Below are 55,089 nucleotides of genomic sequence, written 5' to 3' on the forward strand. Positions count from 1 at the left end.
CGAATACAGACGGAGAATGGGAAAAGTCATTCCGACCTTTAACGTCATGACGGATTTCTGCCTTCACAAAATTTGGGTCCACGAACACATTGACAAATATTACGTAGCCACTGATTATGTGAAGGAAAAACTGCTCGAAATCGGCACTCACCCGAGCAATGTCAAGATCACGGGTATTCCGATCCGCAGGCAGTTTGAAGAAGAAATGGACAAAGATAAAATCTACGAGAAGTATCAGCTGTCTCCCGACAAGAAGATATTGCTGATCATGGCAGGCGCACACGGGGTTCTTAAAAACGTAAAGGAACTGTGTGAATCTCTGGTGACGAAAGAGGATGTTCAAGTCGTCGTCGTGTGCGGAAAAAATACGATGCTGAAATCTTCACTGGAAGACATTGAAGCCCTTTATCCAAACAAGCTGAAATCACTCGGTTATATCGAAAGAATTGACGAGCTGTTCAGGGTGGCTGACTGCATGATCACAAAGCCGGGCGGAATTACCTTGACGGAGGCCACGGCAATCGGCGTTCCCGTCATCCTTTACAAGCCTGTTCCCGGGCAGGAAAAGGAAAATGCCCTGTTCTTCGAAGACAGAGGAGCTGCCATCGTCGTCAACAGGCATGAGGAAATTCTTGAATCAGTCTCCTCCCTTTTGGCTGATGAGAAAAAGTTAAACGAAATGAAGAAAAACATTAAAAACTTGCATTTATCCAATTCATCAGAAGTCATCCTGACGGACATTATCGAGCAGTCTGAAATCATCATGAACAAAAAACAGACTGTCCGGGCGCTGTCCTAAAAAAGCCCGAGTCAAAAAAACACTTGCCCTGCAAGTGTTTTTTTCGTTTAATATTAAGATTCCGAGTAATAAACTTCTTCAAACGGCTGCACAACGACAAACCCGTTCCCTGAAAACTTCATTTGGATCGATTCCCCGCTTCCCCTGCCGATGAACGTCTTAAAAGATACATCTGTCACAAATTCAGGCTGAAGGCTTCCAGACCAGGCAACCGTTGCGTTTGGATCGGTATAGACTGGGCTTTCCGGGGTTACGATCAAAGTGAGCGGTTCGTAATGGCTTGTGATTGCAGCCATTCCAGTTCCCTCAAGCTTAATGTTAAACAATCCGCCGGCCAGCATGCCGGAAATTCTTTTCATCAGTTTGATGTCCCAATGGATTGATGGCTCAAATGCGAGCAGATCGTGCCCGTTCACAAATATGGAGTCCCCCTTCAAGTTTAAGATGGAGATCTTCTTTCCTTGATCAGCAAGGTACACCTTTCCGTTTCCTTCCGCTTTCATCAGTGCAGCCCCTTCTCCGCTGAACACTTTTTTCACCATCCGTCCAATTCCGTGTTCAAATACCCCTTCACGCTTAAATTTGACTCTTCCCCTGTAGGAAACCATCGAACCGGCCTTTGCCCACACTTTTCCATCGAGATTAACTTCCAAGAGACGGGGTGTTTCCATTTCAAACAGCCCCTCCCCTTTGTCTTCCTGCTGGGTTTTGGATACAAACTCATCAACCGAATAACGGTTCATCTATAAACACTCCTCTTCGCATTCCTGATATTGGTTTTATTATATACGGGCTGACGCTTAAAATGTTTCGTCCACTTTGCGAAAAATAATGATCAATAACCAGAAACTGAAAACGATTTCAAAGAAATTCCTTAAAAAAGCATTAAAGTTCATTTTTTTCTCTTGACAGCTTGACGAAGCCTCCATAGATAGTGTATAGTGAAACCATCATTTAGCAGAACACCGTTAGATGATGAAAATTTTTTTTAGCACATTGTGCTACAGTACTAGGAGGATTAAGCAATATGCAAAACGGTAAAGTAAAATGGTTTAACAATGAAAAAGGCTTCGGCTTCATCGAAGTTGAAGGCGGAGACGATGTATTCGTTCATTTCACTGCAATCGAAGGTGACGGATACAAATCTCTAGAAGAAGGACAAGAAGTTTCTTTCGAGATTGTTGAAGGTAATCGTGGACCTCAAGCATCTAACGTTGTAAAGCTTTAACAAAATCAAGACAATTGAGACTTCAAATAAGAGGAGAGGCATTTTTTGCCTCTCCTATTTAATTTTCAGCTGAATTTCGATTGCCAGTATATTTTGCTTCAACCTTTGCTCGATTTCCTCAATGTTCTTCTCGAGAGATGGACGCCCCTTTTTCGCGATATCAACGAGCTGTTCAAGATCTTTATATACCTCCACAAATGTCTTGTGAAGAACGGTTTGCAGTTCATTGCTTTCCACTGTTCCTCAGACTCCTTTTTTTCATGATTACCTAAATTAGTAATAAAGACTTATATTTTTTAGGTTCAATAGTTATATCGGATTAATTTTACTTTATTTTTTCTATTTCACACATAAAAATGCCTTTTTTAGAAAAAATACTTGTCGGAGGTGTATGATCATGAACTCAGAACATCGCGATGATCTTGTAACGGGATTTAATCAGCGCAAGCAGCTTGAAATAGCCGTAGAAACCGCCCAAAAGACGACGGGAATGGCGACGAGGCAAAAGAGCTCCACTTTGCTGAAATCGGCGTATCAATCCATCGAAGACGCCAGACAGCTATCACAGGCTGAGGAACTATCCGCACTGGATGAAGACTTCTTAAACGAACAGCTCAACATCTTAAATGATTGCCAGCACCAGCTTGACGAATCACAGCATTAAAAAAACCGCGTTCAGCGGTTTTTTTAGCGCGGCCCAAGGATGATGGTTTATTGGGGGGATCAATTTTTGTTTGTCAGCACGTCTCCATAGGTTCGGAGCTTTTCTCCGACCGTGCATTTTGAAATGCAAAATGCGTGGGCATACGTTTTTCCGTATTCTTTTCTGAAGTGTTTTTTAATGAAGCACCCTTCACAGTAGGTGTCCTGCAAATGTGTGAGTTCCTTAAAGATCTCTTTCTTATCCAAAACGTTCATCTCCGTTATTCATCTAGTTTGATTTGGCTTTCCACAATGGTATGCTCAAGCATTTTTTTTGCGAGCTGATCCGCTTCCTTGTTGTCTTTGCGGCTGATTTGAATATAGGTGGGCGTTAGCTTTAATTTTTGAAGCTGGCTCTCGATTCTGTCCAGCCATTTCGAATGAACGGGGTCATAGCATGGCCAGTTACCTTCAAGCTGGTTCAGCACGACGAGCGAATCCCCTTTTATGACGACGGAGTTCCTGCTTGCCCCAAGGTCTCTAAGCTCTTTAACGGCTTCGGAGAGAGCCGCATATTCCGCCTCGTTATTCGTTGTCAGCCGAAAGCTCTTGTTCTTTCTCAATCGGTACCGGTCCCCGCCGAGGGAGTAATATATCACAATGCCTAAACCAGCGAGCTGACTTTCTTTATCATAGCTGCCGTCAAAATAGACGGTGATCTCATCCGGTTCAGCCGCAAGTTCTTCTTTCAGCTTTTCCAGCTCTTTCAGAGTCCAAAAGCTGCCCTTCTCATCTTCAAACTCAAGTTCAGTGACATACGGACTTTGAGAAAGCTGACGCCCAGCCGCCACTGCCTCTTTCATCTCGATCCATTCATCAGCTGTAAAAGGAATGGGTGAAGACCCTTTAATCTTGATTTTCATACCTGCTCTCAGTTTCACAAAATCACCTTTATTCAAATTATGGCTTGTTATGCTATAATCAAAACAGTTTATTCAGAAAGGAAGTACCCGTTCTTGTTTAACGAAATATTATGGATTAGTTTTGCGATCATTAATTTTATCATTGTTCTCTTCTTTTTTAAACGATTTGGCAAAACCGGTTTATTTGTCTGGATCGGTTTTGCGACAGCCGCCGCCAATATCGAGGTGGTCAAAACGGTCGAGCTGTTCGGGTTGACCGCGACACTCGGCAACATCCTGTACGGAAGCGTATTTTTTGCGACTGACGTCATCAATGAAAGATACGGAAAGGAAGAAGCGAAAAAAGCCGTTTCAATCGGTTTTTTCATTCTGATTGCTTTGACGCTCGTCATGCAGGGAGCGCTTCTGTTCAAGCCGCATCCGGAAGACATTGCACAGCCTGCGCTGGAGACGATATTCGGCTTCTTGCCCCGTGTGGCGCTCGGCAGCCTGCTCGCCTATATCATCAGCCAAACGCTTGATGTTTATGTATATTCGGGAATCAGAAGGTTATTTCCTTCCGATCGGGCACTGTGGCTTCGCAACAGCGGCAGCACAGCCCTAAGCCAGCTGCTCGATACATTGATTTTTACAAGCGTCGCATTTATGGGCGCTTATCCGCTGAATGTCTGGATTCAGATTTTCATCACGACATATGTCTTGAAATTCGTTGTCGCCGTTTTCGCAGCGCCGTACGCTTATGCCGCTAAAAGAATCACCCCTTTGGATGAAAGGAGCGGAAACAATGCCGATTGAGGTCTATATCGACGGAGCAAGCGCGGGTGATCCCGGACCGTCCGGACTTGGCATTTTCATCAAAGACGGTCAGAAGACCGAGTCCTTCTCCCTTCCCGCCGGCTTACTGAGCAATCATGAAGCGGAATTCAAGGCGCTGATCGAAGGAATGAAGCTGTGCGCCGAACGAAACTACCGGATCGTTTCGTTTCGGACCGATTCGCAGATCGTCGAGCGCACGGCGGATTTGGAGTTTGTCAAAAATCAGGCATTTAAGCCTTATCTGGATGAAATCATCCGCTTAAAAAACGATTTTGATTTATTTTTTATCAAGTGGATTCCTTCGAAGTCTAACCAGGCGGCTGACAAGCTTGCGAAAAAGGCGATATTGCTGAATCACCCCGAGTAAAATCCATTCCCGCTGCACATCATAACAAGTGAGGTGGTTCATGTGGAAAAACAGCATTCAGCAGGAAGAGGCCGCCTGACAGGCGGTGTCACGCCCCAGGGAGATATTGTATTAAACCGGGATAACCGGCATACAGACCCAAAAACCGAGCTTGAAAACCGGGCGAAAAAAAGCAACACAAAACATTAGAGAGATCGGTTATCCGATCTCTCTTTTTTCGAATTTCACCAGCAGCGGTTCGATTCCCCGTATTTGATGAAGTCTCAGCATCGCTTTCGCCCTGTCATGCATCAAGGTGAAGTCTGCGTCGTCCAATGAGCAGGAAAGCGGTACATCGCATTTGATTTCTGCAAGGATTCTGGACAGCTTCAGGTCTTCAAGACATTCGGTTATTTTCGTCTGCTGACCCTTTGTCAGCTGTCCGATGTTTTCCAGCAGCCGGTCAACAGTCGAATATTCCTTAATCAGTTTGTAGGCCGTCTTTTCGCCGATGCCTTTTACACCCGGGTAGTTATCGCTTGTATCACCCATCAGCGCTTTGATGTCAATCAAAGCCTTCGGCTCGACACCGGTCTCTTCACTGAATGATTCTTCCGTGTATACTTTATAATTGCCGATTCCCTTTTGTAATAGGGCGACTTTAACATTGACTGTTAAAAGCTGAAGCAAATCTTTATCACCGGTGACGATCGTGATCTCCGCTTCTTCGCTGAACATCGCTGACAGCGTGCCGATGCAGTCATCGGCTTCATAGCCCGCAATGCCGATATTTAAAATCCCGAGCTCTTCCGCCGCTTCCTTTGCCATGTCAAATTGCGGTATCAATTCTAGAGGCGGCTCGCCGCGATTCGCTTTATAGTCCTTAAATAAATCGTTGCGGTACGTTTTGCTTCCCATGTCCCAGCAGCAGACGACATGACTCGGTTCAAACGCAGACACCGCGGTTAACAGATGCTTTAAAAAGCCGTGAACCCCGTTCGTCGGCACCCCTTTGTCATTCAGCATAAAATTGCGGTGCACCGCAGTCGCAAAAAAAGACCGGAATAATAAAGCCATCCCGTCTACAAGCAGCAGCTTCTTGTTCATTATGGAAACTTCCTTTCATCATACAATGCACTTATTGTACCACAGGAGCAAAAATGATGAAAACAGCGTCAATCGACGCTGTTTCTATTTTTGGTGCTGTTTTTTGCTAGAAATTAATTTGGCGGCTTCCATTTGCGAATAGGATTCAGTCGCAAATTCAGTATTAAAGCCGTTCTTCTTTTTAGCGTTGTTGTTTCGCTGTGCATTCGCGTTGCCAAGCTTTGTTCTTCCCATTACACTTCACCTCCAGCGGGCGTGACATGGTTTATGTTTTGCAAAAAAACATGACGCCACACGCGGAAGGATTCACCAGCTAGGCCTGCGGATATTTTCGGCTGACGTATTCGGCGACCATTTCTTTCGAGACGAGCCGTCTCGTGGGAACGATGCCTTTTTTGGCCAATTCGTTCATTTGCATGGTAATTTGGTTGATGAGGCCGGTTGAAAATGCTTCATTTCGCCGACACTTATCAACCGCTTCATCGATCGCTTTTTCCCTCTCCTGTTCGAGTCGCACGAACTGCTTGATGTGCTGGTGCTGTTTTTTGGAATGTGCTGTAATGGCTTCATGAACGTTTGTCATCATCTAATTCCCTTCTTTTTTTATTCAGTCTATCATGTCTGCCGGCCAGATATCCATACCAATATCAATCTGATTTAACTTGAGCGGAGCCATTGGCCTGCCAAGTTATGCGCTTTTTCAATGTTTTCACGCTCTGCGCTTTCCAACGGCTCATGAAAGTACGCTTCTTTTTGTTCTTCGAGTTGAGCTTTTGCGGACAGAACAGCCGCTTTCTGTAATTGTCCGGCGCTCGTTTTGCAGCGCTTTAAACATGTCCGCTTTTCACGTTGAATCCATTCGTCCGTGATAGCCAAAAGCTTTGCAGTAAACGCCTCGACAAGCCGGGCTTTGCCATTTTGCTGAAAAAACGCTTTAGGCGTTTTGAACATTTTCAGTTCATCTGCAAATTCCCCTTCATCCGCTGACGCTGCAGCTGTTTCCCAGCTGCCGGTCTCAGGGCGGTCAGCTGTGATATGAACCGCAAAATAAGGATTATCGGCAAGCCGCTCTTTTACGGCATTTGCCCACTGTTCGCCGGCATACTTGAGCATGATGTTTTCCATTCTGATATCAAGCGCTTTTAGTTCCTGCAAAAATTCGAATTCATACTCCTTTAAGCAGCTTTTCAAAGCGGTTTGCAGATTGGCGCGCCAATCTCCGTTCTGAAGACCTGGATGGATTGCAGCTTTAAATAAATCATGTGCATAAAAGGCCAGGCGCTGCCTCATGTGGTAAAATTGCTCTTCCACATCCTTTTCGGTCATTTGAAGGATTGATGATCCCTTTTCTGCTTCTTCAATGACAGCTAAAGCCGCTTGATAAGCTTTGGCGATCCGCTTTTGCTCCGCTTCCTTTTCTTCAGCGGAACGGTGCAGTGAACGGCGGAGCTGAAAGACGGTTTCACACAGTTTTTTGCCTTCATCAAGCAGCTCTTCGACAGCTGTTCTGGCTAGACCATTTTCGATAAAATCGTCGAGCTCCCGCTTTAATCTGCTGAAATCGTTATTCGGCGAAGCTTTTTTGCTGAGCTCCTGTTTGCTCGATACGTGATACAGATGCGGGTTTTGAATGCCTTCTTTCAAGAGCTCTCCCCTAACATAGTCTTCAACCGTCTGTAATTCGGCCGGGTTTTCCGCGAGGTCTGCCGCATTTAAAATAAAAAACATTTTATCCATGCTGAAAGCGTCTTTAATGAGTCCGAGCTTGCGCAAAAACGACCGGTCCGCTTTGGAAAATGCATGCTGGTAGTATGTTAAGTAAAGCAGAGCATCGGCATCTTTCATGTATTGAAACGCAAGCTCAGTATGCCGCTTATTCATGCTGCTGGCACCCGGTGTATCGACGATCGTAATTCCTTTCTCCGTGACCGGTGTGCTCAAATAAACGGTGACTTCACGGACGGCGCAGGCCGTTTGTTCTTCAGCGACATACGGATGCAGATCTTCAGCGGAAATCGTCAGGTTTTCCCGATCGTTGATATATGAACCATAACGCTCATAAGCTTTGAGGAAGTTCTTGATCAGCAGCCGTTCATCATCATCCAGGTCTCCTTTTTTCAAAAGCTTTCCAAGTTTTTCGCCAAAAGCGGAGCCTTTTGCCGCAGCCATTTTCCCCTCCAATAGCTGATCCAGTTCCGCTCTGATTTCCTCTTCCGCTTTAAAAACGACTTCAGCCGTCCCGTTCCTTTTGGTTCCCGACGGTTTTGTTATTTTATTAATCGTTGCCGTTGTCGGCGTCGGAGATGACGGCAGCACTTTCCGCCCGCAGAGCGCATTTGCAAAAGACGATTTGCCGGAACTGAATGCGCCGAAGAGCGCCAGGGTAAACTGCCTTGTATGAAGGCGTTCCGTTTTGTCCAAGAATGCTTTTCGCTGCTTTTCCAAAGCAGGAATATCCGCCAAAAACCGGGCCAAGTCGAAAAAGTGCTCAATGTACTCAGAAACGCCCTTTTTCGGATGGAGCACATCGTCTTTACGGCTGCTGTTTTCCCCTTGCACACGGACCGGTTCCGCTCGTCGGGCATCAAGCGGTTTTTCAAGGGGCTTTTTTTCTTCGGCATACCAATTCGCTGGTAGCTCGCTCTGATCGCCGTGTTCCCATTGATCCCAGAGACGGTTTGCTTTTTCATATGACTTCTGCTGTTCGATCAACCGGCTTTCGAGCTCGGCGAGCTTCGCCTGTTCCGCTTCATATTCGACTTTCATCGCTTCCGCCTGCAGGACGTTTCTTTCTTTGATGAATGTTTTGAGCTGATCGATAAGCGGCTGCGCTTGTCTTTTTGCCTTTCTTCTGATGTTTTCAGCCAGTTCTTTCGTATAGTTCAGCACGTATTCCGGTGTAAGCTCAGCCCCTTTTTTCTGGGAACGAAGCAGTTCATTTTCATCTACTTCTGTCCGAAATTGAAGAACGTCCCGAAGCAGTTCATCACTCTGGACGTTAAAGCGGTTCATGAAAGCCTTGATTGCTTCAATGACATGCCAGTCGATTTCGGCTTGAACCCTTTTTTGAACGTCGGCAAGAAACACTTCTTTTCGTTTTTGTTTTTCTTCAAGCGTTTTGGCCTTGCTGAAAAGAAAGCCTTTTTTAAAGCCTTTTTCGATAGATTCCAAATACGATTTGGCCAGTTCTCTCATCTCAAACGGCGTTAAGTTTGCGTTTTGGGCAATTGTATGAATGTCTTTTTTGATTTGTTCCTCCGCCCGTTTTTCCTGTTCTATCAAATCGGCAAGCCGTGCTTTTACAGACTCGACTTTTTCTCTTAAGGAAGCGGTTTCTTCAGACAGAGCCATGTCTTCGTCACTGATCAGCATTTTGATATGTTCATGAATCAGGCTGCTGATTTTTTGCTCCGTATATGCCTTTAGCTGCTGTTCGGATTGATGCTGCAACCTTTCCAGCACAGCGCGAAGCCGGGTGAATTCGTTCAGCGGATGACCGGCTTCGGTGACCGATGTAAAAAAGAGATGATCTTCATCGATCCCTTCTTTCTGCAGCATATCAAGCACTTGCTTTTTATAGGCATGGAAGCCTGTTTCTGCTTCGTCATGACGGTCAATCTGGTTCACGATGAAAAAAATATTGGGTATCTGATCTTTTATTGATCGAAGAAATTTCACATTTTCTTCGGAATGGACATGATTGTAATGCACGACATAAAACAAGGCATCCGCCTGGTGAAGTATCGAAGACGCCGATAAAAAATGGGCATCGTCCGTCGAATCAATTCCGGGCGTGTCAATTAAGACGGCCTGAGGCGCGATTCCTGAAAATGGCCCCTCGATTTCCACCATTTCAATCTGGCTGCCGTCCCTGCAGTACGCCTGCACTTTTTCTTTATCATAAGAGCCATCCATCCGGGCGTATCTTCCATCGATCGTATGGAGTGTTGTTTTCATTTCCCCCCGGCGGACCAGCACAAGATTGGCGCTTGTCGGTATCGGACTTGTCGGCAGGACGTCTTCCTGAAGCAGCGCGTTCAATAGCGATGATTTTCCTGCTGAATAATGTCCGGTTAACGCAATGTACACTTCTTTTCTCAGCCATTTTCGGATGATTCCCGCAAGCTGCGCAGACCGCTTGTCATCCCCGTTCTTCCTGAGCTCCCCGAAAACCGCTCCGGCTCTTTTCAACAGGTCGTCTTTCGTGTTTATTTGTGCCATGTTTCCTACCCCTTTTTGCGTTGTTGTTTGCCATCTTAGCCCTTTCTCCCATTTTACACAACCTTGCTGTATTTTTCTTCACAATCTGAAAGAAAAAACGAGAAAAAGCTGCCTGTTTCGGCAGCTTCAGCACGTGTATTTATTTATCTTTGCGGATTCGCTCCTGCGATACCTTTTAAGACATAACCAATCAATAAACTGTATGTACTGACCGCCGCCAGCAAAAAAAACATCGTCATACGCGACTCACCATCCTATAATGAGAATGTTTATCATCATTATAAATGAAATGATAATCATTTTCAATGGTGTAATTTTTCTAATGCCTGTTCTTCCGTGCGGATGCGGATGTACATGACAGCAGCGTTGAGCACCGTAAATAAAAGTGCGGTGGCGTATGCCTGGAAAAGCAGGGGCAAAAGCAGAAATTCAAGAGCCACCGCCACATAGTTAGGGTGTTTGAACCATTGATAAGGCCCCTTTCGGACAAGGTTCGTTCCAGGGATGACAAGGATTTTCGTGTTCCAGCATCTCCCCAGAGAAAAGAGCGCCCAATACCGGAGGGCCTGAGTGAAGATGAGGCCTGTTAATACGACAAGCGCCATCGGAAGAGGTCCGCGTTGAAAAACGATCGTTTCCCAAATCAAACATATGAAAAACAAAACATGCATCGCGACGATATAAGGGTAATGACGTCTCCCGTATTCGACCGCTCCCTCTTTCAGAGCGTTTTTTTCATTGAACTTCGCGACTGCCAGCTCAAGCAAGCGCTGGGCGGCAAAAATGCTTAAAATTGTCCAAAACATGTGTCAGTCACTCTCTTTTTGTCCATTTCAAAAGCAGCAGCTCCGATGAAAAGCCCGGGCCGAGCGCCCCTAAGAGACCGTATTTTCCCGGTATGGGACTGCCATGCAGGCAATATTCTTTTAAAACATGCATCACAGTGGCTGATGACATATTGCCGTGCCTGGCCAAAATTTTTCGTGAACAGTCGATGTGCGCTTCGGAAAAGCCGAGGCTTGCTATATAAGCGTCGAGAACTTTTTTTCCGCCAGGATGGGCAAGAAATACTTGAATGTTCTCCAAAGCGAGTTGTTCCCTATTGAGAAATGCTTCGACATCATTCTTTAAATGTGTTTTGATCAATGTCGGAATGTCCCTGGAAAAAACGACACGGAAACCGTTGTCATTGATTTCCCAGCCCATGACATCTTCCGAATCTTCCAAGGTGGCTGATTGTGAGCTCACTACTTCCGGAAGAACCTCCAATCCGGCTGATGAGATATCCGCTTCCTTGCCGCACATTAAGAGCGCGGCGATTCCATCGCCAAATAAAGATGTGCCGATAAGGTTGCTTTTCGATTGATCATCCTTTTGAAACGTTAAGCTGCACAGCTCCGCCGCAATCACAAGGACATGGGCTTTTGGAAACGCTTTGCAGTATTCGAATGCCCGCGCTATACCTGAAGCTCCTCCTGCACAGCCGAGCCCCCAAATCGGAATCCGCTTCGTCTGTTTTGAAAAAGGCAGAATGTTCATGAGCTTCGCTTCAATGCCGGGAGTCGAGATGCCTGTAGAAGATATAAAAAAAATCGCTTCAATTTTTTCGAAAGGGATTTCTTTTTTCAAAAACCGTTCGTCTGACAGGCAATTCGAAACGGCTTCTGCACTGTGTCTGACAGCCATTTCAATGTACGCCTGATTTTTTTCCTTGAAGCTCCTGGATTCTTTATACCAATCCAAAGGCATGACAAATTGTCTTGAAGCGATTTCTCCATTTTGGAAAGCTGACAGCAGCCGGTCAATGTCTTTAAATGAATCTTTGAACATCTCCCTCGCAAAAACGGCCGCTTCCTTCTGGTCGACATGGCAGCGGGGAAGGCTTGTCCCCGCCGAAATGACGTAGGCCATAATACCACCTCTATTTACAGCGTCTCCCGAATCGCCCGGCCTTATGTGGACCTCTCGAAAAAATAGGCCATCAGCACTTCATCTTCGTATTTCCCGTCCGCAAAAACCTGCTCCTTTTGAACCCCTTCAATGATAAAGCCGCTTTTCTCATAGAGCGACAGCGCTGCTTTATTTGCAGAAAATACGGTCAGGCAGAGCTTATGCAGACGATGCAGCCTGCACCAGTTGAGGGTGTAGGACATGATTTCCCTGCCAATCCCAAGCCCTTGCGCTTTGCTGTGAAGCCATGTTCTGAACAGCCCCGTGTGCCGCTTCATTTTGAGGTCGCCGCGAATGACCCGGGCAATTCCGTACACCGCACCATCGATTTCAACCGCCGCATACATGTTATCCTTTTCCATCATATCGCTGATGAATGCCCGCTCTTCCTCAAGTGTGCGCGGCCGTTCTTTTTGGATGTACACACCGGTTTGAATCACATCTTTTACTGCTTCAATGATGTCGGGGGCATCCGCCATTTTGACGGGACGGATGACAGCTTCACCGCCGTCTTTCGTGCTGATTCGTTCGACAAGCTCATTCACAGTTTCCATTCGTTACGCCTCCTCTTCATACCGGTAGTATGGCTTATCCGCAATGCAAAAAAACCTCACAATCTGTGAGGTTTTAAACGGCTGATTTTTCAGTTGGAACTGCTTCAGGCTGTTCAGCATGACGAGAAAACGGATGGATATGAAAGATCGCATTCAAGAGAATGGCTGTAAAGCTTCCCGCGACAATTCCGTTCTCTGTCAAAAGCTTGACGGCATCGGGAAGGTTTTGAAACATTTGCGGTACAACCGTCACGCCTAGGCCGATTCCGATGGAACACGCTACGATCAATAAGTTCTCCTGCTTTCCGAAATCAACCCGGCTCAGCATTTTGATCCCGTAGGCGATTACCATGCCGAACATCGCGACCATAGCGCCGCCGAGCACAGGTTTAGGAATGATCGTCGTTAAAGCAGCGGCTTTCGGAAACAGCCCCAACAGAATAAGAAAAGCTCCAGCGAGCGCAATCACGCTGTTTTTCTTAACTCCTGTCAGCTGGACGAGACCGACGTTTTGCGAATAGGCCGTATAAGGGAAGGCGTTGAAAACCCCGCCCAGCAGCACGGCAATCCCTTCGGCACGGTAGCCTTTTGCTAAATCTTTTTCTGTCAGCCGGCGGTCCGTCAAATCACCCAATGCAAAGTAGACGCCTGTAGACTCGACAAGGCTGACGATCAGCACGAGGGACATCGTCAAGATCGGTGTGATCTCAAAAACGGGAGTGCCGAAGTAAAACGGATGGATCATCTGCACCCAGCCTGCGTTTGCCACTTCTGTAAAATCAACTTTTCCTATCAGAGCGGCGCCGGCTGTTCCTGCAATTAAACCGATTAAAATGGAAATTGATTTGATAAATCCTGTTGTAAAACGATATAAAAGGACGATGACCAGTAAAACGGAAAAAGCTAAAGCAAGATTGGACAGCTCACCGAAATCGCTGCTGCCTTCACCGCCGGCCATGTTGTTCATCGCAACGGGAATCAAGGTGATACCGATCACCGTGACGACCGATCCTGTGACCACGGGAGGGAAAAACTTAACAAGCTTTCCGAAGAAAAAAGAAACGATAACGACAATCACACCGCCTGCTATGATGCTTCCATAGATCGCTGGAATACCGTATTTTGAAGCAATCGCAATCATTGGTGAAACGGCTGTGAACGTACACCCCAATACAACAGGCAAACCGATTCCGAAAAAGCGGTTTTTCCAAACTTGCAGCAGTGTCGCCACACCGCACATCAAAATGTCGGCAGACACAAGGTATGTGAGCTCAGCCGGCGTCAAGCCGAGAGCGCCGCCGACGATCAGCGGCACGACAACGGCTCCTGCATACATGGCCAGGACGTGCTGAATACTTAATGAAACGGTTTTACCGGCCGTAAGTTTCATGACCCAACCTCCTGTAAAAAGGTAACTTTTCCATCGGCAAGGGATGCAATACGCGCAAGGGATTCGACTCTGATTCCAAGATTGTCAAGCTCCTCCCTGCCCGTCTGGAATGATTTTTCGATAACAATCCCGATTCCGCACACCTTTGCGCCGGCCTGTTCAATGATGGAAACGAGCCCTTTCGCCGCTTGTCCGTTTGCCAAAAAATCGTCGATGATCAGAACTTTGTCATCCTTTGAAAGATGGCTGGCTGATACGGCAATCGTACTTTCCGTTTTTTTTGTAAATGAATAGACAGAAGCCGTCAACAGATTTTCCGTTAAGGTAAGCGATTGACGCTTTCTTGCAAATACTACCGGCACGCCCAGCTTCAAGCCTGCCATCACGGCAGGTGCGATGCCTGAGGATTCGATCGTCACAATCTTCGTGACGCCTTCCTCCCGGAAAAGCGAGGCAAACTCTTCGCCCACAGCAAGCATTAATTCCGGATCGATTTGATGATTTAAAAATGAATCAACTTTCAGCACTTCGTCAGACAACACCGTGCCATGCTCTGCAATTTTTCGTTTTAGCTTTTCCATTAAACCCCTCCGTTCATCAATTGCCCTTCATAAAAAAAAGCATTGTCCGCTCGGATTTTGAATGCGAGCGGGCAATGCTTAAAAAGACGAATTCCGTCTGTTTCACTAAATGACGTTCGTTTTCTTAGCGCCCACTCATAGTCGGACATTTACGGTGTCCGGTAGAAACTTGCGTGCCATATCCACGCGATTATATGAGTGATATAATGTATCAAATTATATCAACTTTCGATCCGGTTGAAAAGGGATAAAACAAAAAAAGACGAACCTGCACACATTTTTTTCAGTTTAATGTTCGTATTTAACAGAAAATTCTGATCCAAAAATCCCTCCCGGACTCACGGGAGGGATTTCTTTTTTACAAATAGAGTGTTGTATATTTTTCTTTCAGGTAGCGGATTAAATGACGGACGTTTAATTCTTCGCCTGTCGCAGACTTGATGATGTCCAACGGTTTTTTTCTTTTGCCGTGGATGTGAACGTGCTCTGTCAGCCACTTTCTGATCGGTTCAAATTCGCCGTTTTCAATCATGCGGTCAAACTCCGGAAAATCTTTCAGCATGCTTGATTTCAGTTGAGCCGCATACATATATCCGAGCGCATATGAAGGGAAATAACCGAAATCGCCGCCGGACCAATGGACATCCTGGAGAATTCCTTTAGCATCGTCAGGAGGCGTAATGCCCAGATATGCTTCATATTTGTCATTCCATAGTTTCGGAAGGTCTCCGACCGATACTTCGCCGCTGAAAATCGCTTTTTCAATTTCGTAGCGAATCATAATATGCAGCGGATATGTCAGCTCATCAGCCTCAATCCGAATCAGCGACGGCTTTGATTCATTAACGGCCCTGTAGAACCCTTCAGCAGTAACGCCTGCAAACTGGTTAGGACTTGCTTCTTTTATTTTCTCAAAATACCGCTTCCAAAAACCTTGATGTCTGCCGATAAAGTTCTCATAGAAAAGGGATTGGGATTCATGTATCCCCATTGATGCGCCGTCTGCTAAATTGGTTCCGCCCAGCGCTTCATCAATGTTCTGTTCATAAATGGCATGGCCGCATTCATGAATCGTTCCGAAAACGGCCGAGCGAAAATCGTTTTCATTATATGCTGTGGTCACCCGGGCATCCCCTTGACTGATCGTCACCTGGAAAGGATGAACCGTCTCATCCAGGCGCCCCGCCTCAAAATCATAGCCCAGTTCTTTTAAGAAAAAGTGGCATACATCGCGCTGCCGCTCTTTTGGAAAACGTTCGTGCACAAAGCCCGTATCAGGCTTTTGATCACTGGCGGCAATCTTTTGTACAAGCGGAACGATCGCCTCCCGCAATTCAGAAAAAAGGCCGTCGAGCTTTTCGACTGTAACGCCTGGTTCATATTGGTCCAGAAGGGTGTTATAGGGGTGGCCTTCATATCCCCAGTACGAGATAAACCGTTTTTTATAGTCGATGATTTTTTCTAAATACGGAGCAAAGAGAGAAAAATCGGACGCCTTTTTCGCTTTTTCCCAGACGGATTCCGCTTTGGATGTCAGCGTCGTATATTCTTTGAAATCCTCTTCCGGAATCTTGCTGTTTAAATCGTATTCTTTTTTCGCTTCCTCAACCGCTTTCTGTGTATCGGCAGGCAGATCCTGTTTTTGCTCGGCAAGGGCATCCAAAAGCTCCTTCATCCGCGGGGACGTTCTCATTTGAAAGACGTCTGCCGACAATTGTCCGATCGCTTCGGCGCGGCTTTCTTCGCCTTTTCTCGGCGCGCCCGTCCTCATATCCCAATACATCACGTTAATCGCCTGCTCATACCGGCTGATTTTCTTTAATGTTTCTAAAAACTCTTTTTCATATGTATTGATCGACATCATTCATCCTCCTCTTCCCTTATATGATGCGAATTGTAATCAGACTAATGGAAATATTTACGAAAGTCAACTTTTATGCAGCCAAAAAAAAGAAAAGCGGGATGTCCGCTTTTCTTTATACATAAACCGGCTGAACAGGAAGCACAGATTCGACTTCTTTTATCACATTCCATTCTTGTTCATCGCCCGCAAAAATGCTGATCGTGCCGCGGTCGCTGTTTGATCTGATCAGACGGCCGATGCCTTGGCGCAGCCTTAGCAGCATGTAAGGAAGGTCTACTTCGCGAAAGGCGTTTTCCAAACCGCTCCGCTTCGCTTCAAACACAGGATCATGCGGCGGAAAAGGAAGCGACCAGATGATGACATGTTGCAGCGGATCTCCGGGAATATCGAGCCCTTCCCATAGATGCACAGAGCACAAAACGGATTCTTCAACCGTTTGAAACTTTTCAACAATTGTACTGATTTCTTCATCCCCCTCAAAGTAAACAGGAAACGAAAATGATTCCTGTGCAGTCCGGCGCTTGAAGGACAGAAGCTCCTCAAAAGACGGAAACAGGAGCAGCGTTTTCCCGCCCGATTCTTTGATTGCACGGATTGCCGCTTTTTCTTTTGCTTCTTTTTCCTCAATTCGATGGATGTACACTTTCATCTGCTCTTCATAGTCGTACGGCGAATCAACGGTAAATGATAAGTAGTCGCGGATCCCAAGGCTTGTCGCTAAATAATCGAACGATCCGTTTTCCGATAATGTCGCCGATGAGAAAATAAATGGAATCTGCTTGGAGAACACTTTTTCTCCGAGAACTTCGGAGACGGTTCTCGGCATGACGACGAATGTTGACTCAAGCTCTTTTTGCTCAAGCCAGCTGATCGCATTTTTCCTGTAGAGCGAAAGGGAGTAAGCCATCTGTTCGAGATACTCTTCAACAACGGTTAAAGCGTATTGGTCGATCGTGTACAGCTCGCCTTCAAAAACGAGCGCCTCCCCGATCTTTTCAAGCAAATCATACAGCTCGGCGGCCGCTTTTTTCAGATTGGCATGATCTTTGATGCGCATGCGCTCAGAGCCTTCTGCTTTTTCGGCGTTTTCTGAAAGCAAACCGAAAAATTCGTCGTTGGCGCGAAGCGCTTCTTCGACAAGCTCTGCAAATTCTTCTCTGATGTCATTGCCGAGCAGGCGCTCGAGAAACATTTCGAGCGTCGATTGCTTCACCCTGTACGTCAGCGCCTTTTGCGCCGCAAACTCGAGCAGATGCCCTTCATCGAAAACCACAGCGCTGTGTTCCGGCAAAAGCGGAAGCTGGCCTTCCCGTTTTCTCGCCTCTTCTGTCCAAACGTGCTCCATATAGAAATCGTGGGAACAGATGATGAAATCGGTTGATTTTCGATAATGGTCTCTTGACAGTGTAAGTCCGCATCGGTGCCTCATGTCGCACGTGAGACAGTCTTGAAAAGAATCGTAACCGATTTCAGACCATTCATCATTTGATAAAGACGAATACTCTTTGCGGTCGCCGTACGGATAAAAAGACTGCATGCCCTGCGATTCATGAACGAAAGACGGCAGACTTTCGTAGAGGTCAAGCCATTTCTCATCATCAGATCGCTGCATCGTTTTCTCCAGTTTTTTCAAACATAAATATTGATCATGCGATTTGCTGAGCCGTGCGTCAATCGTCAAGCCCAAATGCTCGGAAATTTTGTAAATATCGCCTTCTTTTTTGACGAGCTGTTCGATCAGCGTCTCATCCGCACAAGCGATGACCGCCGGTTTACCCGTATACCTGGCATAGCTCAAGGCAAACAGAAGATAGACGAGCGTTTTTCCGGTTCCGACTCCGGCTTCTGCAAACATGACCTTCTTTTCCTTAAATGCCCGTTCTAATTGAAAAGCCATGAATATTTGCTCATCGCGCAAATCAAAGCCTTTTTCAGGAAGAATATCGTAAAATACATCACCGATCCAATTGTTCAGTTCTTCATAAAAGTTTTTCGTTTTTGTTAATGAAAAAGGCAGACGAGATGCTGTCACCCTGCTCCAACCCCCAACTATCGAGTTTTCAGAACTTCTATCCTATCACTATGATTCGGGAAATTCAACAAGAAAGATTTGAGAAAAGGAGCAGGAAGCCTCTCTTAACTATTTCCGGTAAATCGAATGCGTCAAAAACGGATGATCCGTCGATTCCATATGGCTGATCGCGTTTTTCAATTCTTCCTTCGCATATGTAAGACGCTCTTCGCCAATGTCCTCGAGCTGGTTTTCTGACGTCTCCAGCGCTTTTTGAATCATATGAATGTGATCGCTGTTCAACATGAAATCACCCCTTTTCAAAATCAATAATCCCGAGTATATGCAGGATGAATCGTTTTTATACAGGCTGATTTTATGTTTTTTCTTTGCTCTTGATAAATACGCAAAAATAAAGGGAATCCATAGTATATATGGTTTCCTTCAATCTTGTTATGTAACTCACCCGATTCCGGAACAATTAAAAAATTTAAGAACCGTCTTATATAAGACGGTTTTCCAAAGATTCGATTGCCAGTTTTAGTGCAGTCAAGCGACGCTCATTTAATGTTTTTTGAGGACTGCCTTCTTTTGCTTTTGCTATTTGTTTTTCAATAGATGGAATGATACCTTGTAAAACTTCTTTAGAAGTCAATATGATTTCTTCGTTATAGCCAAAATCTTCTCCATTCCAAATACCTTTTAGGCTTTCTAAACCAATTTTTACTGCGTTTAGTCTCTTTTTGACAAGAGTTGAACCTTTTTCTTTCGTGCTTTTATAAGCATTTGTTAGTTTATTAAAAGTTGACTCCAACGATTGAATGGACAAATCTTGGATTTCTTGGCTGACAGAATTCATATACAAACCTCATTTTTCTTTTTTAATGATTCAACATTTTTTAACAATCTGCTTAATGGTTGAATTAGGACTGCACATTCATTTTTGCGAGTCGCAAACTGTCATTTCGACTATCGACAAATAAAAATCAAGATATTTCGCAGCGACACCTTGATTAATCGACCACCCACAGTGGAAGAAGGTTCAACATAGCGTTTAACCCATCTTGTTCTTTTTGGGTGTGTGGTAATCTGCTGATATCCTTTAACAAGTTGCTAAACGCTTTGCTCACCTTGATAACTTACCATCGAATATTTGTTCTGGTTTTGATTGTATCAAAATTTCGGAGAAGTTATCAAATATCAACATTTACGTTTAACCGTTTTCACAGCGGTCAAACACCCTTTTTCCAGTCAAACAAAAGCTTAACATCAGATAGTAAGGACTGTGTTAGACAATGTGCGCTTTATCCACAATAAAAACCCAGTCTATTCTGTTTTTCTATCATATCCTGTAGGGACTTAAAAATTTATAGACTAAAGGTGGAGAGTTTATGTACTATTATGAACCGGCAAAGAAAGATTATTGGGATTATGATTATGATCCTTATAAGAAGGATCACGATTATTGCAAAAAGGACTACTACTACCATGAGCCTTGCAAAAAAGACTTCTATTACCATGAACCTTGCAAGAAGGATTACGACTATTGCAAAAAGGATTATTACTACCATGAGGATTACAAAAAAGACTATGATTACCACAAGCCTTGCAAGAAGGACTACGATTATTGCAAAAAGGATTATTACTACCATGAGGATTACAAAAAAGACTATGATTACCACAAGCCTTGCAAGAAGGATTACGATTATTGCAAAAAGGATTATTACTACCATGAGCCTTGTAAAAAAGACTACGATTACCACAAACCTTGCAAGAAAGACTGCTACTATGAGCCGCGCAAAAAATGCTATGATTCGTCTTATAAAAAGAAAAATGATTCATGGATTTACTAGTGAATCGATGTTTTGCCATGCGCTTTTAAGGGGATAATCACGCGGGCGCGCAAATTTAAAAACGCCGTTCGGCGGCTTTCCAGCTATGGAAAGAAAAAAGGCTGCCGTTTCATGGCAGCCTTTTAACTTCACTTCTCTTTATTCGGTTTTGGCGGCCTTTTCCCCCAATACTGGTAATAGTCCGTCTTAATAAAACCGTTAAAGAGTTTCCGTTTTTTTGTCGCTTTTTTCCCGTAGCACTCTTCAAAACGCTCGTTTGATGTCAGCATGTAAACAGACCACGTATCAAGTCCGGCAAATGCTTCGCCCATATCTTTATACATGGCTTCGACTGCTTTCTTTTCACCGAGGCGTTCCCCGTACGGCGGATTTCCGACAATCACGCCGTATTCCTCTTTCGTCCGAAAATCCTTTACCTGCATTTGCTTAAATTCGATGAAATCGGCTAGTCCCGCTTCCTCGGCATTCGCTTTGGCGATCTCGATCATACGATGATCCAGGTCATACCCCGAAATTGACAGCGGCTGATCATAATTCGCTTTGTCTTCGACTTCAAGCCTTGCTTGATCCCACACTTCTTTGCTGATCCATTCCCATCTTTCGGATGCAAAATCCCTGTTGAAACCCGGCGCAATATTTTGGCCGATCAAAGCTGCTTCGATCGGTATCGTGCCCGAACCGCAAAACGGATCGACGAAAGGTCTGTCAGGCGTCCAATTTGTCAATTGAATCAATGCTGCAGCGAGGGTTTCTTTCAGCGGCGCTTCCCCTTGACCGGTTCGGTATCCCCGTTTATGAAGCCCGGCTCCGGATGAATCAAGCGTAATGACCGCTTTGTCTTTTAAAAGGGAGACCTCGATTTTATATTCCGGGCCTGTTTCCTCAAGCCACCCGCCTTGTGTCTGATACGCTGATTTCAGCTTCTCGGCGATCGCCTTTTTGACGATGCGCTGGCAGTCCGGCACGCTTGCAAGCACTGATTTAACAGACTTTCCCGTCACGGGGAATGAGGCGTGTTCAGGAAGATAGGCGCTCCAGTCGACCGCTTTTGTCTTCTCGAATAACTCGTCAAAGGTCTTGGCCGTAAATTCGGCAACCTGCACTTTCACCCTGTCAGCAGTTCTCAGCCACAGATTGGCTCTGCAGATGGCGAGGGCATCACCTTCGAACACGACTTTGCCGTTGTCAACCGTACAATCATATCCTAGATCTCGCACCTCTTTGGCAACGATCGCTTCAATTCCCATCGGCGCTGTTGCAATTAATGTATAGGTTTTCATCATATCACCTGTTTTTATGTATGTTTTTTACATGATAAAAGCTCTCCTACCTGCGGAGAGCTTATACATTGTCATCATCATAATAGTGTGTAACGTTCTGTAAGCCATGTTTTGTTCCGTCGTACTGCTGTCGGCTGCTAAGCCTCGTACTCGGGTGGTAATCATCTATCTACAGAGTCAACTCTGTCCTTCTTTCCGTTCATTTCCGTCCAGAAGGTTCCCCTACCAAAATTTGGGTTTCTCGCTCGAGGGGTTTACCGCGTTCCACTCTCACCATTTCTAGTGAGACTTCGTCACTGTGGCACTTTCAAGGATACTCAGCCATATCCATAAAGGACGTAGGCTTTTTTCCTGCCGTCAGCCTTCTGCAAGGCTGCCCTAGCTTATGACTTCGCTAGGCACGAACACTACGGGCATCTCAGCACCGTGCGAGCATGGACTTTCCTCTACAGATGTAAAATCTGCAGCGATTACCCGAACGTTAAGACATCAACTATTATAGCTTAGTTTGTTCTAAAGGGCAAGCGGTTTTCATCAATCGTATAATTTGCTTCCAAACACATGTTTTTCCAAATTGGAAAGCCGTTTTAGAATATCAAAATTGGTCGTATTTGATTGAGCCGGCTGTCTCTTGTTCGCTTCTTCAAGCTGTTTTTTCAACTGCAGGTTTTCCTGCTGCAATTCTTCGATTTCCTGATGGAAGGCTTCATAGTCTTTAATGACCATGTCCAAGAATTTGTCAACATCTTCCTGCTTGTAGCCTCTGACTCCTGTTTTGAATTCTTTTTCCAAAATTTCTTTAGCAGAAAGCTTCACTTTATCAGCAAGCATCTTTTTCACCTCATATCGTGAATCATCATCTTATATTTTTTCAGAAAACGTGTGCAATGTCAAATTTTCTCTTGCACTTTTTACTCTTCGTAAAAGCTGCTTTCTTCAACGGTGACTCTCAGGTCATCCATCGTAATCGTGTAAATCGGAAAATCGCGTTTTTCTTGAGCTTTTTTTGCTTCATTCAGCATATACACAGGCGAGCCTTCTCTTTCTTCGTCGTACAGAATCAATAAGCCATCCGCCTTTTCGATGAAAAACCGGTTTTTTTGTTTAAATTGGACCGGGCTTTCGTACGGCCTGTGTGTCAAGCTTTCAGTGAAATCGCTGGCTGCGAGCACAGCTTCATACTGCTCTTGATTTTTCTCGTTCCACTTCTTTTCCTGTTCCAAAAACGGAGTGATAACCGCCACTTTCAAGTCGGGATATTCTTCCTGCAGCGAAAACGCAACTTCCGCCGCCCATAGTTCCGTGCCGAGCTGGCCTGAGATAAGGATCCATTCCAGCCCTTCCTCAAGCAGGGCGGTCAATCGGTTTTCAAGCGCTTTTTTTATGTAGAACAGGGCCTTGTCTTCCTGTTTGAAAATCCCCAGTTCAAACGGCTTGTACCCTGTAACGGCCAATACTTTCATTATGATCACCTGCTAAAAAATGGGGCCGTATTCCGCCCCATTTTTTTAAAAGATATTCTGTTGCTCACGTTCAATCCGGCGCTCGTTCATCCTGACAAAACTTCCGAAAATCCTTTTTAGTAAGGACCCATACCCATTCCAGGTCCTGGCATCGCTCCAGGCCCGGGCATCATTCCTGCGCCAGGGCTCACGAAGTGCTGATGTGATGCCTGGTTGACAGCTGATTGAGTTTGCGGGAAGTAATGAACATGCTGAAAATGCTGATGGTTGACATTCGTTGTGTGCTGCGGGTGAATGTGCGGTACGACGGTTTTGCTTTGCGTATGGTTGTAGCAGCATTGAGTAGGATGAACAATCGGCGCCATTACATGCGGTTTACAGTGCATGAAAATTCCCCTTTCTTTAAGCTTCTATATACACTATTAAACTATGAAGCAAGGGGTAAACATGTACTAATATAAAAACCTATTTTAAAAGTAAGCCATAAAGCTTTCCTTGAAATTCGTCATGATTAATACGATAAACAGTACGACGACAAAAAACAGATAAAACAGCCCCTTATACATATCGACGCTCCCTTCAAACCATTCTAACGCTATTTTACAAGAAGCGATCGGTTTCTACAATTCATAACATGCTTGAAATGTTTGGCTTTCGAAGATCGTCGTTTTCTGCGCTTGCCCGGGGAATATTTCGTCCGAATTTCCTTTCCAGCCGCTCGCGCCGTTTCAAAAGACCGGCTACTTCTTTTTCGGTCAGCTCAAACTTTTGTGAACCGTGCTGCAGCATCAGGTTATCCGTTACCTCGAGGGCGGCCCGAATGTCCCGCTTTCGATGTTCAAAGTATTTGGCGAGTTCGATGCCTGCGCGCCAGGCGGTTTTTCCGTCTGTTCCATTTTGGAGCTTCAGCCAAAGGGATGCGGCTTCTTTTAGCATGCCCTGCTTTTTATACTGCATAGATAAATCGAATGATGCGCGTTCAGACTGCTCGAAAGGCTTTTTTTCAAGCTCCTGCAATTGCGCTGTCGCAAGCTCTGTCTCCCGGTTGGCGAGAAGCCATTTGGCCATCGCGTACTTTTCGTTTGCTTCCGCTGTCTGCTCCGGAGTGAGGATTTTCTTCGATAAATGGATGTAAAGAGAAATTAAAGAAAGCACGTCAAGCTCATTGTGGCGCAAAACGCCTTCAATGATTTCCGGACGCTCCTCCTTTAAAAAATGAAAATACATCATCGGCGCCAGGTAGCCCGGCGTATCTTCAGTTCTTCCAACACCCAGCTCTTCCTTTTCCACCGTCCCCAAAGAGACGCGGTCAAACTTATGCTTCCAAAGGCGGCGGGATCCGTGGAGCAGGTCAAAATGGCCGAAATCCGGCAGCTTCGGAACCCTGTCGCGGATCAGCGTGTGCCTCGTTTTCACCTGAGGCCAGTCGAACGCTTTCCCGTTATAGGTGACAAGAGACTGAATATCGACTTCACTCAGGAAGCTGTGATAGAGGGCGGCTTCGTGCCCCGGCTTTGGCAGCAGATGCTGTTTGACGACTACGCGGTCGTCATACACCCGTGCATGGCCGAGCAAAAAGATCGTATTGCCGGCCCCTCCCCCGAGACCGGTCGTTTCCGTATCAAAGAAGAAAAGCTGGCTCGGTGTATACCCTTTGCTTGAAAGCGAATGGGAAACGTCGCTGTTGTTCCAGCGCCTAACCGTCTCATGCAGTTCAGAAAATGCGTAATGGCCATGAACATGTGTCAACGGATAAACGACTTCCCTGATCAGGCAATAGCATTCCTCAAACACATACGGTTTAACACCGAGTTCGGCCCATTCTTTCTCAAAGCCGACGGACGCGGAAGTCCGCTTTTCTGCCGGAGAATCCGTTTTTTCTTCTTTCGCTTGATTTCCCAGGTGATGCTTATAGCGGTTAAGTTTTCGTTTTAAAGACATTCCGCTCAACCTTTCCAGCCTTTTAAAAGGCGCAGCGCATTGTTTTTTGTCTGATCGCCGCTGCCGCCCACTCCTATGCAGGAAGGGCATCCTGACTCACACGGACATCTTGAAATCAGCCGATGCGCTTCACTGATGATCTCAGGCATTTGTTCATACACTTTCTGAGACAGCCCTACTCCGCCGGGATAGCGATCATACAAAAAGATCGTCGGCTTTTCGTTATGAACGGCTTTAATTTGCGGAAAAACGTGCAGATCAGACGGATCGCACATCACTTTTAAGGCGGCGACATGTCCCAGGACGTTTGCAGTCCCAAGCAAAGCTTCTTCCAATTTGATGTCGTTCCAATTTTGCCGCTCCTCATCGTTCACCTGCACCCAAGCCGCATTGGTATGCAGTTCCTCTTCAGGCAGATGAATCGGGCCTGAGCCGATATTTTCATGCGTCTCAAATTTTATTTTCTTAAAAATCGTCGCTTTCGCCTGAACGGTCACATCCCCAAAACCGAACGCTGCGGTTTCTGTCTTTTTCTCCTTGTCAACTTCGAGAACTCTCAATAGGACGGCAAGATTGGCATCCGTATAGTAATCAACTTGAACCTCGCGGACAAACGCCTTTTTCTCCTCCCAGTCAAGCTTTTCCACCTGGTATTGGATGCCTTGATGCAAATAAATGGCTTCATCATGCAGAAGCGTCATGGCGCTGAACCTGTCCATTTCCCCGATCACTTTCGCCTTCTCGCGCTTTGACTGATCAATAATGACAACATTTTCCTGAGAAGCCGACCTCAAGCTGATGCCGTGCGCCGGAAAAGCGTCATTCATCCAGTGATACGTGTTCCCGGTTAAGTGGAGGACTCTTTCTTCTGCCAAGTAGTCAAGAATATCCTCGATTTCGGCACCGCCGAATGTGTCCGTTCTTTTGAAAGGCAGTTCAAAGGCTGCGCATTTAATATGATCGACAAGAATGACCAGGTTATCCGGATTAATGACGGCAGTCTCGGGATTTTGTTTAAAGAAATAGTCCGGATTCTGTACAATGTACTGATCGAGCGGGGCGGAACTTGCCACCATGACAATCAGCGCTTCGTTGTGCCTTCTTCCAGCGCGGCCGGCCTGCTGCCAGGCGCTCGAGATCGTTCCCGGATATCCGGTCATGATGCATGTCTGCAGCTGTCCGATATCAACGCCCAGCTCAAGCGCATTCGTGCTGACAACGCCTTTAATGTCCCCGCTGCGAAGGCCTTTTTCAATGACGCGCCGCTCGTTCGGCAGATAGCCGCCCCTGTACCCCTGAATCGAATGAGGGCCGACAATCGGTTTCATCACTTCCTGCAAGTATGTCAATATAATTTCAACCCGGACTCTGCTTCTTGCAAACACAATCGTCTGAATACCGTTTTTCAGAAATTCGGATGCGAGCTTTCTCACTTCAAGGGTCGCGCTTTTCCTGATGTTAAGCGAACGGTTGACCATCGGCGGGTTGTAAAATAAAAAGTGCTTTCTTCCCGACGGGGCGCCGTTGTTTGAAATCAGATGCATCGGCTGCCCTGTGAGCGTCTCAGCGAGCTCCAATGGATTGGCGATCGTCGCGGATGTACAGATAAACTGCGGCTTGCTTCCGTAAAATTCAGCGATCCGCATCAGCCGTCTGATGACATTGGCTACATGGCTGCCAAAGACTCCCCTGTATACGTGAAGCTCATCGATGACAATATATTTCAGATTTTCAAACAATGACACCCATTTTGTATGGTGGGGCAAGATCGCCGAATGCAGCATATCCGGGTTTGTAATGACGATATGTCCTGCTTTTCTGACTTTCTGCCTGATCGAAGGCGACGTATCTCCGTCATATGTATAACAGTTGATCGACGCACCGATTTCATCGATTAATTCGTTCAGTTCACTTTTTTGGTCCTGCGACAATGCCTTTGTCGGAAAAAGATATAAGCTGCGCGCATCCTGGTCTTCTGTGATCCTCTGAATGACGGGCAGATTGTAGCAAAGCGTCTTCCCAGATGCCGTCGGCGTCACAAGTGTCACGTTTTTGCCGGCGGCGCTGTGCAGAAACGCGTTCGCCTGATGGGAATACAGCTTTTCTATCCCTCTCTGCTGTAAAGCATGCACGATTCTTTTATCTAAACCTTCAGGAAAATCGCGGTAATCCGCTTCTTTTTCCTCAATTGTATGCCAATGAACAATTTGCTTGCTGAAAGCTTGGTCTTCTTTCAGAAGCTGAATCATATCTGTCAAATTTCGTTTTTGAAACAACGCTGTCACCTCTCCCTTCTATTTTAGCGAATGTCCGTTCGTTCTGAAAGAGGTGATTTCCTGAGAAAATGAAAAAGCAGAGAATCGCTCTCTGCTTTTTTGCTGTTACTTAACTTTAAGCTCCATGAGCTTTGTCTCGCTTTTTTTCGCCTTTGCCTCTTCATGTTTTGTGACGCGCTCCAACACATCGCCGTTCATAATGACGATCGGCGTAATGGTGCTGCTCGCTTTTTCCTTGATCAGTTCCAAATCGCACGTTATCAAAGGATCGCCGACTTTTACTTTGTCTCCTTCTTTGACATGGGCTGTGAAACCTTCACCTTCCATCGCTACGGTTTCCAGACCGATATGAATCAAGAGTTCCACGCCGGACAGTGAACGGATGCCGATGGCATGTTTTGTGTGGAACAGCTGGATCACTTCCCCGTCGACAGGTGAGACGATCTCGCCTGCGGAAGGCTCGACAGCCATTCCGTCACCCATCATCTTTTGGGAGAAAACGGGGTCAGGGACTTTTGAAAGTTCCAAAACTTGTCCGTCAACCGGTGAAAAAACGGTTTCTTCTTTCATTTCATTTTGTTTCTGACCAATACCGAATAATTTTTTCAGCAATACAGTTGGGCTCCTTTCAAAACGCCTCTTTATGATGGCTATTAAAAGAGGAACAGGTTAAATAAATCTTTGGATTCCCCACTATTTAACCACACTTTCAAATTCCCATCAATGAATAACCATACCAAGAGCCCCTGCATAAGCTGAAAATAAAAAACCGGGGTGATGAAGAATGGATTTCAAGGAAAACGACAATCACTCGCTCAGCAAGAAAGATGAAATTCAAGAAGCGGTTGAACAGTTATTTTACAATTCACCTTTCCACGATATTTTAAATTCATTCCAAAAACTGATATCAGACCAGCTTCAGAATTCCACCATTTCCATGAACATCAGAGAGGAGAATGAGGCGCTTCACGTCGACATTGCCGTTCCTGAATCGTTTCAAAACGGAGATATCATGATTGAAGCGAAATCGAGGTATCTTCATGTCGCCTTGAAGGAGAAAAAAGAAAGCGGCGGTTCTTCATCGTTTACAAGCCTGTCCAGAACCGTTTTGCTCCCATATCCCGTCCGCGAAGAAACAATGAAGACGTCGTGGAACCAAAATATCCTCACGGTCTCATTTCCGGAGCAAAAAAAGCATGAATGACCTTCATCCATGCTTTTTTTATTTGAAGAATCCCATAAACCCTTTGGCCAGCGCTCCGACCTGGTTGACCGTGCTCACCATCTGGCCAGCGGTGTCCATCATTTTGCTGAAATCAAACTGCCCGTTCTTTTTTTTGAATTGCGACAGAAAGCTTTGAAACTGTGATGGCTGGTGGAGATTCGGCCGCGGCGAGGGATATGGATGCTGATAAGGAAATGCCTGAAACGGCGGAAGCGGCGGCTGCATTTGCTGCTGAACAGGCTGATGATAGACTGAAAACGGGTCCACATTCTGCTCGATCGGCTGCTGATAGGCCTGCGGCCGCTGAGCTGGATGAGCGTACGGGACGGTTTCCTGGCTGTAGTACGGCTGAACGGGATGATAGGCATGATGGTTTTGCTGATCGGCTTGAACATACGCACCGGGGCCGGAATAAGGATATACGGCGGTTCTCCTCTCTTCCATCTTTCCTCTCCTCCTAAAGCCCTTTTTTATATGTGTATGATATAAAGGCATTTCCTGTTCCAAAGGTTCTGTCACAAGTTTGTCAAAAAGTGTCGAAAATTTTAATATTTGAAAAACAGAAAAAAGTCGAATTGTTATGGTACGATATTATTAATATAAAGGAGAGGGGATGCACCATATGAACGTATCATACTTAAGAAATTGTTTTGCCGAGATGAAACAGTATGAGACAGACTGCATGAACAAACTGATGGATTTTGCCAAGTTTTTGTATATCCAGGGACATCTGACATTAAACGAATTTCGCACAAGTATGAAAGTTCTTGAAGCGAATGGCGCACAGCACCCTGCTTATGATATGAATACGGACGCCAGCTAAACAAACAAAAAGAAGACCGGGTTCTAATCCCGGTCTTCTTTTAATATATCGTCTTCTACGTTTTTCAGCGTATAGAGGACGGACTCCGTCAGATCTTTAAAGCGTTTTTTATGGATTTTGCAGAAGTAGGACTGCATGAAAATTTCATTTGCATTTTCCTCAACCGAGCTGAGCTGCTCTTCATAAATGTATTTTGGCCGATTCGCCTTGATATAAGGCAGGCTTTCCGCCAGCCAGCTTTTCACTGTTTGTTCGAATCTCTCGACAGAAGGTTTGACAACCTCGAAAAAATCGTATTCCGTCCCTTCCTCTTTTCCCTTACTGTATCGTTCTTCCGCTTCTTTTACGAGGCGGATTAATTCCCGTGTCTGTACAAGAAGAGATTGTGTATCCAATTTTTTCACCTCGGGTTTATCGTACCAAAGGAAGACGACCGTTACAACGAATCCGGCTTATGCCGTCTCTCCTCTTGGCTCCACTCCCATTAACGTGCTGTTTAAACAAGCTGAGAGCTCTGCCAGTTCTTTTTCAATCAGATCGAGCCGTTCGTTCCAGCTAGCCCGCTTTTCATGCTCCGCCCGGCGTACGGCTTCTGTCAAAGCTTTCTCAGCAGACGACATGTGTGATTCCGTTTCCAAAAGCATTTGAAGGACCGAGTCTTTGCTTGCAAATCCGTTCATTTGCTTCCCTCCTTTTTGATCGCCTTCTATGCATTCTCCCCTATGCGCCCCCTCTCCTCCGCAGCTGACAAAACTAGAAGCAAACCGCCAAAGAAACTCATTTTCCAGCCAAACGCCCGCTTTCGACAAGTGATCTTGCGAAAAATGGTATGATCAGCGCTTTTTTGCAAAATCTAAAAAGGTAAGGAGGTGCCCGCTGTGGAAAACAACAAAAAGAAATCACCTGCGAAAACAAAACCTGATGCTAAACAAACAGACACACTGGATAAGAAATTAGGCGGACCTAACCGCCCGTCCACTTAAAAAGCAAGGAGAACCCTTGCTTTTTTCTGTTTTACCTCTTATTCAGCCAATGCTCCAGTGAAAACAATGCCTGCAGCTGCCTTCTTTTTTGAAAATACCAATCGGTGATTTCGATCGTTTTCGGCAGTTTTTCATCTTTGAACATTGCCTCTCTCTTTCCTCCGCGAAACCAATCGGATTTTAATCCGTCTAATGAATGGGCAACAACGGGATAACACGTTCTCAAAAATGGCGAGGTTCTGATTTTAACCCCTGCCCAGCGTTCCATATCAAAGCGCGACCCGGTATGCGGAACACATGATGTAAAGTGAAAAAAACCGGGGAAAAGCTCAGGCGAAAACAGCAGCTCGCTTAATTGCTTGCCGAGCTTGATCCTTTCCTTTAAACTAGTGAAGCGTTTGACAGACACGCCGTAAAAAACGCCTTCTACCGTCGGAAAAATGACTGTGTTGAAGTGAAACCATTCACATAGCTGAAAAGGAATCGTCTGAAAAACATTCTTTTTAAACAAAGGATTTTGTATAATAGGAGTTTGGATAGTGTTTTGTTCATTTATAATGAGAGCGTACATGAGCCGCTTTTGATCGCGCTCATGCCAGAACCGCTCCCACTCCGTTTTCATAAATGAAGACACACCAAATGAGGAGAGCAAATGAAACAGCGGCTGGCCAAGCTGCTTGGACCAATGGTATAACAGGAGCTGCGGATAGGCGTCCGAAAAAATCAGCCAGTTCGCTCTTTCATACGTTAAAAACAGCCAGTTCTGCTGAAAGGCCGTAAGTCCGAGCTCGAATAAACGCCCTTTTAAATCGGTCATCGACCAGCCGGCATTCCTGGAAACAAATGAAGCCAAAAACGACCACTTGATTTCAGGATGGCGGTCAAAGTAGCGTTTGTAGGCATTTGTCCGTGAGATATTGTCCTTGTTCAGTTTTGCGGTCAGCTCTTGAATGCGGCTCGTCAGCTCCGCCGCGGAAAAAGTGTTGTGCAAGATCAGCCACTTCCGTTAGTATCCAGATTTTTGTAAAAGGAGGATGAAGAAAGTGATTCGTTACCCGAACGGCAAATCGTATCAGCCGAAAACAGCTGCCTCATCCTTGCAAAAGAAGCCGTCGTATTCCAATCGCGGCATGACCCTCGAAGATGACCTGAATGAAACGAATATGTATTATCAATCTCATTCGATTGCGGTCATCCATAAAAAACCGACTCCTGTACAGATTGTTCAGGTCGATTATCCGAAGCGAAGCGCTGCGGTGATCAAGGAAGCATATTTCAAGCAGTCGTCAACTACTGATTATAATGGGGTTTATAAAGGCCGCTACATCGATTTTGAAGCGAAAGAAACGAAGAGCCGGACCTCTTTCCCGCTTCAGAATTTCCACGATCATCAGATCGAGCATATGAAGCAGGTTGTGGCGCAAGACGGCATTTGTTTTGTTATCATATCCGCTTTTGAAGAAATTTATTTTTTGGAAGCAGAAAAATTATTTTATTTCTGGGAGCGGAAAAAGCAAAACGGCAGAAAATCGATCCGAAAAGACGAGCTTCAGGAAGCCGCTCACCCTATTTCACTTGGATACTCGCCAAGAATTGATTATATTAAGATTATTGATCAGTTGTATTTTTCGCCATCATAAATTATGATTTTAAAGTCATGTGAGCGGAAAGGTTTAACTACGAAAGGTTGAGATGTTATGTCAGATCAATTTAACAGCCGCCAGGAACGGCGAAAAGCCCAGCAGGGCAATAGCAGGTCTAATACTCATTCTAAACCCAAGAAAAAGAAAAAAGCAGGATTGTTTAAGAAAATTCTTTTATCCATTTTAATCATTGGTGTTATCGGCTTGATTGCCGGGGGCGTCACTTTTGCGGTGATGGTAGCGGACTCGCCGTCCCTTGATGACGCAAAACTGAAAACACCGTACTCTTCCACCGTCTATGACAAAAACGGAAAAGAAATCGCCGAAATTGGTTCAGAAAAGCGGACGTACGTGTCGATTAAAGACATCCCTGATTCCGTCAAAAACGCATTTCTTGCAACGGAAGACGCGCGTTTCTATGACCACCACGGCGTCGACCCGATCCGGATCGGAGGAGCGCTTCTGGCAAACTTCGAAGGCGGATTCGGTTCTGAAGGCGGAAGTACGATCACACAGCAGGTCGTCAAAAACTCCCTTCTGTCACATGAAAAAACGCTGAAACGGAAAGTCCAGGAAGTCTGGCTGTCGTTCCAGCTCGAAAGAAAATATTCAAAAGACGAAATTCTGGAAATGTATTTAAACCGGATTTACTTCTCGCCGCAGGCCTATGGTGTCGGAAAAGCGGCTGAGCAATTCTACGGGGTGACAGATCTAAACGACTTAACGGTCGAGCAGGCCGCAACGCTTGCCGGCATGCCGCAAAGCCCGAATAACTACAACCCGATTAAACATCCGGAAAAAGCCGAGAAACGGCGCAATGTCGTGCTGAGTCTGATGAATAAACACGGCTTTATCTCTGACGCAGAGTACAACAAAGCGAAAAAAGTAGCCGTCACAAAAGGCCTTGTCTCTCCGAAGGAGTACGCAAAAACAACGTCCAACAAATACAGCGCGTTTATCGAGCAGGCCGTCGCCGAAGTGAAAGAAAAAGCGAACGTCACGCCGGGAACGGACGGACTGAAGATTTACACGACGATTGATACAGATGCACAGGATTATGTGGATGAGCTGATGGACGGCGATTCGATCCAGTATACCGAAAAAATGCAGGCCGGCCTCACCTTGCTTGATACGAAGACCGGAGAAATCCGCGCACTCGGCGGCGGACGCGACCGGAAAGCAGGCGACTTTAACTATGCAGTAGATACGAAACGTCAACCTGGTTCAACGATTAAGCCAATCCTTGACTACGGCCCAGTCATTGAGAACAAGAAATGGTCGACGTATGAACAGATTAACGATGAAGCATACACGTATTCAACCGGAGATCCGATTAACAACTATGACAGAAGACACAGAGGCTGGATATCGATGAGAGAGGCACTTGTCGATTCTCGGAACGTTCCAGCTTTAAAAGCGTTCCAGGCAGCCGGAAAAGACAATATTGTAAAATTCGCAGGCAACCTTGGTCTTAACATAAATTCAGATGATTTAGTGGAAGCTTACGCAATCGGCGGCTTCGGAAACGGTGTGTCGCCTCTGCAAATGGCCGGAGCGTACAGCGCATTCGGCAACAACGGCTACTACAATGAGCCTCATACTGTTACAGCGGTGGAATTCAATGACGGCACAAAGCTTGATTTGACGCCTGAATCAAAGGCAGCCATGAGCGATTATACCGCATTTATGATAACGGATATGCTGAAAAGCGCTGTTCAGCGAGGAACAGGAACAGCCGCCCAAGTCAATGGCGTTACTGTAGCAGGTAAAACGGGTACGACGAACTTTACCGAGGACGACATTAGAAAACACGGCATAAGTCGAAATGGAGCGAGGGATTCATGGTTCGTCGGCTATACGCCGCAATATACGGCAGCGGTCTGGACCGGTAAAGAAGGCTTTAATTCGCTGAGCGCAAACGAACAGCAAGTCGCCAAACTTCTGTTCAAAAAACTGATTGCCAAGGTGGACAACGGCAGCGGCTCATTTGAAAAGCCTGACAGCGTCGTTGAAGCGACAGTTCTAAAAGGCTCGAACCCGCCGGTGCTTGCCAGCAGCAACACGCCTAGCGATAAAAAAGTCACTGAGTACTTTGTAAAAGGCACACAGCCGACGACTGTTTCGAAAAAATATGAGGAAAAAGAAGATGCCGACAAGCCGACAGGTTTGAGCGCAGAATATGATGAAGCATCAAAGAGCATCAAGCTTTCATGGTCATATTCCGGAGACGGTGATGTATCCTTTAAAGTCAAACAATCTGTTGACGGAGGCGGATACAGCGAAATTCAAAGCAGCAGTGCGAAAGAAGCTGTCATACCGAATGCAAAAGAAGGATCCGTCTACAAATTCCAAGTCACGGCCGTTACTGAAGATGGCGAAAGCGACCCTGCTTCTGTGACGCTTAAAGTCAACGCGGCTGAAGATGATGAGTCAAAAGCGGACGATGAAAAGAAAGACGAGGATGACGAGAAGAAGCAGGATGCTGATGATGATCAGGACAAAGACAAACAAAATAACGGCAACTCTAATCAGCCGGATGATCAAAATTCAGGCAATCCAGATCAAAACAATCAAAATCCGGGAAATACAGACGGCAGAAAAGATGATGACGCCGATGATCAAAACAAAGATCAGAATAAGGACAAAAACAAAAACCCGGATCAAGACAGCAACACAGATGATCAACAAACAAATTCCAATGGTCAATCAACCGGCACCCATTAATCTAAAAAGCCACTCACAGTTTAGTGAGTGGCTTTTTTATGATTGATGGCAACATATTTATAAAATTGCTTTTTCATTTCCGTAAACAATTCGTCAAGCTGAATAAAACAATGATACTGCGTTGGTTTCTGGAGGATAAACTCGAGGCGTCCCGTCCAGTTCATCGGCTTGGCTCCAAAATCCTTACGGGTGATAGCCTCCCAGTTAAGACTTGTGACAGGCTCCCCCATCGTCCAGTGAAGGCTTGCGATCAAGCAGCACACCCCGTTCAGCATATCATCCTGGCTGCACCTTGACTTTCTCGTTTTAAAGACGGGCAGAAGCTTTTCTTTTGTACGCTCCCAAGCCGCAAACAGAAGCGGAACCCATTCTTCCGCATGCTCCCACGGCTTGTCCTCTTCTATGTCCTGAAAAAAATCGCAGCAGAGCGGATTTTCCAAAAGAACGTCAAGCCTTTCGCCGGATTCCGGTCTTCTCTTACGCAGCGTTTTTTCGTATTCGTCCAACAGAGAAACGCTTGTCACGGCAGCTTCACCAGCCCTTTTTTATATCGTTTTTGCCCTTCCCTGCACAGAGAAAACAACGGGCATTCTTCACATTTCGGCCTTTGCGCCTTGCAGTGATAGCGTCCGAAAAAGATCAGGCGGTGATGAGTAACGGACCACTCTGATTCAGGCACTTTTTTCATCAGCGTCTTTTCGACTTCCGTGACCGAATCCTTCCATCTGCAAATGCCGAGCCTTTTTGAGACCCTTTCCACGTGGGTGTCGACGGCAATGGCTGGAACACCGAATGCTACCGAAACGACGACATTGGCGGTTTTTCTCCCGACGCCCGGAAGTTTCACCAGCTCATCCCGGTCTTTCGGCACTTCACCGCCGTATTCTTCCAGCAGCATTTTGCAGAGCTTTTGAATATTTTTTGCTTTGTTCCGGTATAAGCCGATCGATTTGATGTCCTGCTGCAGCTCTTCAAGCGGAACAGCAAGATAATCTTCAGGCTTTTTATATTTTTTGAAAAGCGTTTTCGTCACTTTATTGACAAGCGCATCTGTGCATTGGGCCGATAAAGCGACGGCGATGACAAGTTCAAACGGATTGTCATGGACTAATTCGCATTCAGCATCCGGAAACATTTCACCGATTGTTTCTAAACAAAACTCGATCTGTTTTTTTGTCAGCATGTCTTCACCTTTCACTTTATTGTTCAAGCCAATTGTAAAAAGGAACCTGTCTTGTATACTCCTTTTGCTCACTCTGCCGCGGTGCGGTCTTCCGCCTGAATCTTTGGCTGTAGTTTGCGGCTTGTTCGACTGTTGAAATGCCGTTTTTCTTCCACTCAAACAAAATCCGGTCAATGTAGCGGAAATTGAGTTTTCCTGATATGACGGCTTCTTTGAGAGCTTGTTTGATCAGCTGTGCATCGTGATGATCCTGGTCAAGCCAGATGCTGAGCGTCTCGCATTCAAGCGGAGACAGCGGCCGCGCAAATTCCTCTTCAAAGATCGTATAAAGGCTCTTCTCTTCGCCTTCATTCTGTTCAGCGAGTTTCTTCTGCTCGTCCATTTCAAGATGCTCAAACAGCTTGCCCCAGAGAGGTTCGAGCGAATACTTTTCAAACTTAATGCCGTTCTGGTCTTCGCATTCTTCTATATAGATGAAGCCTTTTTGAATGAACATTCTCAGCATGTTCATACATTGTTCGGTTTCAATCGACATCGTCTTGCTTAATTCCTCCGGCGTCGGAAAAAATGAACCTCTTTCAACATGCATTTTAATGTTTAAGAGCAGCATGAATTCTGTCTCATTTAAGCCAAGCTCCCGATAGTTCAAAAAAAGCAGATTCGGAATGGTGACAGATCCCATCTCCTGCATCTTAATAAAGTGCTGTTTTTTCATTCGATACACCTCTTACCTTCCAGTATATCATGGATGACTGTGAAAAAGTCTCCTGCAATCAGGAGACTTTTTTCTTAAGGATATAAGCGATTTAATAGTCTTGGGAACGGAATCGTTTCGCGGACGTGCGGAGAACCGCAGATCCAGGCAACCGTCCGTTCGAGTCCGAGTCCGAATCCTGAATGCGGAACTGAGCCGTATTTTCTCAGCTCTGCATACCATTGATAAGCATCCGATTCTAAACCATGCTCTTTCAGGCGCGCTTCGAGAAGCTCAAGATCATGGATCCGTTCAGATCCGCCGATAATCTCACCGTAGCCTTCAGGCGCAATCAAGTCAGCGCACAGTACGACATCGTCCCTGTCAGGTGCAGGCTGCATATAAAACGGCTTTAATGATGTCGGATAGTGTGTAATAAATACCGGTTTGTCATAGCTTTCGGCAATCGCCGTTTCGTGAGGAGCGCCGAAGTCATCGCCCCATTCAATATCGTCAAAGCCTTTCTCTTTTAAGAACTGAATCGCTTCATCATACGTGATTCTTGGAAAAGGCGCTTTGATAAGCTCCAGTTTGGAAGTGTCTCTGCCGAGCGTATTCAGTTCAATTTTGCAGTTTTCAAGCACGCTTTGAATGATGAAAGAGACATAGTTCTCTTGAACTTCAAGGTTTTCATTGAATTCGACAAACGCCATTTCCGGTTCGATCATCCAGAATTCAATCAGATGGCGCTTCGTTTTTGATTTCTCAGCTCTGAAAGTCGGCCCGAATGAAAAGACTTTTCCTAAAGCCATTGCAGCTGCTTCCATGTAAAGCTGGCCGCTTTGCGAAAGGTAGGCATCTTCGTCAAAATACTTTGTCGCAAAAAGCTCTGTCGTTCCTTCAGGTGCGCTTCCCGTCAAAATCGGAGGATCGACTTTAACAAAGCCTTCCTTATTGAAAAATTCGTATGTAGCGCGAATGATTTCATTGCGGATTTTCATCGTTGCGTGCTGCCGTTTTGAACGGAGCCACAAATGTCTGTGATCCATCAAAAATTCTGTTCCGTGTTCTTTTGGCGTAATCGGATAATCTGTCGCTTCATGGATGACTTCAAGCGATGTGACTGCAAGCTCGTAGCCGAGTGGCGAACGCTCGTCTTCTTTGACGACGCCTTTTACATATAAAGATGTTTCCTGTGTGACAGATTTAGCAGCTTGAAATGTTTCTTCGTCCACTTCCGCTTTGACGACGACTCCTTGGATAAAGCCTGTCCCGTCTCTAAACTGCAAAAACGCAATTTTGCCGCTTGAGCGTTTGTTGGCGATCCAAGCGCCGATTGTTACTTCTTCACCAACATGCTTGTACACTTGGTTTATTGTTGTTTTCACTATCGTTTCCCTCCAAAACACGAAAGAATTCGGTCAAGCCCTCATTCTTTCTGACGTCCATAACGTATATTATACCTTTTTTGATTCGATCAGGTCAATGCAGCTTGCGTGCATGCAAAAAGCGTCCAGCTGCGGACGCTTTCTGCTTCTAGCGGCTGCGATTCACGACAAAGCGGCGAATCCGTGCGACCGCTTCTTCCAAAAGTGACAGGGATGTCGCATACGACAGACGGATGTTGTCCGGTGCGCCGAACCCTGAACCGGGAACGATCGCAACTTTTTCTTCTTCCAAAAGCGCTTCGGCGAATTCATCAACGCTTGAAAAGCCGCACGATTCTGCCGCTTTTTTTGCATTCGGGAACAAGTAGAAGGCCCCTTCAGGCTTCAGGCATGTCAATCCCGGAATGTCAACAAGCAGTTCATACACCTTGTTCAGCCGGTCTTCAAAAGCTTTTCTCATCTCTTCAACAGGCTCGTTTGGTCCATTGTAAGCGGCAATGGCTCCGTATTGTGCGACAGATGTCGGATTTGACGTGCTGTGGCTGGCAAGGTTCGTCATCGCTTTAATGATCAGTTCGCTGCCTGCAGCATACCCGATTCTCCAGCCGGTCATGCTGTGTGACTTGGAAACCCCGTTGATGATTACGGTTTGATTTTTAAGTTCTGGAGAAAGCTGTGCGATGGATACATGTTTTTTTCCGCCGTAAATCAGCTTTTCATATATTTCATCAGATACGATTAGAATGTTGCGGCGAAGGCATACTTCACCGAGCGCTTTCAGCTCTTCTTCCGTATACATCATGCCTGTCGGATTGCTTGGGGAATTGATGATCACAGCCTTCGTTTTTTCCGTGACGGCTTTTTCAAGCTGCTCCGGAGAAATTTTGAAGCTGTTTTCCTCAAGGCCTTCCACAAATACCGGTTTGCCGCCTGCAAGCTTGACTTGTTCAGGATAGCTGACCCAGTACGGAGTCGGAATAATCACTTCGTCCCCTTCGTCGAGGAGCACTTGAAATAGGGTGTAAAGAGCATGCTTTGCACCTGTGCACACGATAACTTCAGATTGGCGGTACTCGATTCCCTGATCGCGCTTGAATTTTTCGCGGATGCTGTCTTTCAGCGCCGCAAGACCTCCGGAAGGCGTGTATTTGGTATGTCCTTCATTCATCGAACGGACAGCCGCCTCAATGATGTGCTCAGGCGTATTAAAATCCGGTTCACCCGCCCCAAGACCGATGACGTCGTGCCCTGCCGCTTTTAAATCTTTTGCTTTTGCAGTGATTGCCAGTGTTGCAGATGGTGTTAACGCTGATACTCTTTTAGCTAGATTCAACTCGATTTCCCCCTGTTTCGTCTAAGGCGTAATATTTTTGTGAATTTTTCCGTTTATAAAGTCCACATAGCTTAAACTGTACTGCCCATCTTTATTTAAGTATGTAACTTCCCACAATAGAACATTGCCTTCCCTTGCAAGGTGCACCTCTTTAAGCTCAGACACAAGGCCTTCATCCTGAACCGCTTTTGAAGCCTGGCGGCCGGTAATGCCGTCTGCCGCTTTTTTGTAAATCGTTTTCTGCTTTTTGTCAGCAGGCACCCAAACATACATTTTGCCGCCTTTTTTGTCCGTCCCTGTGACAATGTACTGCTTTTCTTTGCCGACAAACGTCTCCACGCTGTCAACTTGTTTTAAGCCTGCTTCCTGCTTGGCAGTTTCGGCAGCCTGCTCGTGGCCGCTTTCTTTCTGATCCATAGCCGTACGGTAGACATTCGCTCCCGCAAGAAGTGCTGTTAAAAAGATAATACCAAATATCAGTATGAAAATTAATGTTTTTTTGCCCATTTTCTGCTCCTAAGTACGATAAATCGTAAAAATGGCCTGTTTTTGATCTTCTTCATCGAGAGCGAGGCCGAACATGAGATCATCGCGTTTGAGCGTGCGGTTCAAAAGGTCGACGATTTTATACAGGTCTTCTGAATGCTCAACGCTTACGGTAGATAAAATTTCGATTTTGTTTTCCATTTTTCAAATACCTCCGAACGAAACAATAATTGTAATTCATACTCTCTGTGCCTAAAGCCATACTAGTTGTTACAACGGGATAACCGTTTAAATAAACAGCCTAAAAAATAAAACCTTAATCCACACCATTTAAGAGCCGCTTTATGCGGCTTTTAGCCGTTTTTCCCGGCTATGTAGGCTTCAAGCTCAAGGAATGTAGGCTCCATGACTTTTGCAGGGGGCAGAGCCTTCATAAACACCGTACCGTAGGAAGAGGTTCGGATGCGGCGGTCGAGAATCACGACCGTTCCGCTGTCTTTCTCCGAGCGAAGCAGCCTGCCGATGCCCTGCCTGAATGCCAGGACAGCTTCCGGCAGAGATACCGCTTGAAACGGGCTTTCTCCCCTTCTCTTTGCCCGGTCACACTTGGCTGATTCAACGGGGTGGTCTGGCGGCCTGAACGGCAGCCTTGCGATGACCAGCGTCGTCAGCTCGTCACCCGGAAAGTCAACGCCCTCCCAAAAATGGTTCGTTCCGAGAAGAACCGCATGGGGATACGATCTAAACAATTTCATAACCTTGACGGGGCTTCCGCCGGAAATCCCCTGTGCAAGGAGCTGACAAGGAAAATCTTCCTCTTGTTTTATTGCATGGTAGACATCTCGCAGCATATCATGAGACGTAAACAGGACGAGCACTTTGGCGTTTTTCTGTTTTGCAAGCGCCTTGACGAAACGCGTGACATCTCGAATATAGTCTTCAGGATCGTTTTGAATCGGGCTGACATCCGTCGGAATCATGATGTTCATATGCTTATCATAAGAAAAAGGCGCCTCGATTTGCAAGGTCCTCGGATAGAAATCGCTTAAACCGAGCTTTTTGATCATATAGTCAAATGAGTTCTCGACGACAAGCGTCCCCGATGTGAGCACAACACTTTTTTTCTCGGTGAAAAACCGGTCGGCCAGAATTTCGCTTGTATCAAGCGGCTGAGCGTAAATGGCCGCGGCGTTTTTTGCGCCCTTCGCGTCAATTTCAATCCAGACGACCTCATCTTCGACAGGGTCAAACATCAAGCGGGCGAGCGTCTTTCGATATTCTTCAAGGTCGTCCATGCATGAATCGTATTCCTCTAACAAAAACGCCTGGCGGCTGGTGAAGGAAGCCTGTTTTTCAGCGAGGCTTTTCTTTTGATCCGAAAACAGCCGGTGCATGTCATACAGCAAGGAACACAGTCTTCTCGCGCTTTCTTCAAGCCTGTTCCATGCCCTGCTTTCACCGATTTCGCCGATCTTATATAAGAGACGGTTGAGATCGTTTCTTGGTTTCCTCCGCTTGACAAAAGAATGAACAGCCGTAAAGAACAGATCGCTTTCTTCAAGAAGCTGAGCGAGCCATTCGTCCATTTGGAAAAAAGATTCTGGTGAAATGCCTGCTGACCGGTAGAGGCGTTCGGCTTTTTTTAAAATCCCCCTTTGTTTGAGGGTGCCGAGCCGCATCAACCTTTTATGGAGAAAGACATAGTCTGCTCTTGCCCCATACTGCTCGCCCGCTGCGCGTTCAAAGTGATGGGCTTCATCAATAACAAACGTATCGGCATCACTGGTATGAATTCGCTGATTGGCTTCGTCAGTCAACAGAAGCGCATGATTGGTAATGATCATATCAGCCTTCTGCGCCCGCGCTTTGGCTCTCTCATAAAAACACAGTTTCCTTAGGGTGCTGTTTTCTGCATATGAATGCGAATCATATGCCAGTCTGTCCCACAGAAGCTTTCCGCCTGACGGAAGATTAATTTCCGATAAATCGCCCGTTTCTGTATCTGTCAGCCAGACGAGAATTTGCGCTTTTGCAAGGACGCTATCATAATTGTCATCATCTTCCTGTAAAATATGCTTGAACTTGCGAATGGATAAATAATGAGAGCGGCCCTTTAAAACCGCGGCTTTGACCGGGAAAGGAAAAATCTTTTCCAAAAGCGGGATATCACGGTTGATCATCTGTTGCTGAAGCAATGTCGTATATGTGCTGATCACGACCGGCTTGCCTGTTTGCTTGGCGCGGATTGCAGCCGGCACGAGATATCCGAGCGTTTTTCCGATTCCAGTGGCAGCTTCGATCAGAGCATGCTCATGATTTTGAAAAGCGGTCCAGACCTCCCGCATCATTTTCGTCTGTCCTTCTCTCTTGTCAAACCGGTCGTTCAATGAAGAAAGCCCGCCGTCTTTTTCCCAAATAAGCGGCTCTGTCTGCGGGTCCCGGCTCTTATGACCGGCCTCTTCATCCTCGTCTTCAGGGGTCCTGATCACAAAGGAACCAACCTTCATAAAGCCGACATCAAGTTCGGCATCGGCACCTTTTTCAGCGATCAAGCCGTCAAAAAGCTCCTGCGCGTCACTGATCAAATGCCAGGATAGACGTCTGATTGATTTCAAAACCGGAATCGGCAGCCTTTTCAGTCTGTCCATCATATGTAAAAAGATCAAAGCGGTCACTTCTGCATCGCTGTCAGCCCTGTGCGGGTTTTCATGGCGAATCTGAAGCTCTTCGCTCAGCTCAGTCAATTTATAGCCGTCAAAACCCGGAAAAACGATTCTCGAAAGCTCCACCGTATCGAGAACGCTGCATTCAAGCTCGCCAAAACCGGCCTGCTGCAGCTCATACTTTACAAAAGCAAGATCAAAATGAATGTTATGAGCGATAAAACAGCTGTCTTGAAGCAGCTCAAAAATATCTTCGGCAATCGCCGAAAATGGCTCTTCATTTTCAACCATTTCATTCGAAATTCCCGTCAGCTGCTCGATAAAAGCGGGAATCGGCTGATTGGGATTCACATATTTGGAGAAACGTTCGGTCATTTGTCCATTTTCAATCACAACCGCTGCAATTTGAATGATTCTGTCGCCTTTTTTCGGCGAATTCCCTGTCGTTTCCACATCAATGACCACATATCGTTGATTGTTCATTCAATGGACACCTCAATTTCGATACCTTCGACAAAAGTGTAACACGTTTTAGAAAGATGCGGGGAAAAAGCTTCGCCTTCTACTCTTTCTAAACGATATGAAAGCCCCCTAAAGGCAAGGGGGCTACAGAATGGTACGGGCGGGCTCCTGACCCAGCATTTCCTCGATTTCGTTTCTCTCGTTCAAAACGGCAACCTTCGGCTTATGGGTCTTTGCTTCCTCTTCAGACATCATGGCATAAGAAACGATGATGACGACATCTCCCACTTGAACAAGGCGGGCGGCAGCTCCGTTTAAACAAACGACGCCGCTCCCCCTTTCACCGGGAATGATGTACGTTTCCAGCCGGGCCCCGTTATTATTATTCACAATTTGCACTTTTTCATTTGCCATCATTCCGACGGCATCCAGCAAATCTTCATCAATTGTCACGCTGCCGACGTAGTTCAAATTGGCTTCCGTCACTCTTGCTCTGTGAAGTTTTGCGCTCATTAACGTACGGTACATCATAAATCCTCCTTTTGATCTGCCGGGATATCGACGATGATATTATCAATTAAGCGGGCTTTGGAAAACTGAACGGCAACCGCTATGATGACTTTTCCAGTCAATGGCTCCCTGATCTCCAGATCGGGATATGAATAAATATCCGCATAATCGATGACACCGCTCGTTTTTTCAAGAATGCTCCGAACCTCTCGCTTAACAGCTTCCGCATCCCTCTCTCCATCGCGGATCAGCTCGGCGCCGCGCTGAAGGGCTTGATAGAGAGCGGGTGCTTCCTGCCGTTCTTCTGCTCGCAGGTTGACATTTCTTGAGCTTTTGGCAAGCCCGTCTTCTTCCCGTTTTGTTTCAACCGGGATCAGCTCAATATCCATGAAAAAGTCGTTGATCAGCCCGTCGACAACGGCAACCTGCTGCGCATCTTTCATGCCAAAATAAACCCTTGTCGGAAAGGTGAGATTGAACAGCTTTGTGAGCACTGTTGCGACACCGTCGAAATGACCTTCCCTTGAACGGCCGCAAAGGACGTCCGTCCGCTTTTTCACGCTTGCGGTAACCGTCGGCTCCTGACCGTACATTTCTTCAGGCTCAGGAGTGAACAAGATGTCCACTCCTCCGTCAGCCGCAAGCTGCCGGTCCCTTTCGATATCTCTCGGGTACGCTTCATAGTCTTCACCCGGACCGAACTGCATAGGATTGACAAAAATGCTCATCACGACAATATCATTGTCTTTTCGCGCTTTTTCCACAAGCGACATATGGCCTTCATGAAGGAAGCCCATTGTCGGCACAAAACCGATCGTTTTGCCTTCTTTGCGATAATTTTTCGTTACATTTTGTATATCTTTTGCTGTATGGATCTGAATCATGCTTATTTCCCTCCGTATAATCCTTCAAGAACTTGCTGATCGATACGGAATGAATGAGCATCTTCAGGAAACACGCGGCTTCTGACATCCTCAACATATCCTCGAAGCGCTTGTTCAAGCGGCTGATCGATTTGCACATACTGTTTTACAAATTTAGGCGTCCGGCTTACTCCGTGTCCGACAACATCGTGGTAAACGAGAACTTGTCCGTCTGTACCAGGGCCTGCTCCAATGCCGATGACAGGAATCGTGAGCTCCTTTGAAATCTGTTCAGCGAGCGCTGCCGGGACGCATTCGAGAACGAGCGCAATTGCGCCTGCTTCTTCACAGCGCCTGCTGTCTTCAATCAGCTTGCGGGCGCTTTCTTCATCTTTCCCCTGAACTTTATAGCCTCCCAAGACACCGACGGATTGAGGAGTCAAGCCTAAATGGCTGACAACAGGTATTCCGCCGCGTGTTAAAGCCGTGATCGTCTCAAATACACCGTCGCCGCCTTCAAGCTTCAAAGCATCGGCTCCGCTTTCCTGAACGATCGCCGCGGCATTATTCAGAGCGCTTTCCAAAGAGCAGTGATAAGACATAAACGGCATATCCGTCACCACAAACGTATCTTTTGCCCCGCGTTTTACGGCTTTTGTATGGTGGATCATATCAGCGACCGTCACAGATACGGTCGAATCAAGGCCGAGCACAACCATGCCGAGCGAATCGCCGACAAGAATCATATCGACGCCGGCCTGTTCGGCAAGCTTTGCCGCCGGGTAATCGTAGGCTGTCAGCATGACGATCGGCTCTCCCTCTTGTTTCATTTTTAGAAAATCAATCTTTGTCTTCATGTTTTCTCCTCCTCTTTTTCAGAGGAGATGAGCTGCCGTGCTTGCATGAGCATCTTTTCGGACAGCAAAAAAACCTTCCGGCAAGAAGAAGGATTTCGAATCGTCCGTGTTCGGCAAGAATCATCCCTCTGTCCCAGTCCTTTTTGGATCAAGGCAGACTGTTTTTTATCAGTTGCATGTTTTCCAGGTGCAGTTCCTACAGGATACTGCCCATCCGAAGTATACCAAAAACGCATGGATCCTTCCAACTATGACGGATTTATATCGATATCGGCGGAGTATATTTTTTTGATGCCGTCACTCGTTTCCAGGATCAAGACGCCTTCTTCGTCTATTCCCAGCGCTTTGCCGTGAAACGTTCCGTTCAGCGTCCTGGCCGTCAATTCACGGTTCAGGCTCAAAGCGTAGCTCTCCCATAAAAGCTTGATCGGCTCGAAACCGTAGGCGAGATAGTCTTCATACCTTTTTTCAAATGTCGCCATTATCGTTTGAATCAAAGCGGCTCTGTCGATTTTTTCACCGCTTGCGAGACGAAGGCTTGTCGCTGTTTCTTTTAATTCTTCCGGAAAGTCGCCAGCAAGCTGATTGACGTTGATCCCCATTCCGACGATGACAGAATGAACCTGATCGGCTTCCGCCTGCAGTTCGGTTAAGATCCCGACGACTTTTTTGCGGTTGATCAAAATATCGTTCGGCCATTTGATTTCAGCTGCGATGCCGGTTTGCTCTTCGACTGCCTGAACGATCGCGACTGCGGCTAAAAGCGTCAGCTGCGGCGTTTTTTGCACGGGCATTTCAGGTCTTAAAATGATGCTCATCCAAATGCCGTTTCCTTCTGGGGAATGCCATGCTCTCGCCATTCTTCCCCTTCCTTCGGTCTGCTTGTCGGCAACGATGATCGTTCCTTCCGGCGCACCGTTGTTTGCTAGCTCATGGGCGATTTTTTGAGTTGATGAGACGACATCCTGAAAATGGATGGTCTGTCCCATTTTTTTCGTTTTTAACCCGAGCCTGATTTCATCTTCGGTGATTTTGTCAGGTTTTTTTATCATTTTATAGCCGAGCTTTCGGACCGCTTCAAGTTCATATCCCGATTTTCTCAGATCTTCGATATGCTTCCAAACGGCGGTCCTTGAGCATCCGAGCTCTTCGCTGATTTTCTGGCCTGAAATGAATTCGCCGTCGGCCTCTGTAAACAATTGAATGAGTTTCTTTCTTAAATTTGACTGCATGAATCCAGCCACTCCTCTATGGCTTTTTTTTGATTGGCAAGCTCCCCGTTTAACACGGCCCGCTCAATCCGTTTCAAATCATCGGACACCCATTTCCCGGCCGGCTTCTTTCTGAAATTCAACAAATCGCTTCCAGACACCGCCAGGTCTTTCAGGCTTTTAATCGGAAGCGCGCGGTACGACTGTCTGATTTCAGCCAGCCGCTTTTCATCGATTGCCTGCTTGTCCCTTAAGCTGCGGATGGCGGAAGCGGACAGCAGCGTATCTTCCCCCGCCTCATACATCGAGACGGCATCCCATTTTTGATCGATTCGTTCAGCCGTCAGGAGCGCCTGTTTTATGACTTTCCCCGGAAGCTTCCACCCTTTTAAAAACCGGTGAGCCTCAGCGGAATCGAGTGATATCATGTGAATGAAAGCCGCCCATATATCCGCTCTTTTTTGAAGTTGGTAAAAAGGAAAAGCACGGGCAGCCAGAACGCGCTCCTTTTTGCCGTCCAGCCCCGGAAGCTCCTTGTAAAGCCCTGTTTCAGCCGCCGCTTCCAAAGCCCTGTCCGCCGCTTTTCCTTTTAAAAGCTTTTCGAATTCAACCGTTTTCCGCTCTGTAGAAATATGAGCCAAGAGCAGACGGTTTTCGCAAATCGCTTTTTTTGTATTTGGAGAAAGCTCAAACTCGAGCTGACTCATAAAACGGAGCGCCCGCAGCATGCGTAGCGCATCTTCGTGAAAACGCTCCGCCGGGTCGCCGACCGTTTGAATCAATTTTTCCCGTATGTCGCGGAGTCCGCCGAAATAGTCGATCAGTCTCCCCTGTTCATCCATCGCCATAGCATTAATCGTCAAGTCCCGCCTCTTCAGGTCTTCTTTCAGCGATTTGATAAATTGAACGCCGCTCGGCCTTCTGTAATCCTCGTACTCAAGCTCTGCGCGAAAGGTCGTCACCTCATAGGATTCTCCTTCAAAGAGGACGATGATGGTTCCGTGTTCCTTTCCGACATCAACGGTTTTCGGAAAAATGGCTTCAATTTCTTCCGGGGATGCATCTGTAGCGATGTCAATATCACCGACATCACGGTTCATTTGGGCATCCCTGACAGATCCGCCTACAAAGTAGGCCTGCCGGCCGTGTTTTTTCAGCTCACGAAGGAGAGGAAGAGCCTTCAAAAAGAGATCCTCCATTGTCACACTCCCCGTCTGTTAATTGTTGATAAATTTCTTCATATTGCGCGATGATTTTACTGGAAGAAAAGCGCTCCTTGATGCTTTCTAGCGCCGCTTCCGCAAACTGGCGCTGCAGGCTTTCATCAGTCAGCAAATGGAGCGCTTTACGAGCTGCGCCTTCAATATCTCCTACATCGACCAAGTAACCGGATTTACCGTTTTTGATCACCTCGGGAATCCCTCCGATATTGGTGCCGATGCACGGAACGCCGCAGGCCATCGCCTCCAGCAGCACTAAACCGAAGCTTTCCTTCTCGGACAAAAGTAGCTTTAAATCGCTGATGGCGTAAAGCTCTTCTACGCTGTCCTGTTTGCCCAGGAAAAGAACATCATCTTTTAGTCCGAGCTGTCTGACAAGCTGGCAGATCACGGTCATCTCCGGCCCGTCGCCGACGAGAATCAGCTTCGACTTCATTCGTTTGACAATGCTGCTGAAGACATGGATGACGTCCTGCACGCGCTTCACCTGTCTGAAATTGGATACGTGGATGATCACTTTTTCATCAGGGGCGATGCCGTACTGCTCTTTCAGCGAATGATGCTCCTGCTTTTTTAAATACACGCGCTCATCCACAAAATTATAGATCGTTTCGATTTTTTTGTTCGGTTTGATCAAATCGTACGTTTGCGCGGCAAGAGCTGAAGAAACCGCTGTTACGCGGTCAGACGACTCGATCGCAAACTTGATCAGATCTTTTAAAGACGGATCATAGCCGAGAACGGTTATATCTGTGCCGTGCAGCGTTGTGACCGTTTTAATGTTTCCGTTCAGCATTTGCTTCGCTAAAAAAGCGGAAATCGCGTGAGGCACCGCGTAGTGGGCATGCAGAACATCAAGCTGTTCCCGCTTCGCCACCTCCGCCATTTTGCTGGCCAAAGCCAAATCATACGGCGGGTGCTTAAACACGGCATATTGATTGACTTCGACTTCGTGAAAATAGATGTTGGAATACACTTTATTGAGCCTGTACGGAACACTTGATGTAATAAAATGAATTTCATGTCCTTTTTCCGCAAGGAGCTTGCCGAGTTCGGTAGCGATAATTCCTGATCCTCCGACACTCGGATAACATGTGATTCCGATTTTTAACTGTTTCATCATCCGCCCCCAAATAAATCGTTGTTTAACAGAAGAGTCCGCTTTGAAAAAAACCCTTCCGCGTATGCGACGCCGACCTCTTTTCCCAAAAGCTTTTCCCTTGCTTCGACCGTTTCAATATATCCGTTCGTCAGCGGTGTTTCAACCGACTGCCGGGAACGGGTGAACTGGCTCTGATAAGCAGCAAGGCTTTTCTTTTTTTGATTGATCGTTTCGGAAATGTCGATGACAAATTCAGGTTTGTGAAAACCGTTGATCATATAGTAGTACACGTTTTGGACTTTATGGGCCGGCTGTTTTTCTGCATCTTCGTATTTATGTATTCCAGCGGAAAAGACCGCTTCTTCGACGATTTCCGCTGCGTGCCCGTGATCGGGATGCCGGTCCTTCGGATAAGGGACAAAGACAAGCTTCGGCTTATGTTTTCGAATGACGGCAACCGCTTCCCTGATCGCCTCCTGGCTGGGAAACAGCCCCCTGTCCGGCAGCGTGAGGGAAATCCGCGCGCTGGCGCCGAGAATGTCGGCCGCCTGCGCCGCTTCGCTTTTTCTCGTTTCGACTGTTCCGTTTGAAGACAGTTCAGCCTGGGTTAAATCGCAGATGCCAATTTGAAAGCCTTTTTCAGTATATTTGGCAATGGTTCCTCCCATGCCGATTTCTACATCATCGCTGTGCGCGCCAAAAGCCAGTATATCAAGCATCTCGATCCCCGCCGTGGACAATGTTTCTGAATTCAAACGCGCCTTCCTCGACAGATCGGATCAAGATTTCCGCCGTTCCCATATTGGTGGCGAGCGGAATGGCATAAACATCAGACAAGCGGATAAGAGCTGACACATCAGGTTCGTGCGGCTGGGCCGTCAGCGGGTCTCTCAGAAAAATCACAAGGTCGATGTCATTTTTCGCGATTAAAGCACCGATCTGCTGGTCTCCGCCAAGCGGTCCCGATTGAAAACGCACGATGGGCAGCCCTGTCGCTTCGGTGATTTTTAAACCGGTCGTCCCTGTCGCAAACAGCTCGTGCTTTTTTAAAATATCTTTATAAGCGGTCGTCAGCTGAATCATGTCCTGTTTTTTTCGGTCATGGGCAATTAAGGCGATTTTCAAAGCGATTTCCCCCTTCTTGTTACTCTATGATATTTTCAAGGCCGTAGACAAGCTGATCGATTTTCATCACTTGTTCAACAGCCAGTTTCACACCAGACATAAAAGATGCGCGGTTGTATGAATCATGACGGATTTTCAAGGTTTGGCCGTCTCCGCCGAACATCACTTCCTGATGGGCGATCAATCCCGGCAGACGAACGCTGTGGAGACGGATTCCGTTTTGATCGGCTCCTCTTGCTCCCGGCAGAATTTCTTTTTCATCCGGATGCCCCTGCATTTTCGCTTCGCGAACAGCCGAAATCATTTCCGCCGTTTTCAAAGCCGTTCCGCTTGGTGCGTCAAGCTTTTGATCATGGTGCTGTTCAATGATTTCGACATCGGTAAAATAGTTGGCAGCCATTTGCGAAAACTTCATCATCAACACGGCTCCGAGCGCGAAGTTTGGCGCGATGATGGCTCCGATCCCCTTCTCGTCGGTCAGTTCCATAAGCTCGTTCAAGTCACTCTCAGAAAATCCTGTCGTTCCCACAACAGGACGGACGCCGTGCTCCAGCGCGATTTTTGTATGTAGCTTGCCGATTTCCGGCGTTGTCAAATCAATTAGAACGTCCGGAGCCGTTTCTGAAAAGCATTCGGTAATATCGGTGTAAATGACGGCTTCTGAACTTGATATCATCACGTCTGACAGCTTTTCACGGTTATATGTACGGTCGATTGCACCGACAAGCTCAAAATGTGCGGTATCTTCAACAAGTTTGACCGCTTCGCTTCCCATTCTTCCGCGCGGTCCTGCTATTGCGATTTTAATGGTCTCCTTTTGCATCTTGATTCTCCTCTACTTTCCTTCTTCTTTTCTTGTCCAGCGGTCTTTGTCACGGGTGTTGAACTTCTCCATGACCATATCATGCGCTTCATCCAATGATATATGAAGCGAATTCGCAAGACAAACTAAAACGAACAATACGTCGCCGATTTCTTCATCGATCTTTTTTTCTGATTCGGTTTTTTTCTTCGGTTTTTCACCGTAATGATGGTTGATTTCCCTCGCCAGTTCGCCAAGCTCTTCCGTCAGCCTGGCCATCATGGCAAGCGGACTGAAATAGCCTTCTTTAAACTGGCCGATATATTCGTCAACCTCACGCTGTATATCTTTCATCGTTTTTTCTTTCGTCATGCTGACAAAACCTCCTGTCATCTCTTACATGTTAGCGAATTCAAACAAGTTTGACAAATGTTTAAGACGGGTTTGCTGTTTTAAAACGGATACACTATAATATTAACGCCAGCTTATGGAAGGAAAGGAGTTTTTTTATGTTCGGAGACATCAGAATGAAGAACGTCCTGTTTATTTTAGCAGGCGCCGCTGTTTTTTCCTTTGGACTCGTTCATTTTAATATGCAGAACAACTTGTCGGAAGGCGGTTTTACCGGCATTACCCTGCTGCTTTATTTCCTGTTTAACATCGATCCTTCCATATCCAATCTGGTGCTGAACATCCCGGTCTTCTTCATCGGATGGAAACTCCTCGGCAGAACGGTCTTCTCATATACCATTCTCGGCACAGTCAGTCTGTCGGTGTTTTTATGGATTTTTCAGCGTTTCCAGATTCATATGCCGCTACAAAACGATCTTGCGCTCGCGGCTCTTTTTGCAGGCGTTTTTATCGGTACCGGATTGGGCATTATTTTCAGATATGGCGGAACGACGGGCGGCGTCGATATTATTGTGCGGCTGATCAACAAATATTTTCAAGTGCCGATGGGCAAAGCCATGTTTGTGTTTGACGCCTGCGTCATTACATTATCCCTTATTTTTTATCTCTCCTATAAGGAAGCGATGTACACGCTTGTTGCCGTATTTGTCGCCTCAAAGGTCATCGATTTTATGCAGGAAGGCGGTTATGCTGCAAAAGGCGCCACCATCATCTCTGAAAAGAACGACCAGATCCAGCGCAAAATCATTGAAGAAATGGAAAGAGGCGTCACGGTTTTAAAAGGTCAGGGGTCATATACAAAAACAGAGCGGGACGTTCTCTACTGCGTCGTTCCGAAAAATGAGGTTTTCCAGCTGAAAAACGTGATTACCTCTGTCGACCCGCACGCTTTTGTAGCCGTAAGCGACGTACACGACGTTCTGGGAGAAGGGTTTACGCTTGATGAGAACAAAAATCCCATCACACGCTGATTGAAGGTCAGCAAAAAAAAAGAAGCTCGCGATCAGCGGAGCTTCTTATTTCGGCCAATCTTTTTCTCTTTTTCTACGCCTGTCCTCTTCAGCTTTATACTTTCTGAAACCGACATATGTCAGCGTCGAGAGGATAATGCTTCCTGTCGTCAGGATGACCCATAACAGTGAAGGGTCTGCATCATCTTCTTCTACTTGATCAAACACATCTTCCAAATCTTTTTCCAAAAGCGTCAGCCTTTCCAGCTTGCTGCTTTCCGTCATTTGCTGAAAGCCCCCGTTTTCCACGACCGCAATATGGTTGGAGACGCTTTTTAACTGCTTTGGCGAAACATCAATCGTTAAGCTTGGATAAATCGTATCATACAAGGATAAAAAATGATTCCACTTTTCCCTGAATGTCAGGTTGTCTTCTTTCTGAATCCCGGCCTTCAAAGCGCTGAAAGAATCCATGATCGGCTTTTTCAAACTGCTCCACAGCGGATCATGGTCAGATTCTATGGCGTCCATCAGCATTCTAAACTGGGCAGCGGCTTTAAATTTTTCCTGCTGTGCGACATCTTCGCTTTCCAGCCTTTTCAGCGTATCATGGTAGGCCAGACTGACCTGGCGGATTTCCGAACCTGTCATAATACCCTCTGTTTCCCCATTCTCCGCTGCTTTCAGCCGTTTTTCAAAGTATTGAAGAATTTGTACCGCTTCCTCATATTGAGACTGCCTTGTTAGCTGGAATACCGTATCTGACAGTTCCGTCAATTCCTGCAAAGCCGATGATTCTTTCGCTTTTAAACCGGCCGCAGGAAAAACAAGCGCAAGCATCATGCAAAGGATCACCTTTCGTATCATTACGGTCCCTCCCACTCCTTCTATTAAAGCGTATGAAGAGAGGGACAAGGTTAGACCTAGATTGTGAATCCGTGTTACAGCTTAAAAGCTTTCCGGGACAAAACCAAGTAATAGGCCAAAGCGATTGAAGCGATACTGAGCCAAAATGTAAAATAGCCGATCTGCGGCATATATTGATCGAGCATTGAATAATTCGGCATCATGCCAAACAAGTAATCAATGACATCATTATGCAGCGTCCAAACAGCCGCAAGCGCCAAATGCCACCCTTTAAACCGGTAATGAGGGGCGTACAGCACGCCTTGCACAGCCATTGCGAAATGCGACGCGATCAGCATATAGCCCGTCCAATGGAGGCTTCCGGACACCGCAAGCACAAGAATATTCATCACAACCGCCCACAGCCCATATTTGACGAGCGTAACAAGCGCAAGCGCCTCAAAGAGAGGAGCATTCCTTCCCAATAAAAGTCCGATGAGAACAAATAAAAAAAACAATGTCGCCGTCGGGCTGTCGGGAACGAAAATCAGAAATTTCGCAGGCGTATTCGTCAGTTGCGGAAGGTACCAGTAATACCCGTAAACCGTACCGAAGAAATTAATGATCAAAAGCAGCAGAAGCAGCGGCTTTTGAGCGAGCATGTAGGAAATCAGTTTCAAAGCAATCAACTCACAGTCTCTTTAAATAAAAAAAGCCGCCGCCGAGTCAGCTTCACAGACTGACCGCAGAAACGTGCGCCAAGAAGCAGCGGCCTTTCCGGCTTCCGTACGGTTCACGATCAGCAGCGGTCAAAATTGAAAAGGCCATCGACATCGTCGACAGCCCGAGAGGCTGACTTGGCGTCAGCTTCAGCTCTATCAAGAGTATAGCCTGCCTTCATCAACTTGACAACCGTTTTATTTCGCCGTTGTTTCGGAGATGAATTTAGACAGTTCTTTAAGCTCTTTATCAGATCCTTTAAAAACGCCAGCAGGCATTTCGCCTTTTCCTTCCTTGGCGATTTTCGCAATCTCTTCCGGAGACAAGCCGTTGTCAACGAGAGACGGGCCTGCCGCTCCTCCCTGCATGTTGTCTCCATGGCACGAAATACAGCCTTGCTCCTGATAAATCTTATACCCTGCTGCACTCGTATCTATATTGGCCTCCTCCTTGATCTTACCCTGCTCTTCAGCAGCGGCCCAGTCGTGGGTGACAACGGACTGCCATGTTAAGAAAATCGTCGCTGAAATTGCCAAAAGCATCAACCCTACGGCAACCGGGCGTTTAAACGGCCTTCTTTCAGGGCCTCTGTCAAGAAACGGTGCCAATAATAGCGCTCCGAATGCAATTGTCGGGATAATAATTGCGCCGACAACCGTATACGGCCCGGCAGCATATTCGTATTTCAGCAATTGGTAAAGAAATAGAAAATACCAGTCTGGCAAAGGTATGTAGCCGGTATCGGTCGGATCTGCCATCCGCTCGAGCGGAGGCTCATGCACGATGGTCAGCACGAGAAAACCGACAAGGAAAACCGCCCCGACCATCCATTCTTTCAACAGGAAATTCGGCCAGAACGCTTCCGTTTTCCCTGGAAATTCGGAATAATCTTTTGGAATATTCGGTTTTCTTTCCGCCGGGATCCGTGAATCACCGACAAACTTCATCCCTTTTCCCCTTTTCATGCCATCCCCTCCTTCTCAATTGAGTCGCTCGCTTACAGCGGCCCAGAAATTCCTTGCTTGCGAATCATGATAAAGTGTGCAGCCATCAGTCCGAACAGAGCGGCTGGCAGGAAAAAGACGTGTATGGCAAAAAAGCGCGTCAACGTCTGAGCGCCGACAATATCCGGATGACCGGCAAGCAGCGTTTTAATTTCCGAGCCGATCAGCGGCGTCGCCTCAGCAATCTGCAAACCTACTTTTGTCGCAAACAGAGCTTTCATATCCCAAGGCAAAAGGTAGCCTGTAAAACCTAAACCGAGCATGACAAAGAAGATCAAAACGCCGACAATCCAGTTCAGCTCTCTCGGCTTCTTATAGGCCCCCTGGAAGAAAACCCTGAGCGTATGAAGAAACATCATCACAATGACCAAGCTTGCACCCCAGTGGTGCATTCCCCTTACAATCTGTCCGAACGCCACTTCATTCTGCAAATAATAAACAGATTCCCAGGCGTTTTTAATATCCGGAACGTAATACATCGTCAAAAACATGCCGGACAGCACCTGAATCACCGTAACGAAAAACGTCAATCCCCCGAAGCAGTACACGAAAGCTGAAAAATGGTGAGCCGGGTTCACGTGTTCAGGAACTTCATGGTCGGCGATGTCCCGCCAGA

General features: G+C 46.4%; 65 protein-coding genes, 1 other RNA gene, 1 pseudogene and 1 riboswitch (2 of these 68 running past the window's edge). Of the genes and pseudogenes, 13 read left to right on the plus strand and 54 right to left on the minus strand.

Features of this window, described 5'->3' with window-relative positions:
• Positions 1-799 carry the 3' portion of a diglucosyl diacylglycerol synthase gene (locus MKZ04_RS06960; protein ID WP_020451890.1) on the plus strand. Its footprint begins 353 nt before the window's first position, so the window shows 799 of its 1,152 coding nt (coding positions 354-1,152); its start codon lies off the left edge, out of view; its stop codon occupies positions 797-799.
• 53 nt (positions 800-852) lie between these two features.
• Here the strand turns inward: MKZ04_RS06960 and MKZ04_RS06965 are convergent, their stop codons facing one another.
• Positions 853-1,542, minus strand: coding sequence for an AIM24 family protein (locus tag MKZ04_RS06965; protein ID WP_020451891.1), 690 nt, complete (start codon positions 1,540-1,542; stop codon positions 853-855).
• Positions 1,543-1,826: 284 nt separating this feature from the next.
• Between MKZ04_RS06965 and cspD the strand changes: the two genes are divergently transcribed.
• On the plus strand, positions 1,827-2,027 hold the full coding sequence (gene cspD, locus MKZ04_RS06970) for a cold-shock protein CspD (protein ID WP_003230776.1): 201 nt from the start codon (positions 1,827-1,829) through the stop codon (positions 2,025-2,027).
• A 54-nt stretch (positions 2,028-2,081) separates the two neighbouring features.
• On the opposite strand, the gene MKZ04_RS06975 is transcribed toward cspD, so the two are convergent.
• Complete coding sequence (locus MKZ04_RS06975) at positions 2,082-2,264, minus strand: hypothetical protein (RefSeq protein ID WP_003182837.1); 183 nt, start codon at positions 2,262-2,264, stop codon at positions 2,082-2,084.
• 160 nt (positions 2,265-2,424) lie between these two features.
• Here MKZ04_RS06975 and MKZ04_RS06980 point away from each other — a divergent pair, with 160 nt between their 5' ends.
• Positions 2,425-2,691 (plus strand): DUF2564 family protein, encoded by a 267-nt coding sequence (locus tag MKZ04_RS06980; protein ID WP_020451892.1) that lies wholly within the window; start codon positions 2,425-2,427, stop codon positions 2,689-2,691.
• Positions 2,692-2,750: 59 nt separating this feature from the next.
• Here the strand turns inward: MKZ04_RS06980 and MKZ04_RS06985 are convergent, their stop codons facing one another.
• Both MKZ04_RS06985 and MKZ04_RS06990 read right to left on the minus strand, forming a co-directional pair.
• Positions 2,751-2,936 (minus strand): zinc-finger domain-containing protein, encoded by a 186-nt coding sequence (locus tag MKZ04_RS06985; protein ID WP_003182841.1) that lies wholly within the window; start codon positions 2,934-2,936, stop codon positions 2,751-2,753.
• A 14-nt stretch (positions 2,937-2,950) separates the two neighbouring features.
• Positions 2,951-3,592, minus strand: a complete 642-nt coding sequence (locus MKZ04_RS06990; protein WP_206761193.1) for a reverse transcriptase-like protein — start codon at positions 3,590-3,592, stop codon at positions 2,951-2,953.
• Between the two features lie 93 nt (positions 3,593-3,685).
• On the opposite strand from MKZ04_RS06990, the gene MKZ04_RS06995 reads away from it, so the two are divergent.
• From MKZ04_RS06995 to sspL, 3 genes are read left to right on the plus strand one after another with little or no spacing between them, the layout of a single operon-like run.
• Complete coding sequence (locus tag MKZ04_RS06995; protein WP_023857402.1) at positions 3,686-4,387, plus strand: queuosine precursor transporter; 702 nt, start codon at positions 3,686-3,688, stop codon at positions 4,385-4,387.
• Positions 4,377-4,775 carry a reverse transcriptase-like protein gene (locus MKZ04_RS07000; protein WP_020451895.1) on the plus strand — a complete coding sequence of 133 codons (399 nt, stop codon included), beginning with the start codon at positions 4,377-4,379 and terminating at the stop codon, positions 4,773-4,775. Before MKZ04_RS06995 ends, MKZ04_RS07000 begins: the two co-directional genes overlap by 11 nt.
• Before the next feature lie 42 nt (positions 4,776-4,817).
• A complete protein-coding gene (gene sspL, locus MKZ04_RS07005; protein ID WP_003182847.1) occupies positions 4,818-4,964 on the plus strand; it encodes a small, acid-soluble spore protein L in 147 nt (48 codons plus the stop codon).
• Positions 4,965-4,973: 9 nt separating this feature from the next.
• On the opposite strand, the gene MKZ04_RS07010 is transcribed toward sspL, so the two are convergent.
• The 15 genes and pseudogenes from MKZ04_RS07010 to MKZ04_RS07080 form a co-directional block, all read right to left on the minus strand.
• Positions 4,974-5,861 (minus strand): 5'-3' exonuclease, encoded by an 888-nt coding sequence (locus MKZ04_RS07010; protein ID WP_020451896.1) that lies wholly within the window; start codon positions 5,859-5,861, stop codon positions 4,974-4,976.
• 84 nt (positions 5,862-5,945) lie between these two features.
• Positions 5,946-6,095, minus strand: coding sequence for a hypothetical protein (locus MKZ04_RS07015; RefSeq protein WP_003182852.1), 150 nt, complete (start codon positions 6,093-6,095; stop codon positions 5,946-5,948).
• Positions 6,096-6,174: 79 nt separating this feature from the next.
• Positions 6,175-6,444 (minus strand): YpbS family protein, encoded by a 270-nt coding sequence (locus MKZ04_RS07020; RefSeq protein WP_023857403.1) that lies wholly within the window; start codon positions 6,442-6,444, stop codon positions 6,175-6,177.
• Between the two features lie 74 nt (positions 6,445-6,518).
• On the minus strand, positions 6,519-10,082 hold the full coding sequence (locus MKZ04_RS07025) for a dynamin family protein (protein ID WP_341045592.1): 3,564 nt from the start codon (positions 10,080-10,082) through the stop codon (positions 6,519-6,521).
• Positions 10,083-10,225: 143 nt separating this feature from the next.
• On the minus strand, positions 10,226-10,321 hold the full coding sequence (fbpC, locus tag MKZ04_RS07030) for a Fur-regulated basic protein FbpC (protein ID WP_256163997.1): 96 nt from the start codon (positions 10,319-10,321) through the stop codon (positions 10,226-10,228).
• 63 nt (positions 10,322-10,384) lie between these two features.
• On the minus strand, positions 10,385-10,888 hold the full coding sequence (locus MKZ04_RS07035; protein WP_212110760.1) for an isoprenylcysteine carboxyl methyltransferase family protein: 504 nt from the start codon (positions 10,886-10,888) through the stop codon (positions 10,385-10,387).
• Positions 10,889-10,895: 7 nt separating this feature from the next.
• Entirely contained in the window at positions 10,896-11,993 is a 1,098-nt protein-coding gene (locus MKZ04_RS07040; protein WP_035338545.1) for a type III polyketide synthase, read from the minus strand.
• A 41-nt stretch (positions 11,994-12,034) separates the two neighbouring features.
• The gene (locus tag MKZ04_RS07045) at positions 12,035-12,586 is read right to left on the minus strand and encodes a GNAT family N-acetyltransferase (RefSeq protein WP_020451901.1); all 552 of its coding nucleotides are present in this window, start codon (positions 12,584-12,586) and stop codon (positions 12,035-12,037) included.
• 73 nt (positions 12,587-12,659) lie between these two features.
• Positions 12,660-13,976 (minus strand): nucleobase:cation symporter-2 family protein, encoded by a 1,317-nt coding sequence (locus tag MKZ04_RS07050; protein WP_020451902.1) that lies wholly within the window; start codon positions 13,974-13,976, stop codon positions 12,660-12,662.
• On the minus strand, positions 13,973-14,557 hold the full coding sequence (xpt, locus tag MKZ04_RS07055; protein WP_020451903.1) for a xanthine phosphoribosyltransferase: 585 nt from the start codon (positions 14,555-14,557) through the stop codon (positions 13,973-13,975). Before xpt ends, MKZ04_RS07050 begins: the two co-directional genes overlap by 4 nt.
• Positions 14,558-14,675: 118 nt before the next feature.
• A riboswitch (purine riboswitch) is annotated at positions 14,676-14,775 on the minus strand.
• Positions 14,776-14,915: 140 nt separating this feature from the next.
• Positions 14,916-16,418 (minus strand): carboxypeptidase M32, encoded by a 1,503-nt coding sequence (locus tag MKZ04_RS07060; protein ID WP_341045594.1) that lies wholly within the window; start codon positions 16,416-16,418, stop codon positions 14,916-14,918.
• Between the two features lie 115 nt (positions 16,419-16,533).
• On the minus strand, positions 16,534-18,453 hold the full coding sequence (locus MKZ04_RS07065) for an ATP-dependent DNA helicase (RefSeq protein ID WP_020451905.1): 1,920 nt from the start codon (positions 18,451-18,453) through the stop codon (positions 16,534-16,536).
• Positions 18,454-18,561: 108 nt separating this feature from the next.
• A complete protein-coding gene (locus tag MKZ04_RS07070) occupies positions 18,562-18,738 on the minus strand; it encodes a hypothetical protein (RefSeq protein WP_020451906.1) in 177 nt (58 codons plus the stop codon).
• 196 nt (positions 18,739-18,934) lie between these two features.
• Entirely contained in the window at positions 18,935-19,291 is a 357-nt protein-coding gene (locus MKZ04_RS07075) for a hypothetical protein (RefSeq protein WP_341045595.1), read from the minus strand.
• A 152-nt stretch (positions 19,292-19,443) separates the two neighbouring features.
• Positions 19,444-19,562: pseudogene (locus tag MKZ04_RS07080) on the minus strand (IS1595 family transposase); the annotation flags it as partial.
• Between the two features lie 261 nt (positions 19,563-19,823).
• Here MKZ04_RS07080 and MKZ04_RS07085 point away from each other — a divergent pair.
• On the plus strand, positions 19,824-20,285 hold the full coding sequence (locus tag MKZ04_RS07085; RefSeq protein WP_020451908.1) for a hypothetical protein: 462 nt from the start codon (positions 19,824-19,826) through the stop codon (positions 20,283-20,285).
• A gap of 128 nt (positions 20,286-20,413) precedes the next feature.
• Here MKZ04_RS07085 and MKZ04_RS07090 read toward each other — a convergent pair whose 3' ends face one another.
• The 8 genes from MKZ04_RS07090 to MKZ04_RS07125 all read right to left on the minus strand — a co-directional run bounded on the left by MKZ04_RS07090 (position 20,414) and on the right by MKZ04_RS07125 (position 27,857).
• Positions 20,414-21,565 carry a THUMP domain-containing class I SAM-dependent RNA methyltransferase gene (locus MKZ04_RS07090; protein WP_020451909.1) on the minus strand — a complete coding sequence of 384 codons (1,152 nt, stop codon included), beginning with the start codon at positions 21,563-21,565 and terminating at the stop codon, positions 20,414-20,416.
• Between the two features lie 95 nt (positions 21,566-21,660).
• Positions 21,661-22,047, minus strand: an RNA gene (gene rnpB / locus MKZ04_RS07095) — RNase P RNA component class B.
• A gap of 52 nt (positions 22,048-22,099) precedes the next feature.
• Complete coding sequence (gene gpsB / locus MKZ04_RS07100) at positions 22,100-22,396, minus strand: cell division regulator GpsB (protein WP_003182873.1); 297 nt, start codon at positions 22,394-22,396, stop codon at positions 22,100-22,102.
• An 80-nt stretch (positions 22,397-22,476) separates the two neighbouring features.
• The gene (locus MKZ04_RS07105; protein ID WP_020451910.1) at positions 22,477-23,028 is read right to left on the minus strand and encodes a DUF1273 domain-containing protein; all 552 of its coding nucleotides are present in this window, start codon (positions 23,026-23,028) and stop codon (positions 22,477-22,479) included.
• A 116-nt stretch (positions 23,029-23,144) separates the two neighbouring features.
• Entirely contained in the window at positions 23,145-23,414 is a 270-nt protein-coding gene (locus MKZ04_RS07110) for a CotD family spore coat protein (protein WP_020451911.1), read from the minus strand.
• A gap of 241 nt (positions 23,415-23,655) precedes the next feature.
• Positions 23,656-24,969: a ribonuclease H-like domain-containing protein gene (locus tag MKZ04_RS07115; RefSeq protein ID WP_065643899.1), complete on the minus strand. Its 1,314-nt coding sequence runs from the start codon at positions 24,967-24,969 to the stop codon at positions 23,656-23,658.
• Positions 24,970-24,974: 5 nt separating this feature from the next.
• Positions 24,975-27,218, minus strand: a complete 2,244-nt coding sequence (locus MKZ04_RS07120) for a DEAD/DEAH box helicase (protein ID WP_222426358.1) — start codon at positions 27,216-27,218, stop codon at positions 24,975-24,977.
• A 132-nt stretch (positions 27,219-27,350) separates the two neighbouring features.
• Positions 27,351-27,857 carry a PTS sugar transporter subunit IIA gene (locus MKZ04_RS07125; RefSeq protein WP_020451914.1) on the minus strand — a complete coding sequence of 169 codons (507 nt, stop codon included), beginning with the start codon at positions 27,855-27,857 and terminating at the stop codon, positions 27,351-27,353.
• Positions 27,858-28,029: 172 nt separating this feature from the next.
• On the opposite strand from MKZ04_RS07125, the gene MKZ04_RS07130 reads away from it, so the two are divergent.
• Positions 28,030-28,449 (plus strand): Hsp20 family protein, encoded by a 420-nt coding sequence (locus MKZ04_RS07130; protein WP_023857414.1) that lies wholly within the window; start codon positions 28,030-28,032, stop codon positions 28,447-28,449.
• Between the two features lie 18 nt (positions 28,450-28,467).
• On the opposite strand, the gene MKZ04_RS07135 is transcribed toward MKZ04_RS07130, so the two are convergent.
• Positions 28,468-28,914 carry a YppG family protein gene (locus tag MKZ04_RS07135; protein ID WP_020451916.1) on the minus strand — a complete coding sequence of 149 codons (447 nt, stop codon included), beginning with the start codon at positions 28,912-28,914 and terminating at the stop codon, positions 28,468-28,470.
• Between the two features lie 178 nt (positions 28,915-29,092).
• On the opposite strand from MKZ04_RS07135, the gene MKZ04_RS07140 reads away from it, so the two are divergent.
• Positions 29,093-29,293 carry a YppF family protein gene (locus MKZ04_RS07140; protein WP_011198064.1) on the plus strand — a complete coding sequence of 67 codons (201 nt, stop codon included), beginning with the start codon at positions 29,093-29,095 and terminating at the stop codon, positions 29,291-29,293.
• A 23-nt stretch (positions 29,294-29,316) separates the two neighbouring features.
• On the opposite strand, the gene MKZ04_RS07145 is transcribed toward MKZ04_RS07140, so the two are convergent.
• Complete coding sequence (locus MKZ04_RS07145; RefSeq protein WP_026579400.1) at positions 29,317-29,688, minus strand: YppE family protein; 372 nt, start codon at positions 29,686-29,688, stop codon at positions 29,317-29,319.
• A gap of 57 nt (positions 29,689-29,745) precedes the next feature.
• A complete protein-coding gene (locus MKZ04_RS07150; RefSeq protein ID WP_023857416.1) occupies positions 29,746-29,973 on the minus strand; it encodes a YppD family protein in 228 nt (75 codons plus the stop codon).
• Between the two features lie 198 nt (positions 29,974-30,171).
• Here MKZ04_RS07150 and sspM point away from each other — a divergent pair, with 198 nt between their 5' ends.
• Positions 30,172-30,276: an acid-soluble spore protein SspM gene (gene sspM, locus MKZ04_RS07155; protein WP_009328007.1), complete on the plus strand. Its 105-nt coding sequence runs from the start codon at positions 30,172-30,174 to the stop codon at positions 30,274-30,276.
• Between the two features lie 31 nt (positions 30,277-30,307).
• On the opposite strand, the gene MKZ04_RS07160 is transcribed toward sspM, so the two are convergent.
• Positions 30,308-31,267 (minus strand): DUF2515 domain-containing protein, encoded by a 960-nt coding sequence (locus MKZ04_RS07160; protein WP_023857417.1) that lies wholly within the window; start codon positions 31,265-31,267, stop codon positions 30,308-30,310.
• Positions 31,268-31,319: 52 nt separating this feature from the next.
• Here MKZ04_RS07160 and recU point away from each other — a divergent pair, with 52 nt between their 5' ends.
• The gene (recU, locus tag MKZ04_RS07165; protein WP_003182896.1) at positions 31,320-31,916 is read left to right on the plus strand and encodes a Holliday junction resolvase RecU; all 597 of its coding nucleotides are present in this window, start codon (positions 31,320-31,322) and stop codon (positions 31,914-31,916) included.
• A 57-nt stretch (positions 31,917-31,973) separates the two neighbouring features.
• A complete protein-coding gene (locus MKZ04_RS07170) occupies positions 31,974-34,643 on the plus strand; it encodes a PBP1A family penicillin-binding protein (protein ID WP_145625191.1) in 2,670 nt (889 codons plus the stop codon).
• Positions 34,644-34,663: 20 nt separating this feature from the next.
• Here the strand turns inward: MKZ04_RS07170 and MKZ04_RS07175 are convergent, their stop codons facing one another.
• From MKZ04_RS07175 to MKZ04_RS07260, 18 genes are all read right to left on the minus strand, one after another.
• A complete protein-coding gene (locus MKZ04_RS07175) occupies positions 34,664-35,167 on the minus strand; it encodes a YpoC family protein (protein WP_445662243.1) in 504 nt (167 codons plus the stop codon).
• On the minus strand, positions 35,164-35,826 hold the full coding sequence (nth, locus tag MKZ04_RS07180; RefSeq protein ID WP_023857420.1) for an endonuclease III: 663 nt from the start codon (positions 35,824-35,826) through the stop codon (positions 35,164-35,166). The genes MKZ04_RS07175 and nth overlap by 4 nt, the downstream gene beginning before the upstream one ends.
• 16 nt (positions 35,827-35,842) lie before the next feature.
• Positions 35,843-36,541, minus strand: a complete 699-nt coding sequence (locus tag MKZ04_RS07185; RefSeq protein ID WP_023857421.1) for a DnaD domain-containing protein — start codon at positions 36,539-36,541, stop codon at positions 35,843-35,845.
• A gap of 74 nt (positions 36,542-36,615) precedes the next feature.
• The gene (asnS, locus tag MKZ04_RS07190) at positions 36,616-37,908 is read right to left on the minus strand and encodes an asparagine--tRNA ligase (RefSeq protein ID WP_341045602.1); all 1,293 of its coding nucleotides are present in this window, start codon (positions 37,906-37,908) and stop codon (positions 36,616-36,618) included.
• A 148-nt stretch (positions 37,909-38,056) separates the two neighbouring features.
• Positions 38,057-39,241 (minus strand): pyridoxal phosphate-dependent aminotransferase, encoded by a 1,185-nt coding sequence (locus MKZ04_RS07195; RefSeq protein WP_341045604.1) that lies wholly within the window; start codon positions 39,239-39,241, stop codon positions 38,057-38,059.
• Between the two features lie 21 nt (positions 39,242-39,262).
• Positions 39,263-39,748, minus strand: coding sequence for a cell wall elongation/penicillin-binding protein regulator TseB (tseB, locus tag MKZ04_RS07200; RefSeq protein WP_020451926.1), 486 nt, complete (start codon positions 39,746-39,748; stop codon positions 39,263-39,265).
• 9 nt (positions 39,749-39,757) lie between these two features.
• The gene (locus MKZ04_RS07205) at positions 39,758-39,928 is read right to left on the minus strand and encodes a YpmA family protein (RefSeq protein ID WP_003182913.1); all 171 of its coding nucleotides are present in this window, start codon (positions 39,926-39,928) and stop codon (positions 39,758-39,760) included.
• Positions 39,929-40,080: 152 nt separating this feature from the next.
• On the minus strand, positions 40,081-42,873 hold the full coding sequence (gene dinG, locus MKZ04_RS07210) for an ATP-dependent DNA helicase DinG (RefSeq protein WP_026579394.1): 2,793 nt from the start codon (positions 42,871-42,873) through the stop codon (positions 40,081-40,083).
• 123 nt (positions 42,874-42,996) lie between these two features.
• The gene (panD, locus tag MKZ04_RS07215; protein ID WP_003182918.1) at positions 42,997-43,380 is read right to left on the minus strand and encodes an aspartate 1-decarboxylase; all 384 of its coding nucleotides are present in this window, start codon (positions 43,378-43,380) and stop codon (positions 42,997-42,999) included.
• Positions 43,380-44,246 (minus strand): pantoate--beta-alanine ligase, encoded by an 867-nt coding sequence (gene panC, locus MKZ04_RS07220; RefSeq protein WP_095291607.1) that lies wholly within the window; start codon positions 44,244-44,246, stop codon positions 43,380-43,382. The genes panD and panC overlap by 1 nt, the downstream gene beginning before the upstream one ends.
• Positions 44,247-44,248: 2 nt before the next feature.
• Positions 44,249-45,082 carry a 3-methyl-2-oxobutanoate hydroxymethyltransferase gene (gene panB, locus MKZ04_RS07225; protein WP_020451930.1) on the minus strand — a complete coding sequence of 278 codons (834 nt, stop codon included), beginning with the start codon at positions 45,080-45,082 and terminating at the stop codon, positions 44,249-44,251.
• A gap of 248 nt (positions 45,083-45,330) precedes the next feature.
• Positions 45,331-46,314 carry a bifunctional biotin--[acetyl-CoA-carboxylase] synthetase/biotin operon repressor gene (locus tag MKZ04_RS07230; RefSeq protein WP_026579392.1) on the minus strand — a complete coding sequence of 328 codons (984 nt, stop codon included), beginning with the start codon at positions 46,312-46,314 and terminating at the stop codon, positions 45,331-45,333.
• Entirely contained in the window at positions 46,299-47,492 is a 1,194-nt protein-coding gene (locus MKZ04_RS07235; RefSeq protein WP_026579391.1) for a CCA tRNA nucleotidyltransferase, read from the minus strand. Before MKZ04_RS07235 ends, MKZ04_RS07230 begins: the two co-directional genes overlap by 16 nt.
• A complete protein-coding gene (bshA, locus tag MKZ04_RS07240) occupies positions 47,452-48,633 on the minus strand; it encodes an N-acetyl-alpha-D-glucosaminyl L-malate synthase BshA (RefSeq protein ID WP_023857430.1) in 1,182 nt (393 codons plus the stop codon). The genes MKZ04_RS07235 and bshA overlap by 41 nt, the downstream gene beginning before the upstream one ends.
• Positions 48,633-49,334: a bacillithiol biosynthesis deacetylase BshB1 gene (bshB1, locus tag MKZ04_RS07245; RefSeq protein ID WP_026579390.1), complete on the minus strand. Its 702-nt coding sequence runs from the start codon at positions 49,332-49,334 to the stop codon at positions 48,633-48,635. The genes bshA and bshB1 overlap by 1 nt, the downstream gene beginning before the upstream one ends.
• A complete protein-coding gene (gene mgsA, locus MKZ04_RS07250) occupies positions 49,327-49,740 on the minus strand; it encodes a methylglyoxal synthase (RefSeq protein WP_026579389.1) in 414 nt (137 codons plus the stop codon). The genes bshB1 and mgsA overlap by 8 nt, the downstream gene beginning before the upstream one ends.
• A 19-nt stretch (positions 49,741-49,759) precedes the next feature.
• Positions 49,760-50,563, minus strand: coding sequence for a 4-hydroxy-tetrahydrodipicolinate reductase (gene dapB, locus MKZ04_RS07255; RefSeq protein WP_020451937.1), 804 nt, complete (start codon positions 50,561-50,563; stop codon positions 49,760-49,762).
• A 12-nt stretch (positions 50,564-50,575) separates the two neighbouring features.
• The gene (locus MKZ04_RS07260; RefSeq protein ID WP_023857432.1) at positions 50,576-50,914 is read right to left on the minus strand and encodes a nucleotide pyrophosphohydrolase; all 339 of its coding nucleotides are present in this window, start codon (positions 50,912-50,914) and stop codon (positions 50,576-50,578) included.
• Positions 50,915-51,051: 137 nt separating this feature from the next.
• On the opposite strand from MKZ04_RS07260, the gene MKZ04_RS07265 reads away from it, so the two are divergent.
• The gene (locus MKZ04_RS07265) at positions 51,052-51,924 is read left to right on the plus strand and encodes a YitT family protein (RefSeq protein ID WP_023857433.1); all 873 of its coding nucleotides are present in this window, start codon (positions 51,052-51,054) and stop codon (positions 51,922-51,924) included.
• Between the two features lie 45 nt (positions 51,925-51,969).
• Here MKZ04_RS07265 and ypjB read toward each other — a convergent pair whose 3' ends face one another.
• The 5 genes from ypjB to qcrB form a co-directional block, all read right to left on the minus strand.
• The gene (gene ypjB, locus MKZ04_RS07270; RefSeq protein ID WP_023857434.1) at positions 51,970-52,770 is read right to left on the minus strand and encodes a sporulation protein YpjB; all 801 of its coding nucleotides are present in this window, start codon (positions 52,768-52,770) and stop codon (positions 51,970-51,972) included.
• Positions 52,771-52,844: 74 nt separating this feature from the next.
• The gene (locus MKZ04_RS07275) at positions 52,845-53,411 is read right to left on the minus strand and encodes a DUF1405 domain-containing protein (protein ID WP_371268734.1); all 567 of its coding nucleotides are present in this window, start codon (positions 53,409-53,411) and stop codon (positions 52,845-52,847) included.
• Positions 53,412-53,481: 70 nt separating this feature from the next.
• Complete coding sequence (locus MKZ04_RS07280; protein WP_164468298.1) at positions 53,482-53,631, minus strand: hypothetical protein; 150 nt, start codon at positions 53,629-53,631, stop codon at positions 53,482-53,484.
• A 35-nt stretch (positions 53,632-53,666) separates the two neighbouring features.
• Positions 53,667-54,434 carry a menaquinol-cytochrome c reductase cytochrome b/c subunit gene (locus MKZ04_RS07285; protein ID WP_020451942.1) on the minus strand — a complete coding sequence of 256 codons (768 nt, stop codon included), beginning with the start codon at positions 54,432-54,434 and terminating at the stop codon, positions 53,667-53,669.
• A 32-nt stretch (positions 54,435-54,466) separates the two neighbouring features.
• On the minus strand, positions 54,467-55,089 hold the 3' portion of the coding sequence (gene qcrB / locus MKZ04_RS07290) for a menaquinol-cytochrome c reductase cytochrome b subunit (RefSeq protein ID WP_003182952.1). Its footprint extends 52 nt past the window's final position; 623 of the gene's 675 nt are visible here — the last part of the coding sequence; its start codon lies beyond the right edge, outside the window; its stop codon occupies positions 54,467-54,469.

Source organism: Bacillus sp. FSL W7-1354 (assembly GCF_038002405.1).
Taxonomy (GTDB): Bacteria; Bacillota; Bacilli; order Bacillales; family Bacillaceae; genus Bacillus; species Bacillus paralicheniformis.

What these genes read in the sequence shown, in the direction of transcription:
- MKZ04_RS06965 (WP_020451891.1), bottom strand. Translation starts at nt 1,542, where the DNA reads ATGAACCGTTATTCGGTTGATGAGTTTGTATCCAAAACCCAGCAGGAA.
- cspD (WP_003230776.1), top strand. Translation starts at nt 1,827, where the DNA reads ATGCAAAACGGTAAAGTAAAATGGTTTAACAATGAAAAAGGCTTCGGC.
- MKZ04_RS06980 (WP_020451892.1), top strand. Translation starts at nt 2,425, where the DNA reads ATGAACTCAGAACATCGCGATGATCTTGTAACGGGATTTAATCAGCGC.
- MKZ04_RS06990 (WP_206761193.1), bottom strand. Translation starts at nt 3,592, where the DNA reads ATGAAAATCAAGATTAAAGGGTCTTCACCCATTCCTTTTACAGCTGAT.
- MKZ04_RS07000 (WP_020451895.1), top strand. Translation starts at nt 4,377, where the DNA reads ATGCCGATTGAGGTCTATATCGACGGAGCAAGCGCGGGTGATCCCGGA.
- MKZ04_RS07010 (WP_020451896.1), bottom strand. Translation starts at nt 5,861, where the DNA reads ATGAACAAGAAGCTGCTGCTTGTAGACGGGATGGCTTTATTATTCCGG.
- MKZ04_RS07015 (WP_003182852.1), bottom strand. Translation starts at nt 6,095, where the DNA reads ATGGGAAGAACAAAGCTTGGCAACGCGAATGCACAGCGAAACAACAAC.
- MKZ04_RS07020 (WP_023857403.1), bottom strand. Translation starts at nt 6,444, where the DNA reads ATGACAAACGTTCATGAAGCCATTACAGCACATTCCAAAAAACAGCAC.
- MKZ04_RS07025 (WP_341045592.1), bottom strand. Translation starts at nt 10,082, where the DNA reads ATGGCACAAATAAACACGAAAGACGACCTGTTGAAAAGAGCCGGAGCG.
- fbpC (WP_256163997.1), bottom strand. Translation starts at nt 10,321, where the DNA reads ATGACGATGTTTTTTTTGCTGGCGGCGGTCAGTACATACAGTTTATTG.
- MKZ04_RS07035 (WP_212110760.1), bottom strand. Translation starts at nt 10,888, where the DNA reads ATGTTTTGGACAATTTTAAGCATTTTTGCCGCCCAGCGCTTGCTTGAG.
- MKZ04_RS07040 (WP_035338545.1), bottom strand. Translation starts at nt 11,993, where the DNA reads ATGGCCTACGTCATTTCGGCGGGGACAAGCCTTCCCCGCTGCCATGTC.
- MKZ04_RS07045 (WP_020451901.1), bottom strand. Translation starts at nt 12,586, where the DNA reads ATGGAAACTGTGAATGAGCTTGTCGAACGAATCAGCACGAAAGACGGC.
- MKZ04_RS07050 (WP_020451902.1), bottom strand. Translation starts at nt 13,976, where the DNA reads ATGAAACTTACGGCCGGTAAAACCGTTTCATTAAGTATTCAGCACGTC.
- xpt (WP_020451903.1), bottom strand. Translation starts at nt 14,557, where the DNA reads ATGGAAAAGCTAAAACGAAAAATTGCAGAGCATGGCACGGTGTTGTCT.
- MKZ04_RS07060 (WP_341045594.1), bottom strand. Translation starts at nt 16,418, where the DNA reads ATGTCGATCAATACATATGAAAAAGAGTTTTTAGAAACATTAAAGAAA.
- MKZ04_RS07070 (WP_020451906.1), bottom strand. Translation starts at nt 18,738, where the DNA reads ATGTTGAACAGCGATCACATTCATATGATTCAAAAAGCGCTGGAGACG.
- MKZ04_RS07075 (WP_341045595.1), bottom strand. Translation starts at nt 19,291, where the DNA reads ATGAATTCTGTCAGCCAAGAAATCCAAGATTTGTCCATTCAATCGTTG.
- MKZ04_RS07085 (WP_020451908.1), top strand. Translation starts at nt 19,824, where the DNA reads ATGTACTATTATGAACCGGCAAAGAAAGATTATTGGGATTATGATTAT.
- MKZ04_RS07090 (WP_020451909.1), bottom strand. Translation starts at nt 21,565, where the DNA reads ATGAAAACCTATACATTAATTGCAACAGCGCCGATGGGAATTGAAGCG.
- gpsB (WP_003182873.1), bottom strand. Translation starts at nt 22,396, where the DNA reads ATGCTTGCTGATAAAGTGAAGCTTTCTGCTAAAGAAATTTTGGAAAAA.
- MKZ04_RS07105 (WP_020451910.1), bottom strand. Translation starts at nt 23,028, where the DNA reads ATGAAAGTATTGGCCGTTACAGGGTACAAGCCGTTTGAACTGGGGATT.
- MKZ04_RS07110 (WP_020451911.1), bottom strand. Translation starts at nt 23,414, where the DNA reads ATGCACTGTAAACCGCATGTAATGGCGCCGATTGTTCATCCTACTCAA.
- MKZ04_RS07115 (WP_065643899.1), bottom strand. Translation starts at nt 24,969, where the DNA reads ATGTCTTTAAAACGAAAACTTAACCGCTATAAGCATCACCTGGGAAAT.
- MKZ04_RS07120 (WP_222426358.1), bottom strand. Translation starts at nt 27,218, where the DNA reads ATGATTCAGCTTCTGAAAGAAGACCAAGCTTTCAGCAAGCAAATTGTT.
- MKZ04_RS07130 (WP_023857414.1), top strand. Translation starts at nt 28,030, where the DNA reads ATGGATTTCAAGGAAAACGACAATCACTCGCTCAGCAAGAAAGATGAA.
- MKZ04_RS07135 (WP_020451916.1), bottom strand. Translation starts at nt 28,914, where the DNA reads ATGGAAGAGAGGAGAACCGCCGTATATCCTTATTCCGGCCCCGGTGCG.
- MKZ04_RS07140 (WP_011198064.1), top strand. Translation starts at nt 29,093, where the DNA reads ATGAACGTATCATACTTAAGAAATTGTTTTGCCGAGATGAAACAGTAT.
- MKZ04_RS07150 (WP_023857416.1), bottom strand. Translation starts at nt 29,973, where the DNA reads ATGAACGGATTTGCAAGCAAAGACTCGGTCCTTCAAATGCTTTTGGAA.
- MKZ04_RS07170 (WP_145625191.1), top strand. Translation starts at nt 31,974, where the DNA reads ATGTCAGATCAATTTAACAGCCGCCAGGAACGGCGAAAAGCCCAGCAG.
- nth (WP_023857420.1), bottom strand. Translation starts at nt 35,826, where the DNA reads ATGCTGACAAAAAAACAGATCGAGTTTTGTTTAGAAACAATCGGTGAA.
- MKZ04_RS07185 (WP_023857421.1), bottom strand. Translation starts at nt 36,541, where the DNA reads ATGAAAAAACAGCACTTTATTAAGATGCAGGAGATGGGATCTGTCACC.
- tseB (WP_020451926.1), bottom strand. Translation starts at nt 39,748, where the DNA reads ATGGGCAAAAAAACATTAATTTTCATACTGATATTTGGTATTATCTTT.
- MKZ04_RS07205 (WP_003182913.1), bottom strand. Translation starts at nt 39,928, where the DNA reads ATGGAAAACAAAATCGAAATTTTATCTACCGTAAGCGTTGAGCATTCA.
- dinG (WP_026579394.1), bottom strand. Translation starts at nt 42,873, where the DNA reads ATGAACAATCAACGATATGTGGTCATTGATGTGGAAACGACAGGGAAT.
- panD (WP_003182918.1), bottom strand. Translation starts at nt 43,380, where the DNA reads ATGTACCGTACGTTAATGAGCGCAAAACTTCACAGAGCAAGAGTGACG.
- panC (WP_095291607.1), bottom strand. Translation starts at nt 44,246, where the DNA reads ATGATTCAGATCCATACAGCAAAAGATATACAAAATGTAACGAAAAAT.
- panB (WP_020451930.1), bottom strand. Translation starts at nt 45,082, where the DNA reads ATGAAGACAAAGATTGATTTTCTAAAAATGAAACAAGAGGGAGAGCCG.
- MKZ04_RS07230 (WP_026579392.1), bottom strand. Translation starts at nt 46,314, where the DNA reads ATGCAGTCAAATTTAAGAAAGAAACTCATTCAATTGTTTACAGAGGCC.
- MKZ04_RS07235 (WP_026579391.1), bottom strand. Translation starts at nt 47,492, where the DNA reads ATGGAGGATCTCTTTTTGAAGGCTCTTCCTCTCCTTCGTGAGCTGAAA.
- bshA (WP_023857430.1), bottom strand. Translation starts at nt 48,633, where the DNA reads ATGAAACAGTTAAAAATCGGAATCACATGTTATCCGAGTGTCGGAGGA.
- bshB1 (WP_026579390.1), bottom strand. Translation starts at nt 49,334, where the DNA reads ATGCTTGATATACTGGCTTTTGGCGCGCACAGCGATGATGTAGAAATC.
- dapB (WP_020451937.1), bottom strand. Translation starts at nt 50,563, where the DNA reads ATGCAAAAGGAGACCATTAAAATCGCAATAGCAGGACCGCGCGGAAGA.
- MKZ04_RS07260 (WP_023857432.1), bottom strand. Translation starts at nt 50,914, where the DNA reads ATGACGAAAGAAAAAACGATGAAAGATATACAGCGTGAGGTTGACGAA.
- MKZ04_RS07265 (WP_023857433.1), top strand. Translation starts at nt 51,052, where the DNA reads ATGTTCGGAGACATCAGAATGAAGAACGTCCTGTTTATTTTAGCAGGC.
- ypjB (WP_023857434.1), bottom strand. Translation starts at nt 52,770, where the DNA reads ATGATACGAAAGGTGATCCTTTGCATGATGCTTGCGCTTGTTTTTCCT.
- MKZ04_RS07275 (WP_371268734.1), bottom strand. Translation starts at nt 53,411, where the DNA reads ATGCTCGCTCAAAAGCCGCTGCTTCTGCTGCTTTTGATCATTAATTTC.
- MKZ04_RS07285 (WP_020451942.1), bottom strand. Translation starts at nt 54,434, where the DNA reads ATGAAAAGGGGAAAAGGGATGAAGTTTGTCGGTGATTCACGGATCCCG.